Source organism: Rhizobium sp. H4, assembly GCF_003013335.1.
Taxonomy (GTDB): Bacteria; Pseudomonadota; Alphaproteobacteria; order Rhizobiales; family Rhizobiaceae; genus Rhizobium; species Rhizobium sophoriradicis.
The window spans coordinates 340,097-393,869 of the sequence record NZ_PSOW01000005.1 but is presented as its reverse complement, the minus strand read 5'-3'; the positions used below and the strand labels follow the sequence as shown (position 1 = coordinate 393,869).

Below are 53,773 nucleotides of genomic sequence, written 5' to 3'. Positions count from 1 at the left end.
GAACACAAACCAGCATCAGCCAATCCGCTTGAGTTTCTTTAGAGCGAGAGACTTCGTCGCCAGCAGCGCCGCCGCCCTCGTTCAGTGAGTGGGCTTATAGAACCAACCCCTTTTCCAAGTCAACAGCCATACCAAAAGTTTTTTGACATTTTTGTAACAGGTTGATTCGGCAGCTATTTTCTTACGCCGGATTATCCACAAGCGGAGTTTTCGCGACGATTTTCCGGAGATTTCTTTATCAGCTGGTCAAAAATCCAGCGAAATCACCCTCGCGACAAGCGAAAGGATACAAGAAAACAGCGCCTTGGGCGAATTTATGGTTAACGGAGGATTAAATTGCTTCCAGCCGCAGACTTTAAATTTCCGTCACAAATCAACGGCCGGCATTTCGGAACCTATCGCTATCTGGAGTGTTGTCTTTCCCATCGAGGAAAGGAGACCCAACATGCCTGCCAACACCGACGATATCAGAACATCCGTCAGCAAGGACATTGCTGCGCTCCAACAGGAAGTATCCCGCCTGCAGAAAATGATTTCCGCTCAGAGCGCCGAAGCCTATTACGAAGTGCGCGGCCGCGCCGGGAAGGCTTATGATGAGGCCCTGCCCCGCGCCAAGAATGCCGTCGCCCAGATTAGGGCCGAAGGGGCCGCTGCTGCCGGTGCTGCCCGCGAGCATCCAGCCGCCACGACAACGGCGCTGTTACTGGCTGGGGCCGTTGGCTTCCTCTTTGGTTACCTGCTTTCCGGCAGACCGCATCCGCAGCATCGCCATTGGTGGCGCTAATCCCCTACTCCGCTAAAAAATCATATTTTTACGCACCCGCCGATCCGTTTTTCGGTAGGGTGCGTAAATGCTTAGGTCTTAGAAAAACCAATTTTTAATGCAAGCAAGGGACCATAAAAAAAGCGAAAGGGAGGACAACATGGAAAACAAGAGGGCCAATTGCATCATTGAAGTCAGTGTCGATGGCGTTAATGGCCGTTACGCGGTCGGCATCATGAATATGCGTCAGGCACTCGAGCTGCCGGAAATGCCAAGCCTATCTTATACGCATCCCGACCCCGTCAAGGCCGCTGCCGGCATCGTCGTCAGCCGCAAGGAGCTGGCCGGATTCATGGCCTGCCGCTGAGACAGCGCAACCTCTTCAATGGCCTGACGGTGCTTTGTCAGAAGCACTGACGGCGGTCTGCAGCCCCATCGTTCCCCAGATATTGTTCGCCAAGCTGGAATCCTTGTGCCGTTCATGCCAAGAAACGGCATCGAAGCAGCACAGGGATAACAGATGAGGGACCGTCGCCCATCGCATAAGAAGCGCGAGCGGCCAAAGCTCACCGCCGATGCTGCAGGCAAGCGGGTCACCCTTCCCCGCGCCCTTTCCAAGCTCGGTTATTGCTCCCGCACGCAGGCAGAACGACTGATCGCCGAAGGCCGCGTCTCCGTCGACGGCCGCACGGTCAACGATCCCTCGGCATGGGTCGACCTTGTGACGGTGAATATCCGCGTCGACGGTCTCGTGATCGCCGCCGAGGCGAAGATCTATCTGATGCTCAACAAGCCTCGCGGGCTTGTCACCACCCGTCACGATCCCGAAGGCAGGCCGACGGTCTACGATTGCCTCAAGGATTTCGAAATCCCACATCTGTCGCCGGTCGGCCGGCTCGACAAGGCGAGCGAAGGCCTGCTGCTTTTCACTAACGATACCGAATTCGCCCAGATCCTGCTGGATCCGATCACACATGTGACGAAGACCTATCACGTTCAGATCGACCGCATCATGGATGACGAGGCAATTGCGGCAATGACATCGGGCATCCGCCACGACGGCGAGTTGCTGACGGCAACCGCCGTGCGGCGCCTGCGCCAGGGCGACAGGAATTCATGGATCGAGGTCGAGCTCGACGAGGGCCGCAACCGCCAGATCCGCCGCATGCTGGAGGCGCTCGGGACTGAATGTTTGCGCCTCGTGCGGGTCGCAATCGGCGGGCTCGAACTCGGCGAACTCCCAAAAGGCGCCGTACGTGCGTTGACCGCGGCGGAATTGCAGGCGCTCCACCGAAGTGCCGGCATGGAAAGGGCGAGACGTTGACGGATATGACGGAGATGGCGCCGCACGACTTCTGGCAGGAAATGCATCCACCCGGCAGCTTTCGCGACGATCGGGAATTCACTTCCTTCTATGTCGCCACACTGGAAGATGGTCGCCAGCTTCGCCTGCCGATCCGCATCCTGGGAGATGGTGAGCACGCTCTCGCCTCATTGATCGTCAACCAGGCAAGCTTCGCCGTGCTCGATGCGCTGGCCGAAAACCTCGCCGAAAAGATCAGGCCCATGCGCATCGATGTCGTCGCCGGCCTCCCGACGCTGGGCCTGACGCTTGCGGCGGCCGTTGCGCAGAAGCTCGGCCACGCCCGCTACGTCCCGCTCGGCACCTCGCGCAAATTCTGGTACCGCGATGACCTCTCGGTTGCCCTGTCTTCGATCACCACGCCGACACAGGAGAAACGCCTTTATATCGATCCGCGCATGCTGCCGCTGCTGAGCGGACGGCGCGTCGGCCTGATTGATGACGTCATTTCCAGCGGCGCATCGATCGTCTCGGGGATCAACCTGCTCGCTGCCTGCGGCATCGAACCCGTCGTCATCGGTGCGGCCATGCTGCAATCCGAACGCTGGCGCGAAAGCCTTGCAGACGCCGGGCCGCAATGGACCGCGCGCACCGTCGGCGTCTTCTCGACACCCGTTCTGCAGCGCAACGCCGCAGGTCGGTGGCAGGTGCCCGCCCGGCCACAGACCTGAGGCTCGTTCAATCTTTGCCGGTCGGCGCCTCTGTACAGCGGATGCCGAACGATTACAGTCCGCCCGACGCATATCATCGGGAAGCGTGCAGCGGTTCGGGATAGCGTTTTCGTTGACGAAATACCGGATCCGCCCATGTCGTTCGAGCAAGCATCCCTGCTGATCCTTCTGCTGGCAATGCTTTTTCTCTTCTCGTTCGAGCGCGTCCGCATTGAAGTCGTCGCGATCGCTGGCCTGCTTGCCGGCTATGCACTCGGCCTTTATCCCGCCGATCAGATCTTTACCGGCTTCGCCAGTCCCGTCGTCATTACCGTCATCGAAATCCTGCTGATCGTTCAGGTCCTGTCGCGCGCCAAGCTCTTCGATAATCTCGCCGCGCGTTTCACGGCCGCAAGACCGTTGCACTTCAAGGTCATATCCGGCGTTTCGTCGCTTGCCGGCTTTATCTCCATCTTCATGAACAATATCGGCGCCTTTGCGATTACCTTGCCGGTGGCGCTACGGCTCGGCACGGCGCTGTCGATCCCCCGTCGTCAACTCGTCATGCCCGTCTCCTTTGCCGCCCTGCTCGGCGGTCTGGTGTCGCTGATCGGGACGCCGGCCAATCTGCTCGTCAGCAACGCGCTCGCCAGGACAACCGGAGCAGGCTTTCATTTCTTCGATTTCGCCTATGTCGGCCTACCGGTCGCAACCGCCGGCATTCTGCTGATCTCCTTTCGTATCCGGCGCCTGTTTCCCGAACCCGACGAAGCACCGGCAACGATCTCCCAGGGCACACGCCGAGTGGTCGTCGAGCGTCGCGTCCCGGACGTCTCGCCGCTGGTCGGCGTGCGGCTTTCCGAGTGTCCCGCCCGCTTCGCCATCAAACCGCACGCGCTGATCCGGGGCAACAATTTCGTTTTCGGCCCGCTCGACCAGTCGGTTATAGAAGCCGGCGACGTGCTGCTTGCCGAAGGCGCCGATGCGGTCTTCGTCGAGCTCGCCGCCACGCAAGCGCTGATCGCCGACGCCCATCTGCATGGTCTCTCGCCGGATTTTGCCAGCATCGAAGCCGTGGTCATGCCGGAAAGCACGCTGGTCGGTTCGCGCATCCGCTCGCTGGAAGTCTTTCACCATCGCGGCATCGTGGTCACCGCCCTTTCCATGCGCGCACCGCGCATCGAGGGCCGCTTCCTCGACCTGCAACTGTCGATCGGCGATATTTTGACGCTCGAGGGGCCACGCACGGCTATTGCCGAGGCGCTTGAGGAAAGCGAGTGCCTGCCGCTCGCTCCGACGGCTTCAGCCGAACCGGCCCTCCACTCCTGGCGGCCCTTCGCGCTTTTTGCCTGCGGCGTCGCCGCGTCGGCGGCCGGCCTGCATCCCGACATCGCTTTTGCCGGCGTCGTGCTGGCCCTTGCCCTTCTCAATCATCTCAATATCCGTCAGGCGATGGCCGATCTCAACGGGCCGATCATCATCATGCTCGCGGCGATGATCCCAATCGGCCAGGCGGTGGCAAGCACCGGCACGGCCGAAGCGATCGCCGGCTGGCTGAGCCTTGTCGTGCCGATTGGCCATCCGCTTTCCGGCATCGCCCTCATTCTCTTCCTTGCAATGGCGCTGACGCCCTTCGTCAACAATGCGACGGTCGCAATCGTGCTGACGCCGATCGCACTCGAATTTGCAAAGACGGGGCGACATGCGCCCGACGCCTATCTGATCGCGGTCGCCGTCGGCGCCTCTCTCGATTTCCTGACGCCCTTCGGCCACCACAACAACACGCTGGCGATGGGCATCGGCGGCTACCGCTTCAGCGATTTCCTGCGCGCCGGCTGGCCGCTCGCCGTCGTAAGTTATGGCCTGGCTCTGTTTCTCCTGGCTCTGTTCTGGCTGTGATGCGATAGTTGGCGCCTGACTTGACTTCCCCCGCGATGAAACTAGAGCAGGAAGCCTTCACCCAAACACAAGGACAGTTGAGCGCCGTGCGAATCCTCTCCGAAGCCCATTTCCCCGAATTGCCGAACTATTATCGCGGCAAGGTGCGCGAGAATTACGACCTTCCGGACGGACGCCGCATCATCATCAGCACCGACCGGCTGAGCGCCTTCGACCGCATACTCACCTGCATTCCTTATAAGGGCCAGGTGTTGACGCAGACGGCGCGCTATTGGTTCGAAGCGACGAAGGATATCTGTCCGAACCACGTCCTCGATTATCCCGATCCGAATGTCGTCATCGGCAAGCGGCTCGACATCCTGCCGGTCGAGATCGTCGTGCGCGGTTACCTTGCAGGTACCACTGGCACTTCCATCCTGACGCTCTACAAGAAGGGTGAGCGCGAGATGTACGGCATGCGTCTGCCCGACGGCATGCGCGACAACCAGATCCTACCGGAACCCGTCATCACCCCGACCAGCAAGGAATTCGATGGTGGCCATGACGAGCCGCTGACGCCTGACGAGATCGTCACGCGCGGTCTTCTGACCAGGCAGCAATGGGAAACGCTGTCGCGCTACGCGCTTGCCCTTTTTGCCCGCGGGCAGGAGATGGCAGCCAGACGTGGCCTGATCCTCGTCGACACGAAATATGAATTCGGAACCGATGGCGACGGCAACATCATCCTCGCCGACGAGATCCACACGCCCGACAGCAGCCGTTACTGGCTTGCCGAAAGCTACCCGGCAAGTTTTGCCGCCGGAAAGCGCCCCGACAGTTTCGACAAGGACTTCGTCCGCGCCTGGGTGGCAGAGCGTTGCGACCCCTATAAGGACGAGATCCCGGAAATTCCCACTGAACTGATCGAGCAGACCTCGGCCGTCTATATCAGGGCCTACGAGACGATCACCGGCGAGCGCTTTGTTGCCGACGACAGCGGCGAGACGCCGCTTGCGCGTGTCCGAAACAACCTCTCCCGCTATTTCCCTTGAAAAGACGACACACGAAGCCGCCGGGCCGAGCACCGGCTTGGCAGCTTTCGTGCAATCGCGCTAGCATCGGCAAAAAGGGATACCGGGCGCGGCCCGGCGGGGGACGGATGGCAAGAAGGCCCAGACGCAAGGCCGAGGAAACGCGAGAGGACATCCTGTCCATGGCGGAGATGCTGTTTCGCGAGCGTGGCTACGTCGCGGTGTCAATCGCCGATATCGCCGGCGCGCTCAACATGTCGCCCGCCAATGTCTTCAAGCACTTCCGTTCCAAGGTCGCACTGGTCGACGCCATCGCCGGACGCCATCTCGACAATGCCGCCGAGCGTTTCTTTCCTCTCGACCAGGACATGCCCGCGAAAGAACAGCTGCTGCGCTTCGTCCTGCGGCTGCTGGAGGGCCATCTGCAGGATATACAGAAGAGCCCCTACATCTTCGAAATGGTCCTTTCGACCATCGAGGCCAAACTTGAAGCCGGCAATCGTTATCGGGCCTGCATCGAGGAAAAACTCGGCGAGATCATCCGCAAAGGCATGGCGGAAGGACGTTACCACTGCCGCGATCCCGAGCACGCGGCACATACCGTCGCCGATGTGCTGGCCTGCGTGCTGCACCCTATCCTCATCGTCCGCGACGACAAGGAGACGCTGGTGCGCCGCGCCGGGGAGATCGTAGGCTTCGTCGATGCCGCACTGCAAAATAGCGCTTGCTAAGTGACGATTGCTGACTTACGTCACTTCGAAAAGCTTTTGTTAGACTCGGATAAATGGCATTTGCAGCCAGATCAATCCTGACGCTTATCTAAGCCTGCGCTCGGCCCGGCCGAGCCCGTGGATCGAACGGCCGATTGCCACTGCATGAGGAAATTCAGAATGATACGGCGTGCCCTGCTCATCTCCTCGGCCCTAATGGCCGGCGCCCTGCTTGGCGCCTGTAGCGACAACGCCAGTAAACCTGCCGGCAATGCCGGCGCAGGCGTGGCGCAGCAGGCAGCGCCTGTCGGCGTGGTCGCGCTGAAGAAGGCTAGCTTCCCGATCACCACGATCCTTCCCGGCCGCGCCGAAGCCTTCCAGACGGCCGATATCCGGCCGCAGGTAAGCGGCATCATCCGCGAGATCGCCTTCAGGGAAGGCGGCGAGATCAAGAAGGGCGACCTTCTCTATCAGATCGAGGATGCGCCCTACATCGCCGCCGTCGAGCAAGCCAAGGCGGCAATCGCCAAGGCCGAAGCGAGCGTCCCGAGCGCTGAAAGCAACCTCGAACGCTACCAGCGCCTCGTCGGCAGCGGCGCCACCCAGATCGAATACGAGACAGCCAGGACGACGCTTCTCCAGGCGAAGGCCGAGGTCGAGTCCGCAAAGGCAGCGCTTTCCGCCGCGCAGATCGACCTCGATCACACCAAGATCGTCGCGCCCTTCGACGGCATCATCGACCAGACCGCCTACAATGTCGGCAACGTTGTCTCGGCCAACCAGTCGACGGCGCTGACGACAATCCGCCAGCTCGACCCGATCTATATCTCGCTGACGGAATCGAGCACCAACCTCCTGCGGCTGCGCGACGCGATGGCGGCCGGCGACATCAAGGGCGCGGAGAACGTCGCTTTCCACCTGATCCTCGAAAACGGCAAGGAATATAACCAGGAGGGCAAGCTCGACATGTCGAAGCAGGTTGTCAGCGAAACGACCGGCACCTTCATCATCCGCGTGCTCTTCCCCAACCCCGATCGCATCGTCCTGCCCGGCATGTATGTCCGTGCCACCGTCGAGCTCGGCGCCGAGAACGGTTATGCGCTGCCGCAGCTGGCGACGAGCCGTGACGCCAACGGCAGGCTGACGGCACAATTCGTTTCCGCCGAGGGCAAGGTCGAAACCCGCGCCTTCGAGAACAGCTCGCCCTCCAACAATTCCTGGCTGGTGACCGAAGGCATCAAGGACGGCGATCAGCTGATCGTCAGCGGTCTGCAGTCGATCGCGGCAGGCATGCCGGTAAAACCGGTGCCGATGAAGGTCAGCGACAACGGCGTTGTCGTGCCTGCCGAGCAGCCCGCCGCCGGTGACGCTGAGAAGCCCGCAGCGAAATAACCGCTTCGAGCCCGCACGTCACCGTCTCAGCCGCACAGGAACCACTGATGGCCAAGTTTTTCATCCGACGACCGATTTTCGCCTGGGTCATTGCGATCACCATCATGCTCGCCGGTCTGCTGGCGATCTTCACCCTATCGATTTCGCAATATCCCGACATCGCCCCGACGACGGTCCGCATCAATGCCAGCTATCGCGGCGCCAGCGCCGAAACTGTGGAAAAATCGGTGACGACGATCATCGAGGATGGCATGACCGGCCTCGACGACCTCACCTACATGACCTCGACCTCGTCCACCGGCTCGGCCAGCATCCAGCTCACCTTCGGAACCAGCATCGATCCCGACATCGCCCAGGTGCAGGTGCAGAACAAGCTGCAGCTGGTGCAATCGCAGCTTCCTGGTGATGTCATCGATGCCGGCATCAGCGTGACGCGCTCAACCTCGAGCATCCTGCTTGTCGGCTCGCTCGTTTCAACCGACGGCAAGCGCAACTCGGTCGATCTCGGCAACATCATGTCGACCTCGATCGAAGATCAGATCCAGCGCCTCGAAGGCGTCGGCAGCATCAACGTCTTCGGTTCCGGATACGCCATGCGGGTTTGGCTCGATCCCTTCAAGCTATTGAAATATCAGCTGACGCCGAGCGACGTCACATCAGCGATCCAGGCGCAGAACACGCAGGTCTCGGTCGGTTCGCTCGGCGCCCAGCCGACGATCCCCGGCCAGCAGCTCAACGTCACCATCACTGCACAGAGCCAACTGACTACCGTCGCCGATTTCGAGCACATCATTCTGAAAGTCGAAAAGGACGGCGCGACGGTGCGCCTCAGCGACGTCTCGCGCATCGAGATCGGCCAGGAAAGCTACGGCGGCAGCTCGCGTTACAACGGCTTGCCCTCCAGCGGTTTTGCGGTCAACCTCGCGATTGGCGCCAACGCCATCGATACCGCCGCCCGCGTGCGCTCCGCACTCGATGTCATCGGCCGCACCCTGCCGGAAGGCGTGAAGATCACCTATCCCTACGACACGACGCCGTTCGTGGAACTGTCGATCGAAAAGGTCGTGCATACGCTGATCGAAGCGATCGTGCTTGTCTTCGTGGTGCTGCTCGTCTTCCTGCAGAATCTACGTGCGACACTCATTCCGACCATTGCCGTCCCGGTTGTGCTGCTCGGAACATTCGGCGTGCTGGCCGCCACCGGCTACTCGATCAACACTCTGACGATGTTCGCCATGGTGCTGGCGATCGGTCTTCTCGTCGACGACGCCATCGTCGTCGTCGAAAACGTCGAACGCATCATGTCCGAAGAGAAGCTTTCGCCGCTCGAGGCGACGGAAAAATCGATGGGCGAGATCACCGGTGCCATCGTCGGCATCGCCCTCGTGTTGACCGCGGTCTTCATTCCGATGGCCTTCTTCGGCGGTTCGACCGGCATCATCTATCGCCAGTTCTCGATCACCATAGTCTCGGCCATGCTGCTGTCGGCGCTCGTCGCCATGGTGCTGACGCCGGCACTTTGCGCCACGATGCTGAAGCCGGTCAGCGAACACAGGAAGCACCGTGTCGGCGACTGGTTCAACCGCAACTTCACACGCTCGACCAACGGCTATGTCAGGACGATCGGCTATCTCCTGAAGCGGCCCATCCGCGTCATGCTGGTCTTCCTTCTCATCGGCGCCGGCTGTGCCTATCTCTTCACTCGCCTCCCAAGCTCATTCCTGCCGCAGGAAGACCAGGGCGTGCTGCTAACCATCGTCACCACGCCGCCGGGCTCGACCACGCAGCAGACCCAGGCGGTCGTCGAGAAGGTCGAAAACTACTACCGTGAGAACGAGAAGGACGCCGTCGAGTCCGTCTTCGGCGCGCTGGGCTTCGGCTTCAGCGGCTCCGGCCAGAACAGCGCCATCGTCTTCACCAAGCTGAAGGATTTCTCTGAGCGCACCGATCCCAATCTGAGCGCCCAGTCGATCGTCAGCCGGGCGCTGCGCAGCTTCTTTGCAATGCGCGAGGCACAGGTCTTCGCGCTTCTGCCGCCGGCGATCCAGGGTCTCGGCGTGTCGAGCGGATTCTCCATGTATCTCGTCGATACCGGCAGCCATGGCAACGATGCTCTGACGGCCGCCTCCAAGCGGCTCATCCAGATGGGCAACTCGTCAGGCAAGGTCGTGGCGCTGCGCAGCAGCAACAAGGAAGTCGAGCCGCAGATGCGCATCGTGCTCGATCAGGAAAAGATCGGCGCCATGGGTGTCGACATCGCCTCGGTCAATTCGATGCTGTCGATCATTTTCACCGGCCGCGACGTCAACGACTTCACGCTGAACGGCGAGATCAAGCCGGTCTATGTCCAGGGCGACGCGCCCTTCCGCATGCAGCCGGACGACCTTGACCACTGGTACGCCCGCAACAATTCAGGCGAAATGGTGCCCTTCTCCGCCTTTACCAAAACCGAATGGGTGAAGGGCGCACCCTCGCTTGCCCGCTTCAACGCCGTCAGCGCCATCCCGCTTGACGGCGCCTCCGCCCCCGGGGTGTCCTCCGGCGATGCGATGAACGAAATGGAAGCGCTAACTGAACAGCTCGGCGGCGGCTACACGGTCGCGTGGCAGGGCATTTCCTATCAGGAACGCCTTTCCGGTTCGCAAGCGCCGATGCTCTATGCGATCTCCGTTCTCGTCGTCTTCCTCTGCCTGGCAGCGCTTTACGAGAGCTGGTCGATCCCCTTCTCGGTGATCATGGCCGTGCCTGTCGGCATTCTCGGCGCGCTGGCGGCGGCAACGCTCTTCGGCCAGGCGAACGACGTCTATTTCAAGGTCGGCCTGCTCACCACCATCGGGCTTGCGGCGAAGAATGCGATCCTGATCGTCGAATTCGCCAAGGATCGAATGGAAAGCGGGCTGGGACTTTACGAGGCGACGCTGGAAGCGGCGAGGCTGCGCCTGCGGCCGATCATCATGACCTCGCTCGCCTTCATTCTCGGTGTCGTGCCGCTGGCGATCGCGACAGGTGCAGGCTCGGCGGCGCAGAACGCTATCGGCATCGGCGTTCTCGGCGGCATGCTGGCGGCGACCATGCTTGGAATTTTCTTTGTGCCGTCCTTTTTCGTCGTCATCCGACGCATCTTTGCCACACGCGGCAAAAATGCGGCAGCAGTGTGATAAAAATGCACTGTGATAATGCTGTTCCGATTGCTACATTGCGCCCGACTGCTTCGGTGTGTGTTTTCAAATGGGACAAAGGCGCGTCGCGCCGATAGTGAAGCATGAAGCTTCGGACAAGAATTGACTTGCTCGAGTACAGGAAGAAATGAATGGTATCTCTTCGTTTTGCCACACCGGCATTATTGTTATTGTTGTCGGGCTGCGTCGTAGGCCCGGATCATGTTCCTCCTGAAATGCCGCTGCCCGCCAAATTCGGAGAAGGCGGAACGAAGAGCGTCGGCGATGTTGCCACCGCAGCATGGTGGACCGCCTTCAATGACCCCAAATTGAACGGCTATGTCCAGGCCGGCCTCGAGCAGAACCTGACCGTCCAGCAGGCAATCGAGCGCATCAATGCAGCTTCCGCAAACGTTACCATTGCCGGCGCAGGCGGCCTGCCGAGCCTGAACGTCGGCGCCTCGCACACGATCAGCGGCCAGAAGGGCGAACTGCGCACGCAGTTCGACACGCGCAACACCAGTGCCGGCGATGTTCAGCTGAGCTGGCTGCTCGATCTCTTCGGCCTCTATAAGCGCAGCACCGAAAGCGCGGCCGCCTCGCTCGACTCTGCCTACGCATCCGCCGATGTCGCCAAGCTGACCCTCGTGCAGGATCTCGTCTCAAGCTACATCGACGTTCGTTTCTATCAGCAGCGCCTGGCACTTTCGAGGGCCAACCTGAAGTCTCGTCAGGAAACCTTCGAACTGACCAAGTTCCAGCTTGAAGCCGGCGCCGCCTCGCGGCTCGACGTCGTCCAGGCCGAAGGTCTGGTACAGTCGACGCTCGCCGAAATTCCCGGCCTTGAGACCAATATCCGCGTATCGGCCCATCACATCGCCACGCTGCTCGGCTTGCCGGCCTCGGCTCTCGTCAACGAATTGCTGAGGGGCGGTGGTCAGCCGGTATACCGCGGCGGCATCAACTCCGGCATCCCGGCAGACCTGATCCGCAACCGTCCCGACATTCGCGTCGCGGAGCGTGATCTCGCTGCCGCAACGGCCAATATCGGCGTTGCCGAGGCGCAGCTTTATCCGAGCATTTCGCTCAGCGGCTCGATCTCGCCCTCCTATATCAACCAAAGGGGTGTGCATGGCGCTCTGACGCCTTGGTCCTTTGGCCCGACGCTGAACCTGCCGATCCTCGACGGCGGCCGCCTGCGCGCCAACGTCAAGTCGGCCCAATCCGAGGCTGCGACCGCTTACCTCAACTGGAAATCGACAGTGCTGACTGCCGTCGAGCAGGTCGAGAATGCGCTCGCCGCGGTCCGGCGTGACGCCCGCACGGTCGCTGCGCTTCAGGCCCAGGTAAAGACCACGCAGGAGACGCTCGAACTTTCTACAGCATCCTATAAGGACGGCGCCTCCTCGCTGCTCGACGTTCTCGACGCCCAGCGCCAGGTTTCGCTTGCCCAGGCAAGCCTTGCCCAGGCCGTCCAGCAGATGGCCAAGGACTACGTATCGCTGAACATCGCAGTCGGCGGCGGCTATGCGCCGGGCGGCCAGGTCACCGCGCCCGCGAAGCCGGCGCCGGCAAAGACTGTCAAAAGCTGATTGGCATTGCCTTTCTGGAAAATACCAAGCCCTGCGATCGTCTCGCGGGGCTTTTTTCATCCCGGCTCTGCACTGGATAATTGCGCAAAAGGGGTATTTGGATTCGACAAGGGGCATTCACTGATATAAGGCTGATTAAACGATTAATCAGAGCGGCCTCAATTATGGCTTCATCGCGCCCGGGACCGAACCTTAGCAGGATAGCGACCTCGCTCGGCGTCTCCATTGCCACGGTTTCCAACGCGCTTTCCGGCAAAGGCCGGGTCTCCGGCCAGTTGGTCGAAAGAATTCGCGAACATGCCGCCGAGCTCGGTTATGTCCCGAGCCAAGCCGGCCGGGCGCTCAGGACCGGCCGCAGCGGCGTTCTCGGCCTGGTGCTGCCTGACATCGCCAATCCGCTCTTCCCGAAGATCGCGCAGGCGATCGAATTCGCGGCTTCGGCCGCAGGCTATGGCGTGCTGATCGCGGATTCCCGCGGCGATGCCGCTGCCCAGGCCGAGGCGATCAACCGCCTGGTCGAACGAGGCGTCGATGGCATGGTCGTCATTCCCCGCCGCGCCACCCGCATTTCATCCGCCGCCTGTCCGGTCGCCATCATCGACACACCTTCGACACCGGGCAACACCGTTTCCGCCGATCATTGGCAGGGTGGGCGCGAAATCGCTCTCCATCTCGCCGATCTCGGCCACCAGAAAATCCTCATCATCGGCAACAACCAGGAATCCAGCGTCCAGAACGACCGCGCCGGCGGCATTCACGCCGGCCTGCGCCCGGACATGCAGGCTGAAGCCCTGTGGATCGACAAGCTGGAGAGCGATGGCGGCAGCGGCTGTCCGCTAGGCCTCGCCGAAAGGGTGAGACAAGGTTTCACCGCTTTCGCAGCTCTCTCCGATCTGCAGGCGCTGCGCGCGCTGACGGAACTGCAGCAGGCCGGCATCAACGTTCCCGCCGATGTCAGCGTCACCGGCTTCGACGACCTTATCTGGTCGCCTGTTGTCACGCCGTCCCTGACGACGGTCAGGATGGACATGGACAGGATTGCCGGGATTGCCGTGTCCGCCCTGGCCGATACCATAAGCAAAAACTGCGCCCGGGAGGGCATGCTCGTTACCGCGGAGATCGAACGTGTCGCAATGCAATTGATCGTCCGCCAATCATCCGGGCCTTGTGAACCCGGCATTAAAAACCTCAGAGATGGAGAACACGTAAGATGAAAAAAGCTCTCATTGCTTCGGTGGCGCTTGCGGCGCTATCGCCGTTGAGTGCGGCTGCCGCCGAACGGACGCTGACCATTTCCGCCTATGCGTTCGCCCAGGACGATTTCAAGGCGCTGGTCTACGAGCCGTTCGAGGCCCAATGCGGCTGCAAGCTGGTGGTCGAGACCGGCAACAGCGTCGAGCGCCTGGCCAAGATGGAGGCCAACAAGGCCAGTCCCGTCGTCGATCTCGCCGCCGTTTCGATGGCCGATGCGCTGGCCGCCGCCCGCGCTGGCCTGATCGACAAGGTCGACAGTGCAAAACTTTCCAACTTCGGCAAGCTGTACGACATCGCCAAGGACCCGAACGGCGACGGTATGAGCGTCGGTTATACCTTCTACGCCACCTCGATCGCCTATCGTTCGGACAAGATGAAGATCGATTCCTGGGCCGATCTCCTGAAGCCTGAATATGTCGGCCACGTCGCCTTTCCGAACGTGACCACCAATCAGGGCCCGCCGGCCCTCTACATGCTGGGCCTGGCGCTCGGCAAGGACACGCCCGACCTGAAGGGGCCGATCGAGGCACTGGGCGAGAAGAAGGACGACATCGTCACCTTCTACGAAAAATCCTCACAGCTCGTACAGCTGATGCAGCAGGAGGAAATCTGGGCGGCACCGATCGGCCGGTTCTCCTGGGCGGGCTTCACCAAGCTCGACGTGCCGGTCGCCTGGGCGACACCGAAGGAGGGCCAGACGGGCGGCATGAACGTGCTGGTGGTGACAAAAGGTTCAAACAATCAGGATCTCGCCTTGCAGTTCATCGATTTCTGGCTCTCGACCGAGACCCAAACCAAACTCGCCGAAAAGCTGATCGACAGCCCTGCCAACCGCGAGGTCAAGCTTTCCGAAGCCGCCGCCAACAATCTCACCTATGGCGAGGATACGGCCAAGAGCCTAAAGCTGATCCCCTCGGCCGTCGCCCTCGACAACCGTGCCGGCTGGCTGAAGACATGGAACGACAAGGTCGGCCAGTAAGGCTGGCGTGAGAACCGGTCCCGGCGCCTCTGCCGGGGCCATCCAATCTCCGTTCGAAAGGCGCCTCATGTTCCAGAACCGCGCAGAAGCCATGGCGCTTGCCTTGCCGGCAGCCGTCTTTGCGACCCTTGTCTTTCTGTTGCCCGTCGCGATCCTGCTGTCGGAGGGCTTTCGCGCCGGTGGCGGCTGGACGCTGTCGGCCTATACCGATTTCTTTTCCGGGACGCTGAACCGCACCGTTTTCCTGCGATCCTTCCGGCTCGGTCTCGAAGTCACTGCGGTCTCGGCAATCATCGGCTATGCCGCCGCCTTCGCCATCGTCAATCTGCCGCCGAACGGCAAGGGCCGCATGATCGGCCTCATCACCCTGCCGCTGATGATCTCGCCGGTGGCCCGCACCTATGCCTGGATCGTCATTCTCGGCCGCACCGGCATCGTCAACCAGGCGATAACTGGCCTCGGCCTCAGCGCCGAACCGCTGCGGCTGCTGTTCACCGAAACCGCCGTCTTCATCGGCCTCCTGCAGCTCTTCCTGCCGCTGATGATCCTGTCGCTGATCAGTGCGCTGGAAAACATGCCGAGGGATGCGATACCGGCCGCCCGCGTGCTCGGCGCCAACTGGTTCCAGGTCTTCTGGAAGGTTATCTTGCCGCTGACCAGGGAGGGCCTCGTCGTCGGCGGTACACTCGTCTTCACCGGCTCATTGACGGCTTATATCACCCCCGCCGTGCTTGGCGGTTCCAAGGTGCTGATGCTCGAAACGCTAATGTACCAGCAGGTTTCCGTCGCCAATGATTTCGTCTCGGCAAGCGTCATCGCCTTCATCCTGATCGTCATGAGCTTTGCCGCCAACATCCTGCTGAAACGCCTTGCGACGGCGAGGAACCGCCGATGACCCTGCGCCTGTTTTCGCCCATCGTGCTTTTTCTTCTGCTGGTCTTTCTGATCGGCCCGTTCCTGATCATTATTGCCGCTTCCCTATCAGCCGGCGACACGCTGGCCTTCCCGCCGCAGGGCCTGTCGCTGCGCTGGGTGACGAAGGTCTTCACCATCGAAAGTTTTCGCGACAGCTTCGCCATGTCGATGTTCCTTGCCGTATTCGGAACGCTCGCAGCCCTCGTCCTCGGCATCCCCGCCGCCTACGCCCTGTCGCGTTACCGGCTGCCGGCGGCAGAAACGATCCGCACCGTCGTCTCGCTGCCGATCATCGTTCCCGGCATTATCGTCGGCCTGGCATTGCTGCGCTATCTCGTCGTTCCCTTTGGCTTCAACATCACGCTCGCCCTTTTCTTCGCTCACGCGGCGCTGGTGCTGCCCTATGCCGTGCGTGTCGTCTCCGCGAGCCTCGACAATCTGCGTTCGGATATCGAGGAAGCGGCCGTCCTGCTTGGTTCCTCCAGGCTCGGCGCCTTCTTCCGCGTGGTGATGCCGAATATCCGCGGCGGCATTCTGGCCGCCTTCATCCTCGGCTTCGTCACCAGCTTCAATCAGGTGCCGGTCTCGCTCTTCCTCTCCGGCCCCGGTGTGCGCACACTGCCGATCGACATGCTGGGCTACATGGAAACCACCTACGACCCGTCCATCGCGGCGCTCTCCGCCCTTCTCGCCTTCCTCTCGATCGGCATCGTCTTCCTTGCCGAGCGCTTCCTGGGATTTTCGCGTTATGTCTGATGCCTATCTCGAACTCGACAAGCTGACGCTTGCCTATGGCGATACGGTCGCGGTGAAGGATCTCGATCTTGCGATCGGCAAGGGCGAGCTCCTCGCGCTCCTCGGCCCCTCCGGCTGCGGCAAGACGACGACGATGCGCGCCATTGCCGGCCTGCTGACGCCCGCCTCCGGCCGCATCGGCCTCGACGGCGCCGATATTACCCGCGTCTCCGCCAACAAGCGCGCCATCGGCCTCGTCTTCCAATCCTACGCGCTCTTTCCGCATTTGACCGTCTATGAGAATGTCGCTTTCGGCCTGCGTCTCAAAGGCATCTCGGGCGCCGATCTTGACGCCCGCGTCGGCGCCGGCCTGAAATCCGTCGGCCTCGCCGCTTTCGCCGGCCGCAAGCCCGCCGAACTCTCCGGCGGCCAGCAGCAGCGCGTGGCGCTCGCCCGCTCGATGGTAATGGAGCCGAAAGTCCTGCTGCTCGACGAGCCGCTCTCCAATCTCGACGCCCGGCTTCGCCTGGAGATGCGCGCCGAATTGCAGCGCGTCCAGAGGGAGACCGGCGTCACCATGATCTTCGTCACCCACGACCAGGTGGAGGCCCTGGCGCTCGCGGACCGCATCGTCGTCATGCTGAACGGCGGTATCGAGCAGATCGGCACGCCGGAGGAGATCTACAACAACCCGGCCTCCGCCTTCGTCGCCGATTTCGTCGGCTTCGAGAATGTCTTCGCGCTGAAGGATGGAAAGCTTGCGACGCCGAACGGCCCGGTCGCGCTGCCCGCCCCGCCGCCGCAAACGGCGGCGGGCCTGGCCTGGCGTCCGAGCGCGGTGGTCCTCGGCTCGGGTTCCTTTGCTGGAACGGTGCGCGGCACCTCTTTTGCCGGCAACAGCCGCGAATATCTCCTCGATACGCCGCTTGGGCCGATCAAGGCCGAGATCGATGCAAGCCTGCCGCCATACAGGATCGGCAGCCCGCTCACCTTCGATCTGCCGATAGCCGGCGCGGCCAACCTCAAACGGTTCGGGTGAGATCATGGGCGTCTGGATCGATACCGACATGGGCTTCGACGATATTGCCGCCATCCTGGTGGTGGCGCAGTCGGAATATGAGATCGACGGCGTCTCGCTCGTCTTCGGCAATGCGCCGCTGTTGCAGGTGAGAAAAAATGCCGCCGGTGCCGGCAGCGCCTTCGGCTGGACATTCTCGATGCATACCGGCCGCGCCATGCCGGTTCTCGGCAAGCTCGAAACCGCACAGGCGATCCTTGGCGAAGCCGGCATTCCGACCATCGGCAGGAGCCTGCCGCAGGCGGGGGCCCTTGGCGAAAGCGACGCTTTCGCAGCACTTTGCCTCTGGCTCGAAGGCGACGGGCCACACCGCATCCTGGCGCTCGGGCCTCTCACCAATATCGCCGCCGTGGCGCTCGCCCGTCCTGATCTTGCCGCCCGCATCGACGACCTCGTCTGGATGGGCGGCGGTGTCACATCGGGCAATCATACGGCGTCTGCCGAATTCAACGCGCTCGCCGATCCCGAATCGCTTGCGATCGTCATCGCCCATCGCCTGCCGCTGCGCATGGTCGATCTCGATCTTTGCCGCAGGGTGCTGGCAAAGCCGGAGGATGCCGAGGCGGTGCGCAATGCCGGTGGCGGCAATGCCGAACTGATTGCCGACATGTTCGCTGGTTATATAAGCATCGCCACCAGCCGCGGCCGCCCTGGAATGGCGATCTATGACCCCTGCGCCGCCGTCGCCTTCATCGCTCCAGATATCGTCAGCTTCCGCCCGGCGCGCATCGACGTCGAGCTGCAAGGTCACTTGACGCGTGGTCGCACCGTCGTCGAGACCCGCGCCACTCATGCGACCTTCAATGCGCAATTCGCCGCCGACATCGATGCCGACAGGGCGCGCGCCATCATTCTGGCCGCCCTTGTCAACGAGGCACGCAAATGACCGTCACCTCTCGCCAAGAGCCCGCCGACCTCAACGATCCTGCCTTGCGCGCCCGCGCCGTTGCTGCTGCGCGCGGCGATGCCCCCTTCGACGTGCTGATTACCGGCGGCCGGCTGCTCGACGCTGTGACCGGCTTGATGCGGGACGCCGATATCGGTCTCGTCGGCACGCTGATCGCCAGCGTCCATGCTCCGGCAAGCCGCATGGATGCAGCCGAGATCATCGATGCGGCGGGCAGCATCCTGACGCCCGGCCTGATCGACACGCACATGCATATCGAAAGCTCGATGGTCACGCCCGCCGAATATGCGAGCGCCGTGCTGCCGCGCGGCGTTACCACCATCGTCTGGGATCCGCATGAATTCGGCAACGTGCATGGCCTCGACGGCGTGCGCTGGGCAATCGAGGCAGCGTGCTCACTGCCGCTGCGCATGATCCTGCTCGCCCCCTCCTGCGTGCCGTCGGCACCCGGCCTGGAACTCGCCGGCGCCGATTTCGATGCCGCCGTCGTCGCCGAGATGCTGCGCTCGCCGGCCGTCGGCGGCGTCGCCGAAGTCATGAACATGCGCGGCGTCATCGACGGTGACCCGCGCATGGCGGCCATCGTCAATGCCGGCCTTGCCTCCGGCAAACTCGTCTGCGGCCATGCTCGCAGTCTCGAAGGTCGCGATCTCAACGCCTTTATGGCGGCGGGCGTCAGCTCAGACCACGAACTCACCTCCGGCGCCGATCTTTACTCCAAGCTTGCCGCCGGCCTGACCATCGAGCTGCGCGGTTCTCACGACCATCTGCTGCAGGAATTCGTCGAGGTGCTGAACGGTCTCGGTCACCTGCCGCCCACTGTTACCCTCTGCACCGACGACGTCTTCCCCGATGAACTCTACGAAAGCGGCGGCCTCGACGATGTCGCCCGCCGGCTGGTGCGCTACGGCATGAAGCCGGAATGGGCGATCCGCGCAGCGACCTTCAATGCGGCACAGCGTCTGAAGCGCTCCGATCTCGGGCTCATCGCCGCCGGACGCCGCGCCGATATCGTCTTCTTCGAAGATCTCACCGAGTTCCGGGCGCGGCTGGTCATTTCAGGCGGCCGCATCGTCGCCCGCAACGGCAGCATGCAGGCCGCCGTCCAGCGGCTTGATACGGCACCGCTTGAAAATTCGGTGAAGCTTCCGCCACTCGTCGAAAATGACTTCCTCATTCCATCCGAAGGCGCGCGCGTCCGCGTCGCCACCATCGACCGCCCGCGCTTCACGCGATGGGACGCGACGGAGACGGAAGTCAGAGACGGTTTCGTCGTGCCGCCAACCGGCAGCGCCATGATCGCCGTCGCCCACCGCCACGGCAAGGCCGACGGCACCCCGCGCATCGGCTTCCTCACTGGCTGGGGCGACTGGCGCGGCGCCTTCTGCACCACCGTCTCGCACGACAGCCATAACCTCACCGTCTTCGGCGGCAACGCTCGCGACATGGCGCTCGCCGCCAACGCCGTCATATCAGCCGGCGGCGGCATGGCGGTCGCCAAAGACGGAAAGATCGAGGCGATCCTGCCGCTGCCGCTCTCCGGCCTCGTGACCGGCGCATCGCTAGCGGACACCGCTTCGACCTTCGCCGGCATCCGCAAAGCCATGGAAAAAATCGTCGACTGGAAGCCGCCCTACCGGGTCTTCAAGGCCTGCTTCGGCGCAACGCTCGCCTGCAATGCCGGCCCGCATCAGACGGACCGGGGGATTGCGGATGTGGTGACGGGGAGAATGATGAAAAGCCCGGTGCTGGAGATTCTGTAGGGCCGGGGCATGAACCAGACAATGATCGGCGTGCCCGATAGCCCCCTCATCCGCCCTAACGGGCACCTTCTCCCCGCTGGGGAGAAGAGGGAATCGAGACGTTGCCACAAGTCTCTTCTCCCCTCGGGGAGAAGGTGCCCGTTAGGGCGGATGAGGGGCCGCAAACGCCAGCTAACCCTTCAACTCCCGCTCCACCAATGACACCCAATAAGCCGCGCCGTAGCCAAGCGCCTCATCATTGAAATCATAGGCCGTATTGTGATGCAGCGCCCCGCCCTCCGCCGGCCCGTTGCCGAGCCAGACGTAACAGCCCGGCGCATTCTGCGCGAAGAAAGCGAAATCATCGCCCGCCGTCGACGGCGGGAAGTTTGTCCGCACCTTCCCGAACACCGAGCCGGCCGCTGCGAGCGCCCGGGCAGTCGCATCCGCGTCATTGATCACCGGCGGGATCCGCCGCTCGAAATGATATTCGACTGATATGCCGTACATGGCCGCAGTCCCCTGCGCCAACCGGCCGATCTCGGTCTCCATCTGGTCCCGCACCTCGTGCGAATAGGCGCGTGCCGTGCCGCCGATCTCGACCAAATCGGGAATAACGTTCAGCGCCTTGGAATCGCCCGCCTGCAGGAAACAGGCGCTGACGACGGCCGGCTGCAGCGGATCGACCACGCGGCCGACGATCGTCTGCAGCGATGACAGGAAAGTGCCGGCGGCGGTGATCGGATCGCGGCCGAGATGCGGCTTGGCGCCGTGTGTGCCGACCCCGCGAAAGGTGACGCGCCAGCTGTCGGAAGAGGCAAGCTGCGGCCCCGCGACCACGGCGATCTCATCGACCGCAAGCCCTGGCATATTGTGCAGGCCGTAGACGGCATCGCAGGGGAAGAGCTTAAACAGCCCCTCCTCCACCATGCGCTTCGCGCCGCCGCGTCCCTCTTCGGCCGGCTGGAAAATGAAATGCACCGTGCCGGAAAAACCCCGCGTCGCCGCAAGGTGCCGCGCGGCGCCGAGCAGCATCGCCGTATGGCCATCATGGCCGCAGGCATGCATTTTGCCAGGCACGCTCGATTTATAAGGCCGCTCCGCCGTCTCAGTCATGGCGAGCGCATCCATATCGGCTCTCAACCCGATCCGGCGTATGCCATCGCCGACCTTGAGCGTGCCGACCACGCCGGTGCGGCCAAGGCCGCGATGCACCGTGACACCGGCCTCCTCGAGAAGCTTCGCGACGATGCCAGCGGTGCGCTCCTCCTCGAAACCGAGTTCGGGATGGGCGTGCAGATCGCGACGCAAGGTCGTGAGGAACGGCAAATCGTCCTTGATCCGGGCGGGGATGCTCATTGCCAGGATATCCCTTTATACGAAACGGGCGCCCAACCGGCGCCCGCGTCAGATCATCCTTGTTCATCAAACAAGCTGTGACTTCAAGCCCTCAGGCTTCTTCGACAAACACCTCCTCGCGCTTCTTCTTGACGCTCGGCAGGAACACGACAATCAGCACGGCAACCGCGATCGCCAGAAGCGTGGCGCTGATCGGACGGGTGACGAAGGTGGTCGGGTCGCCGCGCGACAGGATCATGGCGCGCCTGAGGTTCTCTTCCAGAAGCGGTCCAAGCACGAAGCCGAGCAGAAGCGGCGCCGGCTCGCAGCGAAGCTTTGCCAGCACGTAGCCGATGAAGCCGAAGAAGGCGACTGCATAGAGGTCGTAGACGTTCGTATTGACGCTGTAGACCCCGATCGAGCAAAAGGCCATGATGATGGGGAAGAGCACGTAATAGGGAACGGTCAGCAGCTTCACCCAGAGCCCGATCAGCGGCAGGTTGAGGATCACCAGCATCAGATTGCCGATCCACATCGAGGCGATGATGCCCCAGAACAGCGCCGGCTGCTCGGTGGCGACATTCGGCCCCGGCACGATGCCCTGGATGATCATCGCGCCGATCATCAGCGCCATGACGGGATTGGCGGGGATGCCGAGCGTCAGGAGCGGAATGAACGAGGTCTGCGCCCCGGCATTGTTAGCCGATTCCGGTCCGGCGACACCGGCAACCGCCCCCTTGCCGAATTCCTCCGGAGTCTTCGACATCCGCTTTTCCACCGTATAGGAGGCGAAAGCGGCCAGGATCGCGCCGCCACCCGGCAGGATGCCGAGTGCCGAACCGATCGCCGTGCCGCGAATGACCGGCGCGATCATCTCCTTGAATTCCTGGCGTGAGGGTAACAGGCCGGAGACTTTGGCCATCAGCACCGTCCGTGTCGACTCGCCCTCGAGGTTGCGCAGGATTTCCGCCACCCCGAAGACGCCGACGGCGAGTGCCACAAAATTCAGCCCGTCGGCATATTCGCGGATGCCGAGCGTGAAGCGCGGCGTGCCGGTGTAGATGTCGGTGCCGACGAGGCCGAGCAGCAGCCCGAGCGCCACCATCGCCAAGGCCTTGACGACCGAGCCGTGGGCAAGCGCAATCGACGAAACCAGGCCGACGATCATCAGCGAGAAATATTCCGCCGAGCCGAATTGCAGCGCAATCGCGGTGAGCGGCGGCGCAAAAATTGCAACCAGGAAGGTCGACACACTGCCGGCAAAGAACGAACCGAGCGCTGCGATCGCCAGCGCCGCCCCCGCCCTGCCCTTACGCGCCATCTGATAACCGTCGATCGCGGTAACGGCGGAGGAGGATTCGCCCGGCATGTTGATCAGGATTGCCGTCGTCGAACCGCCATACTGTGCACCGTAATAGATGCCGGCGAGCATGATCAGCGAGGAGACCGGTTCGAGCTGGAAGGTGATCGGCAGAAGCATGGCGATCGTCGCCGTGGCGCCGATGCCGGGCAAGACGCCGATCAGCGTGCCGAGCAGCACGCCGATCAGGCAAAAGAGCAGATTGTCAAACGTGCCGGCCGTCGCAAAGCCGAGCGCGAGATTGCTGAAAAGATCCATCATCGCCTCCTAGAACCGGACCCAGGGGCCGAAGCGCTCGAACGGCAGGCCGAGCCCATAGCTGAAGACAGCCACCGAAAAGACCGTCAGCAACAGCGAAAGAATGATCGCAAAGAACACGTTCATCCTTTGCGATGCGAAGCAGGCGATGAAGGCGGTGAAGAACAGCGCCGGCGCAAATCCGAGCCCGCGCACGGTCAGCCCGAAGAAGACCGGAGCCGGCAAGATGAACAGCATGCCGCGCCAGGCAAAGGGGTCAATCGGCTCACCCTCCACGCGCAGCGCCTGAATGAAGATGATCGCGCCGAGCAGTACGAGCACGGCGGAAAGCAACAGCGGAAAATAACCAGGCCCCATGCGCAGTGTCGTGCCGAGGTCGAGCCCCAGCGACTGGAAGGCGAAGAAAGCGCCGGTCGCGACGAAAAGCGCGCCGCAGATCGCATTGGTGGTATCGAAACTGATGGATTTCATGGTGTCTCCTGGAGTTGGAGATGGTTCACGTGATGCCGTCACAAAGGAGCTAGCCCTCATCCGCCTGCCGGCACCTTCTCCCCACAAGCCGGGAGAGATATGCCGCCGGCCCCCTGCAGCTGCTATTGAGCACGCAGTCCCCTCTCCCCGTTTACGGGGAGAGGGTTAGGGTGAGGGGCTATTCCTGGCACATCCCTCACTAGTCGGCATATTCCCCGGCAGCCTCGATCACCGGCTTCCAGCGGGCGATTTCGCTTTCGAGCTTGGCCTTCAGCGCGGCCGGCGTCGCATCGGCGTCGGAGGACGGCGCCGTGCCCAGTTCGGCGAAGCGGGCGCCGACATTCGGATCCTTCAGCGCGACCTGCAGCGACTTCGACAGCCGCTCGTTGATCTCGGCCGGTGTGCCCTTCGGTGTATAGATGCCGTGCCAGATACCGACTTCGAAGCCCGGCAGGCCGGCTTCGACCGCCGTCGGAACATCCTTCATCACATCGAGGCGCTTAGGCGAGGTTACGGCATAGGCCTTGATCGTGCCGCCCGTTATTTGCTTCGTCGTGTTGGTCGTCTGGTCGCACATGATATCGACCTGGCCGCCGAGAAGATCGGTCATGGCAGGACCCGTGCCCTTGTAGGGAACGGTCGTCAGCGGCGTCTGGATGGCGCTCATGAACATCATGCCGCAGAGATGCGAGGCTGCGCCGATGCCGGCATTGGCGACCGTCACCTTGTCCTTGTTGGCCTTGACGTAGTCGATCAGCCCCTTGAGGTCGGCCGGCTCCAAGTCCTTGCGGGCGACGATCGTCATCGGCACCTCAGTGACGAGGCCGACATAGTCGAATGCGCCGAGCGTGTCATAGGCGAGCTTGCGGTAGAGCGTGGCGCTGGTCGCCATGCCGATATGGTGCAGGAGGATGGTGTATCCATCGGGATCGGCGTTCGCGACCCGGCCGGCGCCGAGCGTGCCACCGGCGCCGCCGACATTTTCGACGACGATCTGCTGGCCGAGATCCTTCGACATGGATTCGGCGACGAGGCGTGCGACGGTATCGGTCGGGCCACCCGCTGAAAAGGGTACGACCATGGTGATGGTGCGCTCGGGATAGGTTTGCGCCGAAGCGGCGCCGGCGAGAACAGACACCGCGGCAGCCGCGGTCAGGCCGAGCATGGCCTTCAGGATTTTCATCGTTTCCTCCCTGATGAAACAACCGCCGGCACATCCTCCGCGCCGGTTCCGATCGCTATTTGCCGCCGGAAAAGGTCCAGCTGCAACCGCCGCCACCGCTTTCACAAGACGAATTTGCGACAGTGCGATGCAGCATGGGTCGATTTGGAAACAAACGGCTCTCGCGATGGGTGGAAATCCACCCATCGGAATGTGGATCAGCCGTCGGTAATCAGCATCCGCTTGTCGAGGCCGTATTTCTGCATCTTTTCGTAGAGCGTCTTGCGGGAAATGCCGAGCGATTCATAAACCGGCCGAAGGCTGCCGCCATGCGCGACCAGCGCGCTGGCAATGACGCCTCGCTCGAATTCGGCGACTCGCTCCGCAAGCCCCATCGCCTCTTCGGCCTGCCACCCGCCATTGTCGAGACCGAGGACCAGACGATCGGCGGCATTCCTCAATTCGCGGACATTGCCGGGCCAGTCACGCTGGGCAATGTCGGAGATCACCTCCGGCGGCACGAGGAGTTCGTCGCGGCCGTAGCGGGCGGCCGCCTCTCGCACTAGTTGCAGGAAAAGCAGCGGAACGTCCGGCCGTCGTTGAGACAGCGACGGCACGTGCAGCGTCGCAACATTCAGCCGGTAGAAGAGATCGGCACGGAAGCGGCCGGCTGCCACCTCCGCCTCGAGATCCACCTTGCTCGTCGCAATGAAGCGGACGTCGAGCGGCACGATCTCATTCGACCCGAGCCTGGAAATCACCCGCTCCTGCAGCACCCTCAGGAACTTCGCCTGCAGGTCAAACGGCATGGAGCCGATCTCGTCGAGCAGGATGGTGCCGCCGCGCCCGTGCTCGAATTTTCCGTAACGCGGCCTGACCGCTCCCGGAAAGGCGCCTGGCTCATGACCGAAAAGCTCGCTCTCGATGAGATTCGCCGGCAGCGCGGCGCAATTGATAGCGATGAACGGCCGGCTTGCCCGGGCACTGATGTCGTGAAGCGCGCGGGCCACCACCTCCTTGCCGGCGCCGGTCTCGCCGACAATAAGCGTATCGGCATCGCTCGCCCCGATCGCCCGGATGCGGTAGCGCAGATCCACCATCACCTGTGTACGCCCCGGCAGCCGCGCCTCGATATCGTCGCGTTTGCCCGCGACCGCCTTCAGCAGCCGGTTTTCGAGCACGAGGCCACGCCGCTCCATTGCTCGCCGAATGACCCCTGCGAGCATTTCAGGCGTGAACGGCTTCTCGATGAAATCATAGGCGCCTTCGCGCATCGCCTTCACCGCAAGCTGGACGTCGCCGTGGCCGGTGACGAGGATAACTGGCACTTCCTGATCGATCTCGCGGATTTTCTGCATCAGCGTCATGCCGTCGATACCGGGCATGCGGATATCGCTGACGACGACGCCGGGAAAGCTGTAGCCGATCAGCTCCAGCACATGATCGCCGTTCGAAAAGGTCTCGACGCTGAAGCCGGAAAGCTCCAGCGCCTGCGCAGTCGACCGGCGCAACTCTTCTTCGTCGTCGACAAGCAGGATCTTCGCTTCGTTCATTCCGCCGCCTCCGGCATCAGCCCTGCCGCCGACCGCAGCTCGATGCGGAACACCGCGCCCCCTTCGGGATGATTGGCGGCGGCAAGGCTGCCGCCGAAATCCTTGACGATGTTATAGGAGATCGAAAGCCCCAGACCGAGCCCCTTGCCGACGCCTTTCGTCGTGAAGAACGGATCGAAGATGCGCTCGGCAATCGCCGCCGGCACACCCGGCCCATGGTCGCGCACGGTCAGCACTACCTTGCCGGCCTCCTCGAAAGCCGACACTTCGATGCGCCTGTCAGCCAGTCCTTCGACCGCATCGGCGGCATTGGAGATGACGTTCACCAGCACCTGCTGCAGACGCACCGAACCGGCACGCACGACCGGCGGCTGCGTTCCGAGGTCGAGCCGGAGCTCGGCGTCCGCCGCCTTCAGCCGCCATGCGACGATTTCCAGCGTATCACGCATCGCATCGTCGAGAGCGACCGGCCCGAGTTTCTCGTTCGGTTTGCGGGCAAAGTTGCGCAGGTGCCGGCTGATCGAGGCCATGCGGTCGATCAGACCGCCGATCCGCCTAATATTGTCCCTGGCCTCCTCCATTCGCCCGCGGTCGATCAGCACGGCGGCGCTGTCCGTATAGGTCTTGGCTGCGGCGAGCGGCTGATTGAACTCATGCGAAAGAGCCGCCGACATCTGCCCGAGCCCGGCAAGCTTGCCGGCCTGGATCAGATCGGCCTGGGTCTGACGAAGCTGCTGTTCGGTCAGCCGTCGCTCTGAAATCTCCTCCTCGATGCGGCTGTTGACGCGGGCAAGATCGGCGGTGCGCTCCTCAACCCGGCGCTCCAGCTCGCCCTGCGCCTCAGCCTGCATCTGCATGCGCTCGGCAAGCCGCGCCCGCCGCTGGCGGAGCACAGCGACGGCGAGCGCGGCGATACAAAGGATGAGGAAGAAGGCCACCAGTGCCGTGCGCGCCTGGGCGCGGATGGAGCTCGTTTCCATCAGCACGTTCACCGTCCAGTCCTCGGCCGGCATGTAATGCGACAGCACGAGATATTCGCTTGCGCCCCGATCACTTGCCAGCGTCATCAGCTCGTGCTGTTCGAAGCGGTGACGCACCACCGGCAACCCGGTCAGCCTGGCATTGGCATAACGCCGCGAGGCTTCCGTGCGGGCGATGCGGTCGGACGTCAGCGGCAGGATTGCTCCGTAGAGCCATTCCGGGCTTCCCGACATGAAGATGATGCCCTCCGGATCGGAGACGAAGATCTTGTATTCCCCGCCGCTCCAGGAGGATTCGATCATGTCGATATCGACCTTGAAAACGATGACGCCACGGATGTCAGCCCCGACCCTGATCGGCGCCGAGAAATAATAGCCGCGTTTCAGTGAGGTTGTGCCGAGCGCATAAAACCGCGCCTGCCGCCCCTCGATCGCCTCCTGGAAATAAGGCCGGTAGTTGAAATTTTGCCCGACGAAGCTTCCCGGTCCATCATAATTACTGGCGGCGATCGTCTCCCCATCCGGCTTCACGACATAGATGTCGGACGACTTCAACAGCCCGTTGATCTCCTTGAGGTAGAGATTGGCAGTCTCGCGCAACGCCCCGTCGTCGGGGGTGCTGACCAGCTCCTTGATATCGTCGTGATCGGCAATCAGCGCCGGCAGCGCCTCGTAGCGATTGAGGTGGCCGCTGAGCGCCGAAACCGCGAGACGCAGCGTCGTTCCAGCCTGCGCCGAGGCTTCTTCCATGTAGGCGCGCGTCGCAATCGCGCTTCCATAGGTGAAGAAGGCGAAAATGATTATCGGCACTACCAAAAGCGCCGCTATCGCGCGATATCTCGAAGACAGATCCGGCTCCTCCCTTTCTGCCTCCACTCCCCAGCAAGGCACGCCCGACGGGCTCCAAGTCTAATGATACAGACGGGGATTTCCAAGGGTCTGCCGAAACTTGACACCCGGGGAGCCGAATGCCCTATTGCGGCATCCCAAGGAGACCCGCTCATGAGCGACGACCAGACGCCCTCCGACAGCAAGCTGACCAGTTCCAAACGCCGCTGGGCGGCGGAGGGAAAATTCCTGACCGGCCGCGTCAGCCGTCCTGAAGCCGAGCGCCTGCCACCCGGTCAGCACCTCGTCAAGAACTGGCCGGTGCTCGATCTCGGCCAGCAGCCGGTCATCTCCACCAACAGCTGGCGGCTCGATGTCCGCGGCCTGGTCGAAACACCGCTCACGCTCAACTGGGCGGCCTTCCAGGCGATCGAGCAGAGCACCAAGGTCAGCGATATCCACTGCGTCACCACCTGGTCGCGTTACGACAACAACTGGAAAGGCGTTTCGACGCGGGATCTGCTCGATCTCGCCATGCCGAAGCCGGAAGCGGCCTACGTCCTGCTGACGAGTTATGACGGCTACACCACCAACCTGCCGCTTGCCGATTTCGCCGCCGAGGACGCGATCCTGGCGACCTCATGGGAGGGCCTGCCGCTGACATCAGACCATGGCGGCCCGATGCGCCTGGTCGTGCCGCATCTATATTTCTGGAAAAGCGCCAAATGGCTGCGCCAGATCGAGCTGATGCCCGCCGACAAGGCCGGGTTCTGGGAAAAGAACGGTTACCACATGTATGGCGATCCGTGGCGCGAACAGCGCTATTCCGACGACTGAGCTTTCGGCCGCAAGACGCGTCTAAGCACAAGGCCGGCAAGACCGAACAGGGCAGCCAATCCTGTCAACGATGCCATGCTGGCAGGATGAAGCGGCACTTTGCTCCAATTTGGCTTGACGATGTCGGCGGTGTTGAAGGCCTCGCCGCTGAACTGGCAGGTGATGAGCGCGAGCCCGCGTCGCGCCATATCCGCGTCGATTGCCGAGATGATTTCACCCGCCGCGGCCGCCTCCCGCGGCATCTCCCGCATCGACAGCAATACAGCTTTCGTCGCCGCAAGATAGGCATGGGCGCATTCGTTGAAAGGGCTTTCCTCGTCCGTCACGCTGCCCGGCATCCGGCCCCACAGACAATAGGAATACTGGATCTCGGCGTAGTTCAGGACGCGGCGGAACGGTTCGTTGGTATCGACCGCCCGCGACGCCAGCCCGAAAATCCCGCTGCGGTAATCGGAAATGACCGCCATCTCGCCGTGGGAAATGGCGGGGATCTCGAGGCCGGCATGGCTACCGTCGGCGCTGCGCTCATGGGCAGACGTGTTTCCCGCAAGCAATGGGAACAGGCTTGCGATCAGAGCGAGAGCCGCAAGCCTGCCGATGCGCCGGATCACCGGAAGGCGGGCCGCAGCCCGCCCTTGAGGGCAAGCCGTCTTTCCGCGAGCGCTCCGAAGGCAAGGCCGAGCGTTGCCCAGAGAATCGCGTGCATGCCGAGCGAGGTCGTGCGGAACCGCCAGAGTACCATCGCCGAGAAATTCTCCGGCACTTCGTTGATCGGGGGCAGCAGATAAAGCACGACGCCGATGAAGACGAGATAGGCGAGAGCGGCGACGATCGCGCCGTTCCAAAGCCCGAAACGCTCGGAAAGGCGGCGCGACAGCGCCACGGCGGCAATCAGCGCCGCGACCGAAACGACGATCAACAGGAAGAACAGCTCCGTCCTGACGCCGATCGTGTCGGGGTTGCCGACCGCCGGCGGGTTGGCCGGATATTTGATACCGGGAACGAGCACGATCGCCACGAAGGCGGCGATGGCGATGACAGCAGAGGTGCCACGCGCCGAAAGAGCGCTGAAGCGCCCGTGCACGAAAGCAAAGGCGAGGGCAAATAGTCCGCCGACGGCAACGCTGTAAGCCATGACGCCGGTGAAGAGGCCGAGACCGGCCTGCGTGGCGCGGCTGACGACTTCAGGTTCGGCCGCTTGCCCGGCCGCCTGCGCGCTCGCCTCTTCGAAGGCGATTGCCGCATCGACCAGCGGTTCGCCGAAGATATGGGCGAAGGCGAAAACGAGAATGCCAGCAATCACGCCCGCGAACATGCCGCGAAGCAAAAGGTTTCCAACCATGTCGGGAACTCCCTCAGTGGCAGGGAAAGCCGAGAAGGTGGCGGCCGTCATGCACGAATTCATGCACATACATGCCGTTGAACAGCGCCATCGCGCCTTCCTCGGTGCCGACGAAATAGATGGCGATGAGCATCAGCAGGCCGCCGAAGATCGCCCAGGGCAGGATTTCGCCGACCGGGATCGGCGCTGGTGCCGCGACGGGCGTGAAAGTGGTGTCAGACATGTATTCCTCCGGAATGACGCGTTCAGTCGAAAGAGTGCTTGTGCGGCAGGGTCTGACTTCCAGCGCGAAGAGCTTTCGACACGCTGGTCACAGTGGCGCGACCGCGCCGGATTTCCACCGGCTTCCAAACCCGCAACAGCCCGGTTATATCTGCACGCCGAAGAGACTGTCAACGAAACTTCACGAAACGCCTAAGGGCCATCCCCACCGCTATCCGGAGATCAGCACGACCGTGAACACGCGCCTCACCTGGATCTGCCACGGCGCGACGGCGGCGAGTCGCAAGGCCCTTTTCCCGCTCGACGAACCGCTGGAAGGCAAGGCCGCTGAAGAAGCTGGCGGGATGGCCGTCCTCCCCCGTGCCGACCGTATTGTCACGAGCCCAGCCTTGCGTGCCCGCGAGACAGCCGAGGCGCTGCGGCTTCAGGCCGGGATAGAGCCGTCGCTTCGCGACTGCGACCATGGCCGCTGGGCCGGCAGGCCGATCGCGGCGATCGAGGCGGAAGAGCCGGAAAGCCTCATGGCCTGGATGACCGAGCCGGCAGCAGCACCGCACGGCGGCGAGAGCCTTGTTGATCTGCGAAAGCGCGTCGTCGGCTGGATGGACACCCAATCGGCCCTCGGCGGTCACGTCATCGCCGTCAGCCATGCGGCTGTCATCCGGGCGGCCGTCGCACATGTGCTTCAGGCGCCGCCTTCCTCCTTCTGGCTGAGCGACGTCGAGCCGCTCGCCATCCTTCGCATGACCAGCAACGGCAGCCGCTGGTCTCTGCGCTTCCAGCATTAGAGAACCCGCATTTTATCCAGCCTTACACAAGCAAATTGTGTCATCCCTGTTGAACCCGGTTGCCCGGGGACTACCTTCCTTGTCCCAAGGAGATGGAAGAATGACATATGATTGGAGTGGAGAACGGACGCGGCGCCTGCGTTTTATGCGCTTCGCCACGTTCACGGTTCTGGCCGGTCTCATCGTCAGCGTTCCGCTGCTGATCGTCACCGCCTGACGCACGAGAAAGGGCGAGCATGCGATAGCACGCTCGCCTTCGTTCTTCATCCTATCTTTGCAGTACCAATCACCTGCGGCAATTATTCTCCTTATGGTCGAGATCCGTCAAACAGCCGCCACGCAATTCCGGTTGTATCTCAATACCATCGGGGCTTCTGATGCCGCAGCGGCAAACCCACCCCTCTGAAAATTCGCCTTCTGGTTTCAACGAACATTTCAGACTTTTGTGATATCACCACGCGGGGTGGAGATGGAGAAGGCATTATGCCGGTGTTTTTCCAGAGCAGAGCCGGAAGGCAATGCATGTCGATCGTCGGTTTGGGGATAACCCTCTGGCTCCTCGGTACGCTGCTCCGGTTCGACGACAGCCTCGTTTCATTCATGACCCATTTCCGCGCCTATGGCGCCGACAAGCTCGTTCTTGGGCTCGGCATCGCTGGCGCTATGAGCTTCGTCTATTCGGTGCTGCGTATTGCCGACCTGCGCAAGGAAATGGAATTGCGCGTCGCCGCTCAGGCGAAGGCCGATTGGACGGCAACTCATGACCATCTGACCAAGCTACCGAACCGCTACGCCTTCGAGCGCAAGGCTCTCGCACGGCCTATCAAGAACGACGAGGCCGAAGTCGAGGAATGGGACGACAACGTCACCATTTTCTCTGTCGATCTCGACGGCTTCAAGAAAGTCAACGATCTCGTCGGCCACAAAGGCGGCGACGTGTTGCTCATCGAAGTCGCCAGGCGCATCTGCGCGCTCGGCAATGCAGATTGCGTCTACCGCTTTGGGGGCGACGAATTCATCATCGTCGCCTTTGCTTTGACCGCGCAACGGGAGGAGCGTTTCGCCAGGCTGCTGATCCAGGCCGTGACCCGACCGATCCATATCGATGGCTTTGCCGTCGAAGTCGGCGCCAGCGTCGGCTACGATCGCTGGGCTGAGGGAACCGAACCGCTGGAAGATGCCGCCCATCGTGCCGACCTCGCCATGTACGAGGCCAAATCACGCGGCCCCAACCATTTTCTCGCCTTCGAAACCTCAATGCAGGACAAGGTAGCCGAGCGCGCCTCCTTGGAAACCAGACTGCGCGCCGCAATCGCCAGTAAAGACATTAAGCCCTTCTATCAGCCGCTGATCGACCTGAAGACCGGCCAGCTCTGCGGTTTCGAAGCGCTCGCGCGCTGGGCGGGCGAGGATGACATCCACATTCCGCCGCCGGTCTTCATCGACATTGCCGAGGAAACCGGCATGATCACCGCCTTGTTCGAGGATCTGCTCGCCCAGGCCTGCAGCGACGCGCTCACCTGGCCGGCGCATGTCATGTTGTCCTTCAACGTCTCGCCAGTGCAGATGGAAGACAAGCTCTTGACATCCCGCATCCTCAAGGTGCTGTCGGCAACCCGGCTGCCGCCGCAACGCCTGGAAGTGGAGATCACCGAGAACGCGCTGATTCAGGATCCCGCCATCGCCGCCGTCATTCTTGAAGAACTGCATGCTGCCGGCATCCAGATCGCCCTTGATGATTTCGGCACGGGCTATTCGAGCCTCGCCCAGCTCGCCCGCTACCGCTTCGACAAGATCAAGATCGACAAAAGTTTCATCGCCACCTATCGCGACGACGAACGCCAGGAAAAGATCGTCCGCGCCATGCTTGGTCTCGGCAGAAGCCTCAATATCAAGACGACTGCGGAAGGCGTCGAGGAGCATGGCCAGCTCGCCTTCCTGCTGCAACTCGGCTGTGACATCGGCCAGGGCTATCTTTTCGGCAAGGCGATGCCCGCCGCCGAGGCGGACACCTTCATCCGCGACCGCAACGCCAATCTGGCATCCACGGCCTGACGAGGCTTTAAGCGCGTCGCATTCAGTTTGATTTATGCGACGCGCTAGAACACCTGCCGCAGGATCATGGGAAGCATCGCGATGAACCTCTCAAGACGTCCTCACCACCCACGCCCGTAAGTCACTGACGGCAGAGCATTGCCCGCTGCGGGATGGCTGAGGGGCGCATTCATGAAAGGTGCCGGGTTACAATCCGAATGCATCAAGAGGGCCGGGCGGGCCCGCAAATACGCGTGACGGACGAATAGATATCTTTCCATCAGAAGTCCCGGCACTAAGTTCGGTCATCATTATGCCTGCGCGGAACTGCTAAAGACATGTCATCGACCGACCTGCTTCTGACCTTCAATGCCGGCTCTTCTACCGTCAAAATCGGCATCTTCTCGATTGAGAGCGCCGAAGCACGACACATCGGCAAGTGCGTCATCGATTTTCGTGCCGACCCACTCAGCCTCAGCCTGAACAAGGGACTGCAGACGTTCGACCTGCCGCTGAAGGCGGAGGTAACGGACGACCTGCACGGCGTCATCGATGAGACCTTCGGGCTTCTCGCCAACCACTTCGACATGACCGCCGCGCACGCCGCCGGTCACCGCGTCGTCCATGGCGGCGACCGCTTCACGAGGGCAGCCGCCCTCGACACCACCACAATCGATGCCGTCGAAGCGCTGATCCCGCTCGCGCCGCTGCACCAGCCGCAAGCGCTGCGTTTCATTCGCGCGCTCAGACATGTGAAGCCGCATCTTGTCCAGACAGCCTCCTTCGACACCGCCTTCCATGCCACGCAGGATGATCTCGTTCGCCGTCTCGCCATACCCCGTTCCCTGCATGACGAGGGCATCAAGCGTTATGGCTTCCACGGGCTTTCCTATAAATTCATCGCTGGTGAACTTGCCGGCAAGGCGCCGCAGGCTGCCAAGGCGGTGGTCGCCCATCTCGGCAGCGGCGCCAGCCTCTGTGCGCTCGACAAGGGCATCAGCCGCGATTGCAGCATGGGCTTTTCGACGCTCGACGGCATCCCGATGGCAACGCGCCCGGGCTGGCTCGATCCCGGCGTCATCCTGCATCTGGCAGGAGAGAGAAAACGCTCCCTGGGCGAGATCGAGGATCTGCTCTATCACCGCTCGGGCCTGCTCGGCGTTTCCGGCATCAGCGCCGACACGCGCGACCTGTTGACGGACGGACGGCCGGAAGCGCGCCAGGCGATCGACCTCTTCACGCTGCGCATTGCCGGCGAGATCGGCCGCATGGCGGTAACTCTCGGCGGCCTCGATGCTGTCGTTTTCACCGCCGGCATCGGCGAAAATCAGCCGGAGATCCGCGCCGGCGTGGCGAAACACCTCGCCTGGTTCGGCCTTTCGATCGACGAAGAGGCGAATGCCGGCAATGATTTTACGATCAGCGCCGGGGAAAGCCGCGTGGCTGCCCATGTCATCGCCACGGACGAGGAACAGGTGATCGCCGACGAGGCGCTATCCCTTCTCGCCGCCCGCTGATCCAGATCAATGGCGCGCTGGCGTCAGCGGCTAGAAATAACGTTAAAGGCGTTTTCGAACGGGAGAGACCCATGGAAGAGCATGTCGCAACCGCCGCCGCCCTGACCGATACCGAACTCACCCTGATCGACCGCTACTGGCGGGCCGCCAATTATCTCTCGGTCGGCCAGATCTACCTGCTTGCCAATCCGCTGCTGCGCGAGCCGCTGAAGGCGGAACACATCAAGCCCCGCCTACTCGGCCACTGGGGCACGACGCCCGGCCTCAACTTCATCTATGTGCATCTCAACCGTGTGATCCGCGCCCGCGATCTCGACATCATCTATATGTGCGGCCCCGGTCACGGTGGGCCCGGCATGGTTGCCAACACCTATCTCGAAGGCAGCTATAGCGAGATCTATCCCGATATTTCCGAGGATGCCGAAGGTATGCGCAAGCTCTTCCGGCAATTCTCCTTCCCCGGCGGCATCCCGAGCCACGCGGCACCGGAAACGCCGGGCTCGATCCATGAGGGTGGCGAACTCGGCTACGCCCTCGTCCATGCCTATGGCGCCGCCTTCGACAATCCCGACCTGATCGTCGCCTGCGTCGTCGGCGACGGCGAGGCCGAAACCGGGCCGTTGGCGGCGAGCTGGCATTCAAACAAGTTCCTCAATCCCGCCCGCGACGGCGCCGTGCTGCCGATCCTGCACCTGAACGGCTACAAGATTGCCAACCCGACCATTCTCGGCCGTGGCGGAGACGATGATCTCCGCCGTCTTTTCGAAGGGTACGGCTACGAACCGTTCTTCGTCGACGGCCATGAACCGCGCGATATGCACCAGCAGATGGCCGCGACGCTGGACAGTGTCTTCGGCCGCATCCGCGAGATCCAGAAGCAGGCCCGAGGGGGCGAAACCGCGGAGGGTTGCCCGCGCTGGCCGATGATCGTGCTGCGCAGCCCCAAGGGGTGGACCGGCCCAAAGGAGGTTGACGGCAAGATGGTGGAAGGCTTCTGGCGCGCCCACCAGGTGCCGGTCTCCAATTGCCGCGGGGATGACGGCCACCGCAAGATCCTCGAGGACTGGATGCGCGGCTATGATCCGGAAGACCTGTTCGGCGCCGACGGCCGGCTGAAACCCGAATTGCGGGCGCTTGCGCCTGTCGGCAAACGCCGGATGGGCGCCAATCCGCACGCCAATGGCGGGTTGCTGCGCAAAGAGCTCGATGTTCCCGATATCAGCGACTACGCTGTCGTGATCGGCAAGCGCGGCAGCGCGATGGTGCAATCGACGGAGATCCTCGGCCATTACCTGCGCGACACGATGAAGCGCAACGAGGCGGCGGCGAATTTCCGTATCTTCGGTCCCGACGAAACGGAATCGAACCGCCTCGGCAGCGTCTTCGAGGTCACCGACCGCGTCTGGATGGAGGATATCGAGCCCTATGATATCCACCTCTCCCGCAATGGACGCGTCATGGAGGTGCTCTCCGAACATCTCTGCCAGGGCTGGCTGGAAGGTTACCTCCTGACCGGCCGCCACGGCCTCTTCTCCTGCTATGAGGCCTTCATCCACATCATCGATTCGATGTTCAACCAGCACGCCAAATGGCTGAAGGTGACGCGCGAGCTTGAATGGCGAAAGCCGATCTCGTCGCTGAACTACCTGCTGACCTCGCATGTCTGGCGCCAGGACCATAACGGCTTCAGCCACCAGGATCCCGGTTTCGTCGATCTCGTCGCCAACAAGAAGGCCGATATCGTTCGCATCTACCTGCCGCCGGATGCCAACACCCTGCTCTGGGTCGGCGACCATTGCCTGCGGACCTATGACCGCGTCAATGTCATCGTCGCCGGCAAGCAGCCGGAGCCGCAATGGCTGTCGATGGACGAAGCGATGAAACATTGCGAGGCAGGCATCGGCATCTGGCACTGGGCAAGCAACGAGGAAGATGCCGTCGCGCCGGACCTCGTCATGGCCTGCGCCGGCGACGTGCCGACGATGGAGACGCTTGCCGCCGTCGACCTTTTGCGCAAGGCGGTGCCGGCGCTAAAAATCCGCACCGTCAACGTCGTCGATCTCTTGGCGCTGCAATCCAGGGACCAGCACCCGCACGGCCTGACCGACGACGCCTTTGACGCGATCTTCACGCCGGACAAGCCGGTGATTTTCGCCTATCACGGCTATCCCTATCTCATTCACCGCCTGACCTATAAGCGCACCAACCACGAAAACATCCACGTCCGCGGCTTTATCGAAGAGGGCACGACCACGACGCCCTTCGACATGACCGTGCTCAATGAACTCGATCGCTACCACCTCGCCATCGAAGCGATCGAGCGCGTCCCGGGTGTCAAGGAAAAAGCAGGCGAAGCCCTCGCCGCCTTCCGTCGCAAGCTTTCGGAACACCACGACTATGTGCGCGAACATGGCGAGGACATGCCGGAGGTGCGGAACTGGACATGGCCGGCGACATGAGACATCGGTGACTGACGCCTGCGAATGCGCTGTCACCGGACGCCGAAACCCTATGCGCGGTCGAGTCGGGCCTTTTCCGTCATGCGCCAGACTCGCGGCGTTTCACCGGCATATTTCAGGAAGAAGCGCGAGAAATACGCGGGGTCGGCAAAGCCGAGGCGGAATCCGATTTCCTGAACGCTGCCCAGAGTAAAGACCAGCTGACGCTTCGCCTCCTCAATGAGTTTGGCGGCGATCAACTCGTGCGGCGTGCTGCCGGTCATCGACCGGACGATCCGGGTGAGATGCGTCGGCGACACCCCGAGCTCCCTGGCATAGAAGGATGCAGGCTTGTGGGATCGAAAATGCTGTTGAATGAGCTCGCCCAGCATGTCCATCCGTCGCTCGTTTTCGCTTGAGGCAAGCTCGCTCGAATTACCGTCATGAGAAATCCGCGCTGTCAGCCGCAGCGCCAAGGCGACGTAGGCTGCCAGCACTTCGTTGCGGCCGCTGCGGCGGTTTTCAAATTCGTCGCCTAGTCGCCGCAACGTCTGCATGACATGAATGCCGTCGGCATCACGCGGATCGAGCGGCGTCAGATGCGGCGCCGCCAGCCATTCGCCGAGATGGCTGCGCTCGCCGGGCGGATGGCTGAGATGGGATCGCAATATGGTGATGACAAGACCGTCGATATCGCGTGAGAAGCGAAAGCCGTGATGGAGGCCGGGCGGAACCGTAATGACCGCCGGCGGACGGATGACATGGCGCCTGTCGCCGAAGATCGCATCACCCGAACCGGCTTCGATGTACAATATCTGAAAGAAGCTCTCGTGGCGGTGCAGTGCAATTTCCCATTGATGCAAGCTGCTCCGGGAGCGAATTGTTTCGCAATGCAACCAAAATTCCGGCGATCGTCCGACGTTTTCGCCGTAGAGCTCGTAAGTCGGTATATGCCTGCTCATTGGCTCCCTCCCGCGCGGATGTTCGATTAGTGCAATTTTTTGGCCGGAATGTCCATTGTGGCGATCCGGTCGGCGCGGCAGAATCTGATAAAACGCAAAAAGCTGGGAGGAAGCATTTGCGAACTCAAGTCGCCATCATCGGTTCGGGACCAGCCGGCTTACTGCTGGGTCAGCTTCTGACCGAAGCCGGCATCGACAATGTCATTCTCGATCGCGTCAACAAGGATTACATCCTCGGCCGGGTGCGCGCCGGCGTTCTGGAGGAAGGCACTGTCGGGCTGCTGGACCAGGCCAAAGCCGGAGCGAGACTGCATGCCGAAGGCCTGCCGCATGACGGCTTCTCCCTCGCTTTCGACGGACGCGACCATCGCATCGATCTGCATGAACTCACCGGCGGCCGGCGCGTCACTGTCTACGGCCAGACCGAGGTGACGCGCGATCTGATGGCGCAGCGCGAAACAAGCGGCGGCCTGTCGATCTACGATGCCGCCGATGTTACGCCGCATGGTTTCGATGGCCGCTCTCCATTCGTGACCTATACAAAGGACGGCGCTGCCAGGCGCATCGATTGCGATTTCATCGCCGGCTGCGACGGCTTTCATGGCGCGAGCCGCAAAGCCGTCCCGGAACGGGCGATCCGAAGTTTCGAGAAGGTCTATCCGTTCGGCTGGCTGGGTCTGCTTGCCGACGTGGCGCCGGTGAGCGCCGAGTTGATCTACGCCAACCATCCCAGGGGCTTTGCGCTCTGCTCAATGCGTTCGGCGACACGCAGCCGCTATTATCTCCAATGCCCGCTCGACGAGAGGGTCGAGGACTGGAGCGACGACCGCTTCTGGGACGAGCTCAGACGGCGCCTGCCGGCGCATCACGCCGAGGCGTTGAAAACCGCGCCGTCCTTCGAGAAATCGATCGCGCCTTTACGCTCCTTCGTCGCCGAGCCGATGCGTTTCGGCCGGCTTTTCCTGGTCGGCGACGCCGCCCATATCGTGCCGCCGACCGGCGCCAAGGGGCTGAACCTTGCGGCCAGTGACGTGCATTACCTTTTCTCCGGGCTGATCGAGCATTACCGCGAAAGCTCGGATCATGGCATCGACGCCTATTCGCAGGTTGCACTTGCCCGTGTGTGGAAGGCGGTGCGGTTTTCCTGGTGGATGACGACGATGATGCATCGTTTCCCCGATACCGGTGATTTCGATCAGAGGATTCAGGAGGCGGAGCTCGACTATCTCACGCATTCCCGCGCCGCCTCGACGGTCCTTGCCGAAAATTATGTGGGGTTGCCATTCTGAAGGATTGCGGATGAAGGCTGCGCGCATCCGCAGAACCACCGAGTGCTCGGGACGCAGAACCATAACCAGGAAATCATGTGTTTGGGGATTTATTTCATTTTACATCACCATTTCGCATGAGAAGCTAACATGAAATTCAATACGGCGCCGGAGTACGCCGAAAAGGGAGAGAGAAAATGAGGAAGCTGTTTCTGGCCGCCGCTGCGGCAATCGCCATCGGCACGAGCGCCTATGCCGACACCATCAAGGTCGGCGTCATCGGCCCATTCTCCGGTCCGTTCGCGCTTCAGGGCAAGAACTTCAAGGCCGGGATTGACGCCTATATGGCCGCTAACGGCAGCAAGGTCGGCAACGACACGGTGGAGATCGCCTATCGCGACGTGCCGCAGGCCGATCCTGCCCAATCCAAGGCGCTTGCCCAGGAACTGATCGTCAAGGAAAAGGTCCAGTATCTCGCCGGCTTCTATTTCACCCCCGACGCCATGGCGGTGACACCGATCCTCAAGCAGGGCAATGTGCCGATGATCATCATGAACGCCGCCACCTCGGCGATCGTCACCAAGAGCCCGCTCGTCGTGCGCACCTCGTTTACGACCTGGCAGACCTCGACGCCGATCGCCAAGGTCGCCTTCGACGCCGGCGTCAAGAAGGTAATCTCGGTCGTCAGCGATTACGGCCCTGGCGTCGATGCCGAGAATGCCTTCAAGACCGGCTTCGAAAAGGCCGGCGGTCAGGTGGTCGAGGCCATCCGCATGCCGCTTGCGACCAACGATTTCAGCCCGATCATGCAGCGCATCAAGGATTCCGGCGCTGAGGGCGTCTTCGCCTTCCTGCCGTCGGGACCGACGACGCTCGGCTTCGTCAAAGCCTATAATGAGAATGGTCTGAAGGCTGCCGGCATCAAGTTCTTCGCGCCCGGCGACCTGACCCAGGAATCCGACCTGCCGGCGCTCGGTGATGCCGCACTCGGCATCCAGACGACCTTCCACTATGCCGTGTCGCACGACTCGCCCGAAAACAAGGCTTTCGTCGAGGCGGCCACCAAGGCGATCGGCAACAAGGCCGAACTCTCCTTCCCCGCAGTCAGCGCCTATGACGGCATGTATGTCATCTACAAGATGATCGAGGCGACGGGCGGCAAGCAGGATGCCGAAAAGGCTGTCGATGCGGTGAAGGGCCTTGCCTGGGTGAGCCCGCGCGGCCCGGTTTCGATCGATCCGGAAAGCCGCCACATCACGCAGAACATTTATCTGCGCGAAGTCGCCAAGGCCGACGACGGGACCTACATCAACAAGGAGGTCCAGACATTCGAGAAGCAGGGCGATCCGGGCCTCGCAGCGGCCAAGTAACATCCGGCGTCAGAACATGCGGCGGACTTGGAATCCCAGGTCCGTCGCATTCAAGCAGGTAGTTCCATGCAGACAGTCTTCAGCATAGCCGTCGACGCGCTTGCCTATGGCATGGTGCTCTTCGTGATATCGATCGGCCTTTCCGTCACCATGGGGCTGATGCGCGTCGTCAACCTCGCGCACGGCGCCTTCGCCATGATCGGGGGCTACATCGCCTCCTATGCCGCACGTGACCTCGGCCTCGGTTATGCCATGGCAATCATCGCTGCCGTGGTTGCTACGATCATCATTGCAATCCCTCTCGAGCGCTTCCTCTATCGCCGGATCTACGGCGCGCCGGAACTGACCCAGGTGCTGATGACGATCGGCATCACCTTCTGCATCATCGGTATCGCCAATTACCTCATGGGACCAACGCTGAAGACCATACCGCTTGCCGCGGCGCTGCAGGGTTCGGCCGATCTCGGCTTTCGCACCATCCCCGTTCACCGGCTTTTCGCGATCCTCTGCGGCCTGGCCGTGGCGCTGGCGCTCTGGTTCGCGATCGAAAGGACCAGCTTTGGCGTCAAGCTGCGCGCCTCGGTTGATGATGCGGCGATGGCGGCGGCACTCGGCGTACGCACCGAGATCATCTATGCGGTGAGCTTTGCCATCGCCGTCGGGCTTGCCGCCTTCGGAGGCGTGGTCGGCGCCGAACTCCTGCCGGTCGAACCCTATTACGCGCTGCGCTACATGGTGACTTTCCTGGTCGTCGTCTCCGTTGGCGGCGCCGGCTCCATTCCCGGCGCGCTGATCGCCTGCCTGCTGCTCGGCGCGATCGATACGACGGGCCGCTATCTGATGCCGGAGTTCGGGGAATTCTTCTTCTATCTTGCCGTGATCGCGATCATCTGCGTCTTCCCGCGCGGCCTTGCCGGGAGGGCGAAGTGAGATGGCGCTTGTGTTGAACAACGAAAACGGACGCCTCCAGCAACGGCGCAATTATGTCAGCCGCGATCTCGCCGGCATCATGGTGATCATCGCCGTTGCCGCCATCGGCTATTTCGCCTTCCCTGATAATCTCGCGCTTCTGACGCGGATGATCACCATCGCGCTGCTCGTGCTCTCGCTCGATCTCGTGACCGGTTATTGCGGCGTTGCAACGCTCGGCCATGCAGCCCTGTTCGGCTCCGGTGCCTATGCCGCCGGCATCCTATCGGCGCATTGCGGCATCAATGATCCGCTGCTGATGCTGCTTGCCGGCATTGCCGGCGGCGTAGCTTCCGGACTGCTCAGCGGCGCGATCATTCTGCGCGCGCATGGCCTGCCGCAGCTCGTGCTGTCGATTGCCCTCATCCACCTCTTCCACGAATTCGCCAACAAGGCCTCCTCATGGACAGGAGGCAGCGATGGACTTTCCGGCATCGCGCCCGATCCGGTCCTCGGCTTTTTTGAATTCGATCTTTATGGCCGCACCGCCTTCTTTTTCGGAATGACGCTGCTGCTTGTTGTCTTCGTGCTGCTGAGATTGCTGGTGCGTTCACCCTTCGGCATGCTCTGCCGCGCCATCAAGCAGGACCCGTTGCGTATCCGCGCCATGGGTGGTTCGCCGAAGGGCGCGCTCATCAGGATGTACGCCATCTCGGGCGCGGTTGCCGGGGTCGGCGGCGCCTTGAACGCGATCTCGACGCAGGTCGTCGGTCTGGACAGCCTGTCCTTCACGCAGTCGGCGGAGGCGCTTGTCATGCTCGTGCTCGGTGGGACCGGATCTCTCTTCGGGGCGCTCTCCGGCACGATCATCTTCATGCTCTTCGAGGACTATGTCTCGGCCGCCAATCCCTTCCACTGGCTGACCATGGTCGGTGCGCTCTTGATCGCCGTCGTGCTCTTCGCGCCGAAAGGGCTTTACGGAACGGCCGCAAATTTCATTGACCGCCGCAGGGAGCAGCGCTCATGAGCCATGTGTTCGAAGTCGCCAATCTCCGGAAAGCCTTCGGTGGCCTTGCAGTCACCAACGATGTTTCGCTGGCGATGGCGCCCGGCGACCGCGTCGCGCTGATCGGCCCGAACGGCGCCGGCAAGACCACCTTCGTCAACCTCGTCACCGGCAATCTCCCCCCCGATTCCGGCGAGGTCCGCCTTGGCGGCGAAACGGTGACGGCAGTCAATGCGATCGGCAGGGTCAAACGCGGCCTCGTCCGCTCCTTTCAGGTGACACGGCTTTTCCAGGACATGACGCCCGCCGAACATGTGGGGCTCGCTGTCCTGCAGCGGGACGGAAAGACCTGGAACATGTTCGGAAATTTCCTCTCGATGCCCGATGTCATGGCCGAGATCGACGACCTCCTGGGAAAGCTCGGACTGACGCCGCTGATGCATCGCAAGGTCAGCGAGATTGCCTATGGGCAACAGCGGCTTCTGGAACTCGCCGTCGCTCTGGCGCTGAAACCGAAGGTGCTGCTGCTCGACGAGCCGGCCGCCGGCGTGCCGCAGAGCGATACCGGCCGCATCGAGCAAGCGCTGGCCGATCTGCCCGCCGATCTCGCCGTGCTGATGATCGAACACGACATGGATCTTGTCTTTCGTTTTGCCAAACGCGTCATCGTGCTGGCAGCCGGCGCGATCATTTTCGACGGCCGACCTGAGGACGTCACCAGGGATGCGCGTGTGCGCGAGGCCTATCTCGGGAGTTATGCCAATGCCAGCCCTGTCGCTTAAGGTCGAAAATCTGTCGGCCGGATACGGGCCGACGCGGGTGTTGGAAGGCATTTCCTTCTCCGTGCCGGCAGGCGCAAGGCTCGCCGTGCTCGGCCGCAACGGCATGGGCAAGACAACGCTGCTGGCGACGCTCGCCGGTCAGACCCGACGCTATGAGGGCCGCATCACCCTTGGCGATACGGATGTCACAACAGCACCAAGCGCAACACGCGCGCATAAGGGTCTCGGCTATGTGCCGCAGACACGCTGCGTCTTTCCGACGTTGACGGTCGAAGAGAACCTTTTCGTCGGCTTGAAGGCGCGGCCGAAAACGGCGCTGGAGGAAGCCTATGCACTGTTCCCGCGCCTGAAGGAGCGCCGCCGCAACCTCGGCAACCAGCTCTCCGGCGGCGAACAGCAGATGCTTTCAACGGCCCGCACCATTCTCGGCCGCCCGTCCGTGCTGCTGCTCGACGAACCGCTCGAGGGGCTTGCCCCCGTTATCTGCGAGGAACTGATGGCAGCCTTCGCCGGACTCGCCAAGTCAGGCGACATGACCATCCTTCTTGTCGAGCAGCGGATCCAGAGCGCGCTGGATTTCGCCGATCAGGTCGTCATTCTCGAACGAGGGCGGCTGGCCTGGGCGGGAACGCCGGCGGACCTGTCCAGGGACCACGAAGCCGTCGAAAGCCTGCTCGGAGTGGGAGGCCTGCATTGAAGCAATCAATGCCGTATCGTCATGATGACGTCATCATGAGCCCGGCATTATTACGCTGCCTGAAATATTTCCGCTGGCCGAAATTGACGAAATCTTGAACAGGCAGAAAATACCGCATTCCCCAAAGCGGCATCAGAGTAAGACAGACATAAATATTCATTTCCAAGGGAATAGACGCCTGCGTCGCTCCCTTTACTTGGATCATTGAACTCCAGATAAATTGCGTCTGTTGGGTTTACAGGCTGAATTGATCGGACGCTCGTCAAAATCTCGTTGCCAAGCACCCGATAGGGTTGCATGTTTAAACAGAACTTCAGACGGGAGGTAGAAATGGCAAACCACAAGCCGGTCGCAGCGGACGTATACCAGCCCATTTTCGACATCGACAAGCCGGTTGACGGCAACATCCTGGACGGTTCCAGGGATGCCGACGGAGATCTTGTGCGTCTCAACTTCGTCAACGGGCAGCGAATTCCGCAACCGGCCACTCCGGACGGACCGGCCACGACGACGACGATCGAGGGAAAATACGGCACGCTGACCATCTATTCCGACGGCTACTATACCTATGAACTCGATCACTCCAATCCGGTGGTATCAGCGCTCGGCCCTGGAGATCAACTCCTCGACCAGTTCAATTTCAAGATCTCGGACGGCAAAGGCGCCACCGACTTCGGCTTGCTCAATATCACTGTCGATCTGCCGGAGCGTGGCGACATCTTCGTGAATTTCGAGGATGTCGGCAAATATGATTTCCCCACAGGCTACAAGGGCTTCGATTGGGGCGCTTGGCACGATGGTGACGATGCAGCGATACAAAAGGAAGCCGACGGCAACCATTATCTGTTAGGCGGCGCATTCTGGACACCCATCCAGGCCGCCGATGGCGGCACCTTCCAAATAGAGCAATTCAGCGTGGCAAATGGCACATCCGATTATGACAACGTTCTGACGATCGAAGGTAGGCTGAACGGCGATACCGTGTTCTTGGTTACGGTCAACGTGACCGCTGACAGCATTCATGACCCGCAAGTGATTGATCTCAGCGCCTATGGCCAAATCGACTATCTCGTGCTCGACACCGAGCCCGTCATCAACGAAACGAGCGGCCCCGATTATTATGGCGCGCAATACGACAACTTCCACTTTGTCGTTTGAGAGAGAGGAAGCGAGCGCCCCATTGCCAAACATTGCATCTTTTCCAGCGCTCGCTGCAGCGACGATCCAGTAGCGATTTCTTGCGATAGCTGATCCACCTGCAGCCTGATAGCGTTAGATCGTCCGAGGAGGGACGATTATGCTGGGTTGGAGGAAATGATGCAGTCAATGGGAATCAGGTTAGCCGCGGTCATGTTCTCGCTGGCCTTATGGGCTCTAATTATTGCCGCTGCATCCCATCTTTGGGCAATGAAAATGCCCATATTGCATTTTGTGCTGTACAGATAGTGCTGCCTCCCGCGTTGGCGAGGCAAAAAGGCCAGCCTTGTTACCTACGCGCGCGTTTCAACGGAAGACCAGGCAACTGAAGCTCAGGAGCCTGAATTCCGCTCAGCCATCTGCTTGAGGAAATCGAGATCGTGCGGTCACGGAGCGCTCATTCAATCATTGCGCAATGGCGAAGGCCGCTGCCACAATCCCTTTGTCTAACACTGCACATTTTTCGCGCAAAATGCTTATGCAGCCGATTTCGAAAGCAAGCCGGCAATCCCCTTTCGAGATAAATCAACCAGTTACGATCTGGCACACTGCTTGCTTCGATATCTGTGAGTTGGTGGCTAGGGTTCCGGCGCTCCGTACGGGAGCGTGCTGGTCCGAGAGCCACCACCGGCTGGGAGAGAAATCCCACCGGATGCACGGCGGGACAAAAGCCCGGGAGACCTCGTAAGCCAAGGGATTGGCGGCGCGATGGTCTTTGCCGATCCCTTTTTGAAAAAGCAAAAGGGGAATTTCTATGCAGACTTTTTCGAAGATTCTTTCCGTAGCGGCCCTTTCGGTATCGTTGGCTTTCGGGTTCGGCTCTGCCGCCGGGGCGGCGCCGAAAACCAGCTTCAAGGTCGCCTGGTCGATCTATGTCGGGTGGATGCCCTGGGGCTATGCGAGCGACCACGGCATCGTCAAGAAGTGGGCCGATAAATACGGCATCAACATCGAAGTCACCCAGTTCAACGACTACGTCGAGTCGATGAACCAGTATACGGCGGGCGCCTTCGATGCCGTGACGCTCACCAATATGGACGGTCTCTCGATCCCGGCCGCCGGCGGGGTCGACACGACGGCCGTCATCGTCGGCGATTTTTCGAACGGCAACGACGCCGTGATCCTGAAGGACAAGCCGAGCCTTGGCGACATCAAGGGTCAGAACGTCAATCTCGTCGAGTTTTCCGTCTCGCACTATCTGCTCGCCCGTGCGCTCGAAAGCATCAAGCTGAGTGAGCGCGACGTGAAGGTGGTCAATACATCGGACGCCGACATGGTCGCAGCCTACAAGACGCCTGATGTCAGCGCCGTCGTCAGCTGGAATCCGCTCGTCTCCACCATTCTGGAGGATCCCAGCGCCAAGAAGGTTTTCGACAGCTCGCAGGTCCCGGGCGAGATCATCGACCTGATGGTCGCCAACACCGACGTGCTGAAGGAAAATCCGAACTTCGGCAAGGCGCTCGCCGGCATCTGGTACGAGACGGCCGCACTGCTGCGGGCCGACACAGCCGAAGGCAAAGCCGCCCGCGAAGCCATGGGCTCTGCATCCGGCACCGACCGTGCCGGCTTCGAAGCCCAGCTCGCCGCAACCAAGCTATTCGACAAACCGGCCGACGCCGTTGCCTTCACCGCTTCGCCCGGCCTGCCGAAGACCATGGATCTCGTCCGCAGCTTCCTTTTCGAGAAGGGTCTGCTCGGCAATGGGGCGCCGTCTGCTGACGTGATCGGCATTGAGATGCCCGACGGCAAGGTGCTGGGTGATACCGGCAACGTGAAGCTCCGCTTCACCGAGACCTACATGAAGTCAGCGGCCGACGGCTCGCTCTGATCAGAACGGCGGCGCGGTTCGGCCGCGCCTCCTCTCCTTCTCAGCGGAGCATTTCCCATGCGTTGGATCAACACGAGGCCGAGCCGGGGTGCGCAGCTTGCCTTGACGCTGCTGCCCTTCGTGCTGCTTGCCCTTGCCTATGCCTTCGGCTCGGCTGCGCGACTGGCGGAAAACGCCAATGACAAGCTTCTGCCGAGCCTTGCGGGCTTCGCCGATGCGATCAACCGCCTGGCCTTCGTTGCCGACCAGCGCACAGGAGACTATCTGCTCTGGTCGGATACCGGAGCAAGCCTGATCCGGCTGCTCTCCGGCCTCGGCATCTCGACGGCGATCGCGCTTCTCATCGGCATGCTGATCGGCATGCTGCCTTATCTGCGAGCACTGCTCGCCCCCTTCATCGCCGTGATTTCCATGGTGCCGCCGCTCGCCCTTTTGCCGATCCTCTTCATCGTCATGGGGCTCGGCGAAACCTCGAAGATCGCCCTCATCGTCATCGGTGTAGCGCCGACGATGATCCGTGACCTGGCTCTGAAGGCGCTGGAGCTGCCGCGCGAGCAGATCGTCAAGGCCGAGACGCTTGGCGGCTCCTCCTGGCAGATCGGCCTGCGGATCGTGCTGCCGCAGGTCCTGCCGCGGCTGATCACTTGCCTCCGACTGCAGCTCGGTCCCGCCTGGCTGTTCCTCATTGCTGCCGAAGCGATCTCTTCGGATTCCGGCCTCGGCTACCGTATCTTCCTTGTCCGCCGCTATCTGTCGATGGATATCATCTTCCCCTATGTCGTCTGGATCACGCTGCTTGCCGTGGTCATGAACGCCCTGCTCGACCGCTTGCGGATCGCCGTGTTTCCCTGGTCGGAGCTGGAGAAGCAGGCATGAGCGAACTGAAGATCGAACGGGTCTGGAAAGAATATGGCGACCAGATCGTGCTGGAAGACGTGTCGCTCACCGTCGCTTCGCGCGCCTTCGTCGCCCTTGTCGGCCCCTCCGGCTGCGGCAAGACGACGTTTCTGCGCATGCTGCTCGGCCAGGAGCAGCCGACGAAGGGTAAGATCCTGCTCGACGGCGAGCCTCTGCCGTCGGAGCCGGGGCCGGATCGCGGTGTCGTCTTCCAGCGCTACTCCGTCTTCCCGCATCTGACGGTGCTCGGCAATGTGCTGCTCGGCAGGGAATTTTCCGCCGCGCGCTACAGGGCCAAGCTCTTCGGCGCGGCCCGCCGCAATGCGCTTGAGGAAGCGGGCCGGCTGATCGCCGAGGTGGGTCTTGCCGGTTCCGAAGGCAAATACCCGGCCCAGCTTTCGGGTGGCATGCAGCAGCGCCTTGCGCTGGCCCAGGCGCTGATCATGAAGCCGAAAGTGCTGCTGCTCGACGAACCCTTCGGCGCGCTCGATCCGGGCATCCGCGCCGAGATCCACACGCTGATGAAACGGCTCTGGCATGAGACGCAGATGACCGTCGTCATGGTCACGCATGACATGCGCGAAGCCTTCACGCTTGCGAACCGCGTCGTCGCTTTCGAACGCCGCCGCAACCGGCCGGAGGAAAGGGAGCGCTACGGCGCTACCATCACCAAGGATATTTCCATCTGGCCGCCGCGCCTTGCCGGCCAGCCATCGATCTTCAGCCCCGACCGGGACGGCCCGGTCGCTTCCCTGGGGCACAGCCGGGACGACCTGGCACCATCAGGAGAGATGCAATGATGCATGTGGGACGCTCACCCGAAGAAATCGCCGCCAACCGCGCGCGATATGAGGAGCATCAGAAGAAGGGGCTGGAATTCGCCCCCAAGGCGCTGCCCGGCCCCAGCCCCTTGCCGGCGCCGGCCATCGACGCCGCCGCTATCATCCACCGGGAAACCGTCCCCGGCGGCTGGTATTGGTCGACGAAAGTTTCGCGCGGCGAGGCGATCCGCATCGATCAAGCGGAGGGCAATTCCACCCTGGCGCTCGTCGCCTGGAGCGCCGCCGATAGCAGCGAACGGATCAATCTCGTCGATACCGCCAAGGTCCAGTGGACGACGGCGCTCGGCAAGGGGCGCGTGATCTTCTCCGACATGGGTCGCGTCATGTTCTCGATGATCGAGGACAGTTCCGGCGCCCATGACTGCCTGATGGGCGGCTCGAACGCTGCCTCGAACGCAGCGAAATATCCGGGCGAAAAGACGCGCAACACGCGCGACAACTTGATTCTCGTCGCCGGCAAGCTCGGTCTTACCCGTCGCGATATCCCCGGCATCCTCAATCTCTTCGCACCCGTGCGCCTTGCCGAGGCCGGCGGCTTCGCCTGGCTGGGTAAGCGTTCCAACAGCGGCGACTATGTCGATCTCCGTGCCGAGATGGACGTGCTGGTCGGCTTTTCCAATTGCCCGCATCCGCTCGATCCGGATCCCATCTATCAGCCGAAACCCGTTGTCATCACGCGCTACAAGGCGGCAGTCCCCGCTGAGGACGATCTTTGCCACACGGCAACCGCCGAAGCGGTGCGCGGTTTCGAAAACAACGCCTTGATGCAGGCCTGAGGAGAAGACGATGTCCGATTTCATCCAGACCTCCCCTGCCCGCGCCGTGGAAAATGCCGCGCAGGATCACTTCATCGCAGCCGAAGCGCCGTGGTCCGGCATCGTGCGCAAGGGCCAGATCATCCGTATCGAGGATAGCTACGGCCAACAGGCGATCGACACGCTTTTCTATCGCGCCGATGATTTCTCCGAGCGCTATTCCAACCAGGACACGATGCGCATGCAGGGCGCCGCCTATGTCGGCATCGGCACGAAGATCATGTCGAGCGAAGGCAATGTCATGCTGACCATGACGGCCGACAGCTGCGGCCGCCACGATACCTCGGCCGGCGCCTGCTCCTGCGAGAGCAATACGGTGCGCTTCGGCCACGGCACGAAATACCTGCATGCCTGCCGCGACAACTTCCTGCTCGAAGTTTCGAAACACGGCATGGGTAAGCGCGATATCGTGCCGAACATCAACTTCTTCATGAACGTGCCGATCCAGCCGACCGGCGAGATGACGATCGTCGACGGTATTTCCGCGCCCGGCGACTATGTCGAACTCGTCGCCGAGATGAATGTGCTCTGCGTCATCTCCAATTGCCCGCAGGTCAACAACCCGTGCAACGGCTTCGATCCGACACCGATCCGGGTGCTGATCTGGGATGGCGAGGCCTGATCATGTTCAAGAAAATCCTGATCGCGAACCGCGGCGAAATCGCCGTGCGGGTCATCAAGACGCTGCAGCGCATGGGCATTGCCTCGGTCGCCGTCTATTCCGATGCCGACCGTTTCGCCAAAGCGGTGATGATGGCCGACGAAGCCGTCCGTCTCGGCCCGCCGCCGGCCGGCGAAAGTTACCTGAATGTCGATGCCGTCATCGCCGCGTGCAGGTCGACGGGAGCGGAAGCCGTCCATCCCGGCTATGGTTTTCTCTCCGAAAATATCGGTTTTGCCGAGCTGCTTGCCGCCGAAGGCATCGCCTTCATCGGCCCTCGGCCGGAGCATCTATCGGCCTTCGGCTTGAAACATACGGCCCGCGAACTCGCCAAGGCGAGCGGCGTACCGCTTCTGCCCGGTACGGGCCTGTTGTCGAGCGCCGAGGAAGCGCTTTCCGCAGCGGAAGCGATCGGCTACCCGGTGATGCTGAAAAGTACGGCCGGCGGCGGCGGCATCGGCATGCAGCTCTGCGCCGATCCGGAAAGCCTGAGGGCTTCGTTCGAGAGCGTGCAGCGCACGGCGCGCGCAAGCTTCGGCGACGCACGCGTCTACATAGAACGCTTCGTGGCGGAGGCCCGCCATGTCGAGGTGCAGATCTTCGGCGACGGCAGAGGCAACGTCATCGCGCTCGGCGAGCGGGACTGCTCGCTGCAGCGGCGAAACCAGAAAGTGGTCGAGGAGACCCCTGCCCCCGGTCTTTCAGCTGCAACCCGTGGCCGCCTGCACAAGGCAGCCGTCGATCTCGGCGCTTCGGTTTCCTATGAATCGGCAGGCACGATCGAATTCATCTACGATCCGCTGCGCGAGGAATTCTATTTCCTTGAGGTCAACACGCGTCTTCAGGTCGAGCATCCCGTCACGGAAGCCGTGTTCGGCATCGACCTCGTCGAGTGGATGATCCGCCAGGCCGCGGGCGAAGACGTGCTCTCCGGCGCCAAAACACTAGGGCCGAAAGGTGCAGCGATCGAAGTGCGCGTCTATGCCGAGATGCCGCATGCCGACTTCCGCCCGAGCGCTGGGCTGCTGACGGAGGTCGTCTTTCCCCAGGACGCGCGCATCGACGGCTGGATCGAAACCGGCACGGAGGTGACGCCCTTCTACGACCCGATGCTTGCCAAGGTGATCGTCTCCGCCGAAGACCGCCCGACGGCGATCGAAAAGCTGAAGAAGGCTCTTGCGGAAACATCGATATCCGGCATCGAGACCAATCTCGATTATCTCAGCGCAATCGCCCATTCGGATCTGCTCGCCAGCGGCAAGGTGGCGACGACGGCTCTGCGCGATTTTTCCTTCGTGCCTGACGTCATCGAGGTGATCGCGCCCGGCGCCCAATCAAGCATTCAGGAACTGCCGGGCCGGCTTGGCCTCTGGCATGTCGGCGTGCCGCCGAGCGGCCCTATGGACGAGCGCTCCTTCCGCCACGCCAACCGCCTCGTCGGCAATGGCGACACGGTTGCAGCACTGGAACTGACGGTGTCCGGCCCGGTGCTGAAGTTCCACACCGATACGGTGGTCGCGCTTGCCGGCGCCAGAATGGCGATGAGCGTCGACGGCGAGACAATGCCGCATGACGTGGCCGTGACGATCCGCGCCGGTCAGATCCTCTCAATCGGCAGCATCGACGGGCCGGGACAGAGGGCCTATCTTGCCGTCGCAGGCGGTATTGCCGCCCCGCTCGTGCTCGGCTCCCGCGCCACCTTCGGCCTCGGCCAGTTCGGCGGCAACGCCACCGGCACGCTGAAGACCGGCCACGTTCTGCATCTTGCCCGCAAGGCCGCGGCCGAGCCGCCGATGCCCGCGACGGAGCCCGCTGAACTGACGCGGGAATGGGATGTCGCCGTTGTCTACGGTCCGCATGGGTCGCCGGATTTCTTTCAGGACAGCGATATAGAAACGCTGTTTTCGACGAGCTACGAGGTGCATTTCAACAGCGCCCGCACGGGGGTGCGCCTCATCGGCCCCGCGCCGAATTGGGCGCGTAGCGACGGCGGCGAGGCTGGCCTTCATCCCTCCAACCTGCATGACAATGCCTACGCCATCGGCGCAATCGACTTCACGGGCGACATGCCGATCATCCTCGGGCCCGACGGGCCGAGCCTCGGCGGCTTCGTCTGCCCGGCGGTGATTGCCCGTGACGAGCAATGGAAGATGGGTCAGTTCAAGCCTGGCGACCGGATCCGCTTTCATCCCGCCGTGCGGCCAGAAGATCCGGTCGCCGGCCCAGTCGTGCATCGGGCAAGGGAGGAGGCGGGCTCGCCGATCATCGGCAAGCGCGACGACGGCCCGGTCCCCGTCGTCTATCGCCGCCAGGGCGACGACAATCTGCTCGTCGAATATGGACCGATGACGCTCGACATCGCCCTGCGGCTGAGGGTGCACCTGCTGATGCAAGCCGTATCGCAGGCACGGCTGCCCGGGATCATCGATCTCACGCCCGGCATCCGCTCGCTGCAGATCCACTATGACGGCACGACACTGACCCGCAAGCGCCTGCTCGGCCTCCTGGCAGAGATCGAGGCGGGCCTGCCGGCCGCGCAAGACGTCAAGGTGCCGAGCCGCATCGTCCATCTGCCGCTTTCCTGGAATGACCCGGATGCCGAGCTCGCCATGCGCAAATATCAGGAACTCGTGCGGCCAAACGCGCCCTGGTGCCCTGATAACATCGAGTTCATCCGCCGCATCAACGGTCTGCCGGATGAACAGGCGGTGCGCGATATCGTCTTCGACGCCAGCTATCTCGTGCTTGGGCTCGGCGATGTCTATCTCGGCGCACCGGTCGCGACACCGGTCGATCCGCGCCATCGGCTGGTGACGACAAAATACAATCCGGCCCGTACCTGGACGCCGGAAAATGCCGTCGGCATCGGCGGGGCCTACATGTGCATCTACGGCATGGAAGGCCCTGGCGGTTATCAGCTTTTCGGGCGTACCATCCAGGTCTGGAATACATGGAGGCAGACGCCGGTGTTTGCCAAGGACAAGCCGTGGCTGCTCGACTTCTTCGATCAGGTCCGCTTCTTCCCCGTCAGCCACGAAGAGCTGACCGAAGCCCGCGCCGCCTTTCCGCACGGAGGATATCCGGTCAGGATAGATGAAAGCGAGTTCTCCTATGGCGCCTATGAGACCGGGATTGCCCGCGAGGCCGCCGCCATAGGCGCCCTTAAAGCGAGGCAGCAGGCTGCATTCGAAACGGAGCGGCAACGCTGGAAGGAACTCGGCCTCGACAGCTTCACCGTCGATGAGAGCACCGGCGCCAGCCTTA

General features: G+C 62.2%; 44 protein-coding genes, 1 pseudogene and 2 riboswitches (1 of these 47 only partly in view). Of the genes and pseudogenes, 35 read left to right on the top strand and 10 right to left on the bottom strand.

Going from position 1 to position 53,773, the window contains the following annotated elements; translation table 11 throughout:
- Positions 1-445: 445 nt before the first annotated feature.
- The 17 genes and pseudogenes from C4N04_RS10670 to C4N04_RS10590 all read left to right on the top strand — a co-directional run bounded on the left by C4N04_RS10670 (position 446) and on the right by C4N04_RS10590 (position 20,168).
- The gene (locus tag C4N04_RS10670) at positions 446-784 is read left to right on the top strand and encodes a hypothetical protein (RefSeq protein WP_106796003.1); all 339 of its coding nucleotides are present in this window, start codon (positions 446-448) and stop codon (positions 782-784) included.
- A gap of 139 nt (positions 785-923) precedes the next feature.
- Positions 924-1,130, top strand: coding sequence for a hypothetical protein (locus tag C4N04_RS10665; RefSeq protein WP_009987986.1), 207 nt, complete (start codon positions 924-926; stop codon positions 1,128-1,130).
- Positions 1,131-1,283: 153 nt separating this feature from the next.
- Positions 1,284-2,087: a pseudouridine synthase gene (locus C4N04_RS10660; RefSeq protein WP_077991526.1), complete on the top strand. Its 804-nt coding sequence runs from the start codon at positions 1,284-1,286 to the stop codon at positions 2,085-2,087.
- A gap of 14 nt (positions 2,088-2,101) precedes the next feature.
- The gene (locus C4N04_RS10655; protein ID WP_077991528.1) at positions 2,102-2,797 is read left to right on the top strand and encodes a phosphoribosyltransferase; all 696 of its coding nucleotides are present in this window, start codon (positions 2,102-2,104) and stop codon (positions 2,795-2,797) included.
- 135 nt (positions 2,798-2,932) lie between these two features.
- On the top strand, positions 2,933-4,675 hold the full coding sequence (locus tag C4N04_RS10650) for an SLC13 family permease (protein WP_106796002.1): 1,743 nt from the start codon (positions 2,933-2,935) through the stop codon (positions 4,673-4,675).
- An 86-nt stretch (positions 4,676-4,761) separates the two neighbouring features.
- Positions 4,762-5,706: a phosphoribosylaminoimidazolesuccinocarboxamide synthase gene (locus C4N04_RS10645; RefSeq protein ID WP_039621884.1), complete on the top strand. Its 945-nt coding sequence runs from the start codon at positions 4,762-4,764 to the stop codon at positions 5,704-5,706.
- Between the two features lie 107 nt (positions 5,707-5,813).
- The gene (locus tag C4N04_RS10640) at positions 5,814-6,416 is read left to right on the top strand and encodes a TetR family transcriptional regulator (RefSeq protein WP_106796001.1); all 603 of its coding nucleotides are present in this window, start codon (positions 5,814-5,816) and stop codon (positions 6,414-6,416) included.
- A 159-nt stretch (positions 6,417-6,575) separates the two neighbouring features.
- A complete protein-coding gene (locus tag C4N04_RS10635; protein ID WP_106796000.1) occupies positions 6,576-7,787 on the top strand; it encodes an efflux RND transporter periplasmic adaptor subunit in 1,212 nt (403 codons plus the stop codon).
- Between the two features lie 47 nt (positions 7,788-7,834).
- Positions 7,835-10,945: an efflux RND transporter permease subunit gene (locus C4N04_RS10630; protein ID WP_077991521.1), complete on the top strand. Its 3,111-nt coding sequence runs from the start codon at positions 7,835-7,837 to the stop codon at positions 10,943-10,945.
- Between the two features lie 152 nt (positions 10,946-11,097).
- The gene (locus C4N04_RS10625; RefSeq protein WP_106795999.1) at positions 11,098-12,537 is read left to right on the top strand and encodes an efflux transporter outer membrane subunit; all 1,440 of its coding nucleotides are present in this window, start codon (positions 11,098-11,100) and stop codon (positions 12,535-12,537) included.
- Positions 12,538-12,701: 164 nt separating this feature from the next.
- Positions 12,702-13,746 (top strand): annotated as a pseudogene (locus C4N04_RS10620) (LacI family DNA-binding transcriptional regulator).
- 1 nt (position 13,747) lies between these two features.
- Positions 13,748-14,770: an ABC transporter substrate-binding protein gene (locus tag C4N04_RS10615; RefSeq protein WP_077991519.1), complete on the top strand. Its 1,023-nt coding sequence runs from the start codon at positions 13,748-13,750 to the stop codon at positions 14,768-14,770.
- 67 nt (positions 14,771-14,837) lie between these two features.
- On the top strand, positions 14,838-15,665 hold the full coding sequence (locus tag C4N04_RS10610; protein ID WP_077991516.1) for an ABC transporter permease: 828 nt from the start codon (positions 14,838-14,840) through the stop codon (positions 15,663-15,665).
- Positions 15,662-16,441: an ABC transporter permease gene (locus C4N04_RS10605; RefSeq protein ID WP_077991513.1), complete on the top strand. Its 780-nt coding sequence runs from the start codon at positions 15,662-15,664 to the stop codon at positions 16,439-16,441. Before C4N04_RS10610 ends, C4N04_RS10605 begins: the two co-directional genes overlap by 4 nt.
- Complete coding sequence (locus C4N04_RS10600) at positions 16,434-17,459, top strand: ABC transporter ATP-binding protein (protein ID WP_077991510.1); 1,026 nt, start codon at positions 16,434-16,436, stop codon at positions 17,457-17,459. Before C4N04_RS10605 ends, C4N04_RS10600 begins: the two co-directional genes overlap by 8 nt.
- A 4-nt stretch (positions 17,460-17,463) precedes the next feature.
- Complete coding sequence (locus C4N04_RS10595; protein ID WP_077991508.1) at positions 17,464-18,384, top strand: nucleoside hydrolase; 921 nt, start codon at positions 17,464-17,466, stop codon at positions 18,382-18,384.
- Positions 18,381-20,168, top strand: a complete 1,788-nt coding sequence (locus C4N04_RS10590; RefSeq protein ID WP_077991506.1) for an adenine deaminase C-terminal domain-containing protein — start codon at positions 18,381-18,383, stop codon at positions 20,166-20,168. Before C4N04_RS10595 ends, C4N04_RS10590 begins: the two co-directional genes overlap by 4 nt.
- 171 nt (positions 20,169-20,339) lie before the next feature.
- Here C4N04_RS10590 and C4N04_RS10585 read toward each other — a convergent pair whose 3' ends face one another.
- The 6 genes from C4N04_RS10585 to C4N04_RS10560 form a co-directional block, all read right to left on the bottom strand.
- Positions 20,340-21,506, bottom strand: a complete 1,167-nt coding sequence (locus tag C4N04_RS10585) for a M20 aminoacylase family protein (protein WP_077990383.1) — start codon at positions 21,504-21,506, stop codon at positions 20,340-20,342.
- A gap of 91 nt (positions 21,507-21,597) precedes the next feature.
- Positions 21,598-23,103: a tripartite tricarboxylate transporter permease gene (locus C4N04_RS10580; protein ID WP_077990385.1), complete on the bottom strand. Its 1,506-nt coding sequence runs from the start codon at positions 23,101-23,103 to the stop codon at positions 21,598-21,600.
- Between the two features lie 9 nt (positions 23,104-23,112).
- On the bottom strand, positions 23,113-23,574 hold the full coding sequence (locus C4N04_RS10575) for a tripartite tricarboxylate transporter TctB family protein (protein WP_009982366.1): 462 nt from the start codon (positions 23,572-23,574) through the stop codon (positions 23,113-23,115).
- A gap of 199 nt (positions 23,575-23,773) precedes the next feature.
- On the bottom strand, positions 23,774-24,757 hold the full coding sequence (locus C4N04_RS10570) for a tripartite tricarboxylate transporter substrate-binding protein (RefSeq protein ID WP_038691001.1): 984 nt from the start codon (positions 24,755-24,757) through the stop codon (positions 23,774-23,776).
- 197 nt (positions 24,758-24,954) lie between these two features.
- Complete coding sequence (locus C4N04_RS10565) at positions 24,955-26,289, bottom strand: sigma-54 dependent transcriptional regulator (RefSeq protein WP_086156360.1); 1,335 nt, start codon at positions 26,287-26,289, stop codon at positions 24,955-24,957.
- The gene (locus tag C4N04_RS10560; protein WP_245425559.1) at positions 26,286-28,160 is read right to left on the bottom strand and encodes a sensor histidine kinase; all 1,875 of its coding nucleotides are present in this window, start codon (positions 28,158-28,160) and stop codon (positions 26,286-26,288) included. The genes C4N04_RS10565 and C4N04_RS10560 overlap by 4 nt, the downstream gene beginning before the upstream one ends.
- A gap of 111 nt (positions 28,161-28,271) precedes the next feature.
- Here C4N04_RS10560 and C4N04_RS10555 point away from each other — a divergent pair, with 111 nt between their 5' ends.
- Positions 28,272-28,934: a sulfite oxidase-like oxidoreductase gene (locus C4N04_RS10555; protein WP_077990395.1), complete on the top strand. Its 663-nt coding sequence runs from the start codon at positions 28,272-28,274 to the stop codon at positions 28,932-28,934.
- Here the strand turns inward: C4N04_RS10555 and C4N04_RS10550 are convergent.
- From C4N04_RS10550 to C4N04_RS10540, 3 genes are read right to left on the bottom strand one after another with little or no spacing between them, the layout of a single operon-like run.
- Positions 28,919-29,545 (bottom strand): hypothetical protein, encoded by a 627-nt coding sequence (locus tag C4N04_RS10550; protein ID WP_106795996.1) that lies wholly within the window; start codon positions 29,543-29,545, stop codon positions 28,919-28,921. The two genes, C4N04_RS10555 and C4N04_RS10550, sit on opposite strands and share 16 nt — an antisense overlap.
- A complete protein-coding gene (locus tag C4N04_RS10545) occupies positions 29,542-30,276 on the bottom strand; it encodes a CbtA family protein (RefSeq protein ID WP_106795995.1) in 735 nt (244 codons plus the stop codon). Before C4N04_RS10545 ends, C4N04_RS10550 begins: the two co-directional genes overlap by 4 nt.
- Before the next feature lie 13 nt (positions 30,277-30,289).
- The gene (locus C4N04_RS10540) at positions 30,290-30,499 is read right to left on the bottom strand and encodes a CbtB-domain containing protein (RefSeq protein ID WP_010060821.1); all 210 of its coding nucleotides are present in this window, start codon (positions 30,497-30,499) and stop codon (positions 30,290-30,292) included.
- 26 nt (positions 30,500-30,525) lie between these two features.
- Positions 30,526-30,676, bottom strand: a riboswitch (cobalamin riboswitch).
- A gap of 55 nt (positions 30,677-30,731) precedes the next feature.
- On the opposite strand from C4N04_RS10540, the gene C4N04_RS10535 reads away from it, so the two are divergent.
- From C4N04_RS10535 to C4N04_RS10520, 4 genes are all read left to right on the top strand, one after another.
- On the top strand, positions 30,732-31,286 hold the full coding sequence (locus C4N04_RS10535) for a histidine phosphatase family protein (RefSeq protein WP_010060819.1): 555 nt from the start codon (positions 30,732-30,734) through the stop codon (positions 31,284-31,286).
- A 483-nt stretch (positions 31,287-31,769) separates the two neighbouring features.
- The gene (locus C4N04_RS10530; protein WP_077990400.1) at positions 31,770-33,341 is read left to right on the top strand and encodes a bifunctional diguanylate cyclase/phosphodiesterase; all 1,572 of its coding nucleotides are present in this window, start codon (positions 31,770-31,772) and stop codon (positions 33,339-33,341) included.
- A gap of 317 nt (positions 33,342-33,658) precedes the next feature.
- Positions 33,659-34,837 (top strand): acetate/propionate family kinase, encoded by a 1,179-nt coding sequence (locus C4N04_RS10525; RefSeq protein WP_077990403.1) that lies wholly within the window; start codon positions 33,659-33,661, stop codon positions 34,835-34,837.
- A gap of 71 nt (positions 34,838-34,908) precedes the next feature.
- A complete protein-coding gene (locus C4N04_RS10520) occupies positions 34,909-37,296 on the top strand; it encodes a phosphoketolase family protein (protein WP_086156361.1) in 2,388 nt (795 codons plus the stop codon).
- A 50-nt stretch (positions 37,297-37,346) separates the two neighbouring features.
- Here the strand turns inward: C4N04_RS10520 and C4N04_RS10515 are convergent, their stop codons facing one another.
- Positions 37,347-38,237, bottom strand: a complete 891-nt coding sequence (locus C4N04_RS10515; protein ID WP_096764351.1) for a helix-turn-helix domain-containing protein — start codon at positions 38,235-38,237, stop codon at positions 37,347-37,349.
- A 116-nt stretch (positions 38,238-38,353) separates the two neighbouring features.
- On the opposite strand from C4N04_RS10515, the gene pobA reads away from it, so the two are divergent.
- The 13 genes from pobA to uca form a co-directional block, all read left to right on the top strand.
- On the top strand, positions 38,354-39,526 hold the full coding sequence (gene pobA, locus C4N04_RS10510; protein WP_106795994.1) for a 4-hydroxybenzoate 3-monooxygenase: 1,173 nt from the start codon (positions 38,354-38,356) through the stop codon (positions 39,524-39,526).
- Positions 39,527-39,702: 176 nt separating this feature from the next.
- The gene (locus tag C4N04_RS10505; protein WP_106795993.1) at positions 39,703-40,875 is read left to right on the top strand and encodes an ABC transporter substrate-binding protein; all 1,173 of its coding nucleotides are present in this window, start codon (positions 39,703-39,705) and stop codon (positions 40,873-40,875) included.
- A 66-nt stretch (positions 40,876-40,941) separates the two neighbouring features.
- A complete protein-coding gene (locus tag C4N04_RS10500; protein ID WP_097604040.1) occupies positions 40,942-41,805 on the top strand; it encodes a branched-chain amino acid ABC transporter permease in 864 nt (287 codons plus the stop codon).
- 1 nt (position 41,806) lies between these two features.
- Positions 41,807-42,811, top strand: a complete 1,005-nt coding sequence (locus C4N04_RS10495) for a branched-chain amino acid ABC transporter permease (RefSeq protein WP_106795992.1) — start codon at positions 41,807-41,809, stop codon at positions 42,809-42,811.
- Positions 42,808-43,572: an ABC transporter ATP-binding protein gene (locus tag C4N04_RS10490; RefSeq protein WP_077990433.1), complete on the top strand. Its 765-nt coding sequence runs from the start codon at positions 42,808-42,810 to the stop codon at positions 43,570-43,572. Before C4N04_RS10495 ends, C4N04_RS10490 begins: the two co-directional genes overlap by 4 nt.
- Positions 43,553-44,269 (top strand): ABC transporter ATP-binding protein, encoded by a 717-nt coding sequence (locus C4N04_RS10485; RefSeq protein ID WP_106795991.1) that lies wholly within the window; start codon positions 43,553-43,555, stop codon positions 44,267-44,269. Before C4N04_RS10490 ends, C4N04_RS10485 begins: the two co-directional genes overlap by 20 nt.
- Positions 44,270-44,599: 330 nt before the next feature.
- Positions 44,600-45,427 (top strand): VCBS domain-containing protein, encoded by an 828-nt coding sequence (locus C4N04_RS10480; protein WP_106795990.1) that lies wholly within the window; start codon positions 44,600-44,602, stop codon positions 45,425-45,427.
- A gap of 606 nt (positions 45,428-46,033) precedes the next feature.
- Positions 46,034-46,147, top strand: a riboswitch (guanidine-I (ykkC/yxkD leader).
- 73 nt (positions 46,148-46,220) lie between these two features.
- Positions 46,221-47,294 carry a putative urea ABC transporter substrate-binding protein gene (locus tag C4N04_RS10475; protein ID WP_106795989.1) on the top strand — a complete coding sequence of 358 codons (1,074 nt, stop codon included), beginning with the start codon at positions 46,221-46,223 and terminating at the stop codon, positions 47,292-47,294.
- Positions 47,295-47,351: 57 nt separating this feature from the next.
- Positions 47,352-48,170 carry an ABC transporter permease subunit gene (locus tag C4N04_RS10470; protein ID WP_039621946.1) on the top strand — a complete coding sequence of 273 codons (819 nt, stop codon included), beginning with the start codon at positions 47,352-47,354 and terminating at the stop codon, positions 48,168-48,170.
- On the top strand, positions 48,167-48,991 hold the full coding sequence (locus C4N04_RS10465) for an ABC transporter ATP-binding protein (protein WP_039621948.1): 825 nt from the start codon (positions 48,167-48,169) through the stop codon (positions 48,989-48,991). Before C4N04_RS10470 ends, C4N04_RS10465 begins: the two co-directional genes overlap by 4 nt.
- Positions 48,988-49,809, top strand: coding sequence for an urea amidolyase associated protein UAAP1 (locus C4N04_RS10460; RefSeq protein WP_009993031.1), 822 nt, complete (start codon positions 48,988-48,990; stop codon positions 49,807-49,809). The genes C4N04_RS10465 and C4N04_RS10460 overlap by 4 nt, the downstream gene beginning before the upstream one ends.
- 10 nt (positions 49,810-49,819) lie before the next feature.
- Positions 49,820-50,470 carry an urea amidolyase associated protein UAAP2 gene (locus tag C4N04_RS10455; protein WP_106795988.1) on the top strand — a complete coding sequence of 217 codons (651 nt, stop codon included), beginning with the start codon at positions 49,820-49,822 and terminating at the stop codon, positions 50,468-50,470.
- A 2-nt stretch (positions 50,471-50,472) separates the two neighbouring features.
- A protein-coding gene (uca, locus tag C4N04_RS10450) for an urea carboxylase (protein ID WP_106795987.1) crosses the window boundary here: on the top strand, positions 50,473-53,773 show its 5' portion. 239 nt of this gene lie beyond the right edge of the window; the window shows 3,301 of its 3,540 coding nt (coding positions 1-3,301); it begins with the start codon at positions 50,473-50,475; the stop codon falls past the right edge of the window.

What these genes read in the sequence shown, in the direction of transcription:
- C4N04_RS10635 (WP_106796000.1), top strand. Translation starts at nt 6,576, where the DNA reads ATGATACGGCGTGCCCTGCTCATCTCCTCGGCCCTAATGGCCGGCGCC.
- C4N04_RS10470 (WP_039621946.1), top strand. Translation starts at nt 47,352, where the DNA reads ATGCGTTGGATCAACACGAGGCCGAGCCGGGGTGCGCAGCTTGCCTTG.
- C4N04_RS10480 (WP_106795990.1), top strand. Translation starts at nt 44,600, where the DNA reads ATGGCAAACCACAAGCCGGTCGCAGCGGACGTATACCAGCCCATTTTC.
- C4N04_RS10630 (WP_077991521.1), top strand. Translation starts at nt 7,835, where the DNA reads ATGGCCAAGTTTTTCATCCGACGACCGATTTTCGCCTGGGTCATTGCG.
- C4N04_RS10580 (WP_077990385.1), bottom strand. Translation starts at nt 23,103, where the DNA reads ATGGATCTTTTCAGCAATCTCGCGCTCGGCTTTGCGACGGCCGGCACG.
- C4N04_RS10655 (WP_077991528.1), top strand. Translation starts at nt 2,102, where the DNA reads ATGGCGCCGCACGACTTCTGGCAGGAAATGCATCCACCCGGCAGCTTT.
- C4N04_RS10625 (WP_106795999.1), top strand. Translation starts at nt 11,098, where the DNA reads ATGGTATCTCTTCGTTTTGCCACACCGGCATTATTGTTATTGTTGTCG.
- C4N04_RS10525 (WP_077990403.1), top strand. Translation starts at nt 33,659, where the DNA reads ATGTCATCGACCGACCTGCTTCTGACCTTCAATGCCGGCTCTTCTACC.
- C4N04_RS10615 (WP_077991519.1), top strand. Translation starts at nt 13,748, where the DNA reads ATGAAAAAAGCTCTCATTGCTTCGGTGGCGCTTGCGGCGCTATCGCCG.
- C4N04_RS10530 (WP_077990400.1), top strand. Translation starts at nt 31,770, where the DNA reads ATGCCGGTGTTTTTCCAGAGCAGAGCCGGAAGGCAATGCATGTCGATC.
- C4N04_RS10670 (WP_106796003.1), top strand. Translation starts at nt 446, where the DNA reads ATGCCTGCCAACACCGACGATATCAGAACATCCGTCAGCAAGGACATT.
- C4N04_RS10540 (WP_010060821.1), bottom strand. Translation starts at nt 30,499, where the DNA reads ATGTCTGACACCACTTTCACGCCCGTCGCGGCACCAGCGCCGATCCCG.
- C4N04_RS10555 (WP_077990395.1), top strand. Translation starts at nt 28,272, where the DNA reads ATGAGCGACGACCAGACGCCCTCCGACAGCAAGCTGACCAGTTCCAAA.
- C4N04_RS10665 (WP_009987986.1), top strand. Translation starts at nt 924, where the DNA reads ATGGAAAACAAGAGGGCCAATTGCATCATTGAAGTCAGTGTCGATGGC.
- C4N04_RS10515 (WP_096764351.1), bottom strand. Translation starts at nt 38,237, where the DNA reads ATGAGCAGGCATATACCGACTTACGAGCTCTACGGCGAAAACGTCGGA.
- C4N04_RS10475 (WP_106795989.1), top strand. Translation starts at nt 46,221, where the DNA reads ATGCAGACTTTTTCGAAGATTCTTTCCGTAGCGGCCCTTTCGGTATCG.
- C4N04_RS10590 (WP_077991506.1), top strand. Translation starts at nt 18,381, where the DNA reads ATGACCGTCACCTCTCGCCAAGAGCCCGCCGACCTCAACGATCCTGCC.
- C4N04_RS10565 (WP_086156360.1), bottom strand. Translation starts at nt 26,289, where the DNA reads ATGAACGAAGCGAAGATCCTGCTTGTCGACGACGAAGAAGAGTTGCGC.
- C4N04_RS10595 (WP_077991508.1), top strand. Translation starts at nt 17,464, where the DNA reads ATGGGCGTCTGGATCGATACCGACATGGGCTTCGACGATATTGCCGCC.
- C4N04_RS10485 (WP_106795991.1), top strand. Translation starts at nt 43,553, where the DNA reads ATGCCAGCCCTGTCGCTTAAGGTCGAAAATCTGTCGGCCGGATACGGG.
- C4N04_RS10520 (WP_086156361.1), top strand. Translation starts at nt 34,909, where the DNA reads ATGGAAGAGCATGTCGCAACCGCCGCCGCCCTGACCGATACCGAACTC.
- C4N04_RS10490 (WP_077990433.1), top strand. Translation starts at nt 42,808, where the DNA reads ATGAGCCATGTGTTCGAAGTCGCCAATCTCCGGAAAGCCTTCGGTGGC.
- C4N04_RS10640 (WP_106796001.1), top strand. Translation starts at nt 5,814, where the DNA reads ATGGCAAGAAGGCCCAGACGCAAGGCCGAGGAAACGCGAGAGGACATC.
- C4N04_RS10600 (WP_077991510.1), top strand. Translation starts at nt 16,434, where the DNA reads ATGTCTGATGCCTATCTCGAACTCGACAAGCTGACGCTTGCCTATGGC.
- C4N04_RS10455 (WP_106795988.1), top strand. Translation starts at nt 49,820, where the DNA reads ATGTCCGATTTCATCCAGACCTCCCCTGCCCGCGCCGTGGAAAATGCC.
- C4N04_RS10545 (WP_106795995.1), bottom strand. Translation starts at nt 30,276, where the DNA reads ATGGTTGGAAACCTTTTGCTTCGCGGCATGTTCGCGGGCGTGATTGCT.
- C4N04_RS10660 (WP_077991526.1), top strand. Translation starts at nt 1,284, where the DNA reads ATGAGGGACCGTCGCCCATCGCATAAGAAGCGCGAGCGGCCAAAGCTC.
- C4N04_RS10585 (WP_077990383.1), bottom strand. Translation starts at nt 21,506, where the DNA reads ATGAGCATCCCCGCCCGGATCAAGGACGATTTGCCGTTCCTCACGACC.
- C4N04_RS10495 (WP_106795992.1), top strand. Translation starts at nt 41,807, where the DNA reads ATGGCGCTTGTGTTGAACAACGAAAACGGACGCCTCCAGCAACGGCGC.
- C4N04_RS10465 (WP_039621948.1), top strand. Translation starts at nt 48,167, where the DNA reads ATGAGCGAACTGAAGATCGAACGGGTCTGGAAAGAATATGGCGACCAG.
- C4N04_RS10500 (WP_097604040.1), top strand. Translation starts at nt 40,942, where the DNA reads ATGCAGACAGTCTTCAGCATAGCCGTCGACGCGCTTGCCTATGGCATG.
- C4N04_RS10505 (WP_106795993.1), top strand. Translation starts at nt 39,703, where the DNA reads ATGAGGAAGCTGTTTCTGGCCGCCGCTGCGGCAATCGCCATCGGCACG.
- C4N04_RS10610 (WP_077991516.1), top strand. Translation starts at nt 14,838, where the DNA reads ATGTTCCAGAACCGCGCAGAAGCCATGGCGCTTGCCTTGCCGGCAGCC.
- C4N04_RS10650 (WP_106796002.1), top strand. Translation starts at nt 2,933, where the DNA reads ATGTCGTTCGAGCAAGCATCCCTGCTGATCCTTCTGCTGGCAATGCTT.
- C4N04_RS10570 (WP_038691001.1), bottom strand. Translation starts at nt 24,757, where the DNA reads ATGAAAATCCTGAAGGCCATGCTCGGCCTGACCGCGGCTGCCGCGGTG.
- C4N04_RS10575 (WP_009982366.1), bottom strand. Translation starts at nt 23,574, where the DNA reads ATGAAATCCATCAGTTTCGATACCACCAATGCGATCTGCGGCGCGCTT.
- C4N04_RS10605 (WP_077991513.1), top strand. Translation starts at nt 15,662, where the DNA reads ATGACCCTGCGCCTGTTTTCGCCCATCGTGCTTTTTCTTCTGCTGGTC.
- C4N04_RS10460 (WP_009993031.1), top strand. Translation starts at nt 48,988, where the DNA reads ATGATGCATGTGGGACGCTCACCCGAAGAAATCGCCGCCAACCGCGCG.